General features: G+C 72.3%; 52 protein-coding genes and 7 tRNA genes (2 of these 59 cut by a window edge). 14 read left to right on the top strand and 45 right to left on the bottom strand.

Annotated features, from left to right (window positions below; genetic code table 11):
• The 4 genes from ABTY20_RS05920 to ABTY20_RS05905 all read right to left on the bottom strand — a co-directional run.
• A protein-coding gene (locus ABTY20_RS05920) for a replication-associated recombination protein A (protein ID WP_351995738.1) crosses the window boundary here: on the bottom strand, positions 1-457 show its start. 899 nt of this gene lie to the left of the window's left edge; only the first 457 of its 1,356 coding nucleotides appear in the window; it begins with the start codon at positions 455-457; its stop codon lies beyond the left edge, outside the window.
• Positions 458-500: 43 nt separating this feature from the next.
• Positions 501-1,169 (bottom strand): vitamin K epoxide reductase family protein, encoded by a 669-nt coding sequence (locus ABTY20_RS05915; protein ID WP_351995737.1) that lies wholly within the window; start codon positions 1,167-1,169, stop codon positions 501-503.
• A 264-nt stretch (positions 1,170-1,433) separates the two neighbouring features.
• Positions 1,434-2,696, bottom strand: coding sequence for a histidine--tRNA ligase (gene hisS, locus ABTY20_RS05910; protein WP_351995736.1), 1,263 nt, complete (start codon positions 2,694-2,696; stop codon positions 1,434-1,436).
• 13 nt (positions 2,697-2,709) lie between these two features.
• Entirely contained in the window at positions 2,710-3,417 is a 708-nt protein-coding gene (locus ABTY20_RS05905; protein ID WP_351995735.1) for an MBL fold metallo-hydrolase, read from the bottom strand.
• Between the two features lie 183 nt (positions 3,418-3,600).
• Here ABTY20_RS05905 and ABTY20_RS05900 point away from each other — a divergent pair, with 183 nt between their 5' ends.
• Together ABTY20_RS05900 and ABTY20_RS05895 are read left to right on the top strand one after the other, a co-directional pair.
• On the top strand, positions 3,601-4,422 hold the full coding sequence (locus ABTY20_RS05900; protein ID WP_351995734.1) for a peptidylprolyl isomerase: 822 nt from the start codon (positions 3,601-3,603) through the stop codon (positions 4,420-4,422).
• Between the two features lie 138 nt (positions 4,423-4,560).
• Positions 4,561-5,790, top strand: a complete 1,230-nt coding sequence (locus ABTY20_RS05895; protein ID WP_351995733.1) for a DUF349 domain-containing protein — start codon at positions 4,561-4,563, stop codon at positions 5,788-5,790.
• Between the two features lie 67 nt (positions 5,791-5,857).
• On the opposite strand, the gene relA is transcribed toward ABTY20_RS05895, so the two are convergent.
• The 15 genes from relA to pgsA form a co-directional block, all read right to left on the bottom strand.
• Complete coding sequence (relA, locus tag ABTY20_RS05890; RefSeq protein ID WP_351995732.1) at positions 5,858-8,410, bottom strand: GTP pyrophosphokinase; 2,553 nt, start codon at positions 8,408-8,410, stop codon at positions 5,858-5,860.
• 194 nt (positions 8,411-8,604) lie between these two features.
• Positions 8,605-9,153 (bottom strand): adenine phosphoribosyltransferase, encoded by a 549-nt coding sequence (locus tag ABTY20_RS05885; protein WP_351995731.1) that lies wholly within the window; start codon positions 9,151-9,153, stop codon positions 8,605-8,607.
• Positions 9,150-10,268 carry a protein translocase subunit SecF gene (gene secF, locus ABTY20_RS05880; RefSeq protein ID WP_351995730.1) on the bottom strand — a complete coding sequence of 373 codons (1,119 nt, stop codon included), beginning with the start codon at positions 10,266-10,268 and terminating at the stop codon, positions 9,150-9,152. The genes ABTY20_RS05885 and secF overlap by 4 nt, the downstream gene beginning before the upstream one ends.
• 3 nt (positions 10,269-10,271) lie before the next feature.
• Positions 10,272-12,056 (bottom strand): protein translocase subunit SecD, encoded by a 1,785-nt coding sequence (gene secD / locus ABTY20_RS05875; protein ID WP_351995729.1) that lies wholly within the window; start codon positions 12,054-12,056, stop codon positions 10,272-10,274.
• Positions 12,057-12,188: 132 nt separating this feature from the next.
• Positions 12,189-12,689, bottom strand: coding sequence for a preprotein translocase subunit YajC (yajC, locus tag ABTY20_RS05870; protein WP_351995728.1), 501 nt, complete (start codon positions 12,687-12,689; stop codon positions 12,189-12,191).
• Positions 12,690-12,854: 165 nt separating this feature from the next.
• Entirely contained in the window at positions 12,855-13,925 is a 1,071-nt protein-coding gene (ruvB, locus tag ABTY20_RS05865; protein WP_351995727.1) for a Holliday junction branch migration DNA helicase RuvB, read from the bottom strand.
• Positions 13,926-13,964: 39 nt separating this feature from the next.
• On the bottom strand, positions 13,965-14,570 hold the full coding sequence (ruvA, locus tag ABTY20_RS05860) for a Holliday junction branch migration protein RuvA (protein WP_351995726.1): 606 nt from the start codon (positions 14,568-14,570) through the stop codon (positions 13,965-13,967).
• Positions 14,567-15,133: a crossover junction endodeoxyribonuclease RuvC gene (gene ruvC / locus ABTY20_RS05855; RefSeq protein WP_351995725.1), complete on the bottom strand. Its 567-nt coding sequence runs from the start codon at positions 15,131-15,133 to the stop codon at positions 14,567-14,569. The genes ruvA and ruvC overlap by 4 nt, the downstream gene beginning before the upstream one ends.
• 105 nt (positions 15,134-15,238) lie before the next feature.
• Positions 15,239-15,991: a YebC/PmpR family DNA-binding transcriptional regulator gene (locus ABTY20_RS05850; protein WP_351995724.1), complete on the bottom strand. Its 753-nt coding sequence runs from the start codon at positions 15,989-15,991 to the stop codon at positions 15,239-15,241.
• A 48-nt stretch (positions 15,992-16,039) separates the two neighbouring features.
• Positions 16,040-16,648, bottom strand: coding sequence for a pyridoxal 5'-phosphate synthase glutaminase subunit PdxT (pdxT, locus tag ABTY20_RS05845; RefSeq protein ID WP_351995723.1), 609 nt, complete (start codon positions 16,646-16,648; stop codon positions 16,040-16,042).
• A 5-nt stretch (positions 16,649-16,653) separates the two neighbouring features.
• Positions 16,654-17,565 (bottom strand): pyridoxal 5'-phosphate synthase lyase subunit PdxS, encoded by a 912-nt coding sequence (gene pdxS, locus ABTY20_RS05840; RefSeq protein WP_351995722.1) that lies wholly within the window; start codon positions 17,563-17,565, stop codon positions 16,654-16,656.
• A gap of 137 nt (positions 17,566-17,702) precedes the next feature.
• Positions 17,703-18,245, bottom strand: coding sequence for a LemA family protein (locus tag ABTY20_RS05835; protein WP_351995721.1), 543 nt, complete (start codon positions 18,243-18,245; stop codon positions 17,703-17,705).
• A gap of 103 nt (positions 18,246-18,348) precedes the next feature.
• Positions 18,349-19,512: a glycosyltransferase family 4 protein gene (locus tag ABTY20_RS05830; RefSeq protein ID WP_351995720.1), complete on the bottom strand. Its 1,164-nt coding sequence runs from the start codon at positions 19,510-19,512 to the stop codon at positions 18,349-18,351.
• Positions 19,509-20,450, bottom strand: coding sequence for a phosphatidylinositol mannoside acyltransferase (locus ABTY20_RS05825; RefSeq protein WP_351995719.1), 942 nt, complete (start codon positions 20,448-20,450; stop codon positions 19,509-19,511). Before ABTY20_RS05825 ends, ABTY20_RS05830 begins: the two co-directional genes overlap by 4 nt.
• The gene (gene pgsA / locus ABTY20_RS05820; protein ID WP_351995772.1) at positions 20,447-21,118 is read right to left on the bottom strand and encodes a phosphatidylinositol phosphate synthase; all 672 of its coding nucleotides are present in this window, start codon (positions 21,116-21,118) and stop codon (positions 20,447-20,449) included. The genes ABTY20_RS05825 and pgsA overlap by 4 nt, the downstream gene beginning before the upstream one ends.
• A 310-nt stretch (positions 21,119-21,428) precedes the next feature.
• On the opposite strand from pgsA, the gene ABTY20_RS05815 reads away from it, so the two are divergent.
• Positions 21,429-23,627: an elongation factor G-like protein EF-G2 gene (locus ABTY20_RS05815; RefSeq protein WP_351995718.1), complete on the top strand. Its 2,199-nt coding sequence runs from the start codon at positions 21,429-21,431 to the stop codon at positions 23,625-23,627.
• Positions 23,628-23,846: 219 nt separating this feature from the next.
• Positions 23,847-25,502 carry an AbeC-like domain-containing protein gene (locus ABTY20_RS05810; protein WP_351995717.1) on the top strand — a complete coding sequence of 552 codons (1,656 nt, stop codon included), beginning with the start codon at positions 23,847-23,849 and terminating at the stop codon, positions 25,500-25,502.
• 85 nt (positions 25,503-25,587) lie between these two features.
• Here ABTY20_RS05810 and ABTY20_RS05805 read toward each other — a convergent pair whose 3' ends face one another.
• The 4 genes from ABTY20_RS05805 to ABTY20_RS05790 form a co-directional block, all read right to left on the bottom strand.
• Positions 25,588-26,136 (bottom strand): HIT family protein, encoded by a 549-nt coding sequence (locus ABTY20_RS05805; RefSeq protein ID WP_351995716.1) that lies wholly within the window; start codon positions 26,134-26,136, stop codon positions 25,588-25,590.
• 80 nt (positions 26,137-26,216) lie between these two features.
• On the bottom strand, positions 26,217-28,193 hold the full coding sequence (gene thrS / locus ABTY20_RS05800; RefSeq protein ID WP_351995715.1) for a threonine--tRNA ligase: 1,977 nt from the start codon (positions 28,191-28,193) through the stop codon (positions 26,217-26,219).
• 93 nt (positions 28,194-28,286) lie between these two features.
• On the bottom strand, positions 28,287-29,522 hold the full coding sequence (locus ABTY20_RS05795) for a hypothetical protein (RefSeq protein WP_351995714.1): 1,236 nt from the start codon (positions 29,520-29,522) through the stop codon (positions 28,287-28,289).
• On the bottom strand, positions 29,519-30,085 hold the full coding sequence (locus tag ABTY20_RS05790; protein WP_351995713.1) for a DUF4365 domain-containing protein: 567 nt from the start codon (positions 30,083-30,085) through the stop codon (positions 29,519-29,521). Before ABTY20_RS05790 ends, ABTY20_RS05795 begins: the two co-directional genes overlap by 4 nt.
• A 169-nt stretch (positions 30,086-30,254) precedes the next feature.
• Here ABTY20_RS05790 and ABTY20_RS05785 point away from each other — a divergent pair, with 169 nt between their 5' ends.
• On the top strand, positions 30,255-30,980 hold the full coding sequence (locus ABTY20_RS05785; protein ID WP_351995771.1) for a 3'-5' exonuclease: 726 nt from the start codon (positions 30,255-30,257) through the stop codon (positions 30,978-30,980).
• A 58-nt stretch (positions 30,981-31,038) separates the two neighbouring features.
• Here ABTY20_RS05785 and ABTY20_RS05780 read toward each other — a convergent pair.
• The 9 genes from ABTY20_RS05780 to ABTY20_RS05740 form a co-directional block, all read right to left on the bottom strand.
• Positions 31,039-31,110, bottom strand: a tRNA-Val gene (locus ABTY20_RS05780).
• Between the two features lie 39 nt (positions 31,111-31,149).
• On the bottom strand, positions 31,150-31,599 hold the full coding sequence (locus ABTY20_RS05775; protein ID WP_351995712.1) for an SRPBCC family protein: 450 nt from the start codon (positions 31,597-31,599) through the stop codon (positions 31,150-31,152).
• Between the two features lie 34 nt (positions 31,600-31,633).
• Positions 31,634-34,372, bottom strand: a complete 2,739-nt coding sequence (locus tag ABTY20_RS05770) for an exo-rhamnogalacturonan lyase family protein (RefSeq protein ID WP_351995711.1) — start codon at positions 34,370-34,372, stop codon at positions 31,634-31,636.
• 98 nt (positions 34,373-34,470) lie between these two features.
• Positions 34,471-35,070, bottom strand: a complete 600-nt coding sequence (locus tag ABTY20_RS05765; RefSeq protein WP_351995710.1) for a hypothetical protein — start codon at positions 35,068-35,070, stop codon at positions 34,471-34,473.
• 10 nt (positions 35,071-35,080) lie between these two features.
• The gene (locus ABTY20_RS05760; protein WP_351995709.1) at positions 35,081-35,956 is read right to left on the bottom strand and encodes a carbohydrate ABC transporter permease; all 876 of its coding nucleotides are present in this window, start codon (positions 35,954-35,956) and stop codon (positions 35,081-35,083) included.
• Positions 35,953-36,909, bottom strand: a complete 957-nt coding sequence (locus ABTY20_RS05755; RefSeq protein ID WP_351995708.1) for a carbohydrate ABC transporter permease — start codon at positions 36,907-36,909, stop codon at positions 35,953-35,955. Before ABTY20_RS05755 ends, ABTY20_RS05760 begins: the two co-directional genes overlap by 4 nt.
• A gap of 14 nt (positions 36,910-36,923) precedes the next feature.
• Positions 36,924-38,213: an ABC transporter substrate-binding protein gene (locus tag ABTY20_RS05750; RefSeq protein ID WP_351995707.1), complete on the bottom strand. Its 1,290-nt coding sequence runs from the start codon at positions 38,211-38,213 to the stop codon at positions 36,924-36,926.
• Positions 38,214-38,612: 399 nt separating this feature from the next.
• Positions 38,613-38,684: transfer RNA gene (locus ABTY20_RS05745), tRNA-Val, on the bottom strand.
• Positions 38,685-38,762: 78 nt separating this feature from the next.
• Positions 38,763-39,221, bottom strand: coding sequence for a TIGR02611 family protein (locus tag ABTY20_RS05740; RefSeq protein ID WP_351995706.1), 459 nt, complete (start codon positions 39,219-39,221; stop codon positions 38,763-38,765).
• Positions 39,222-39,412: 191 nt separating this feature from the next.
• Between ABTY20_RS05740 and ABTY20_RS05735 the strand changes: the two genes are divergently transcribed.
• Positions 39,413-39,826 (top strand): SsgA family sporulation/cell division regulator, encoded by a 414-nt coding sequence (locus tag ABTY20_RS05735; RefSeq protein WP_004002642.1) that lies wholly within the window; start codon positions 39,413-39,415, stop codon positions 39,824-39,826.
• A 303-nt stretch (positions 39,827-40,129) separates the two neighbouring features.
• Complete coding sequence (locus ABTY20_RS05730) at positions 40,130-40,690, top strand: CGNR zinc finger domain-containing protein (RefSeq protein ID WP_351995705.1); 561 nt, start codon at positions 40,130-40,132, stop codon at positions 40,688-40,690.
• Positions 40,691-40,783: 93 nt separating this feature from the next.
• Here the strand turns inward: ABTY20_RS05730 and ABTY20_RS05725 are convergent, their stop codons facing one another.
• Together ABTY20_RS05725 and ABTY20_RS05720 are read right to left on the bottom strand one after the other, a co-directional pair.
• Positions 40,784-40,936, bottom strand: a complete 153-nt coding sequence (locus ABTY20_RS05725) for a hypothetical protein (RefSeq protein WP_167343513.1) — start codon at positions 40,934-40,936, stop codon at positions 40,784-40,786.
• Positions 40,937-41,112: 176 nt separating this feature from the next.
• On the bottom strand, positions 41,113-41,550 hold the full coding sequence (locus tag ABTY20_RS05720; protein WP_351995770.1) for a hypothetical protein: 438 nt from the start codon (positions 41,548-41,550) through the stop codon (positions 41,113-41,115).
• Between the two features lie 274 nt (positions 41,551-41,824).
• On the opposite strand from ABTY20_RS05720, the gene ABTY20_RS05715 reads away from it, so the two are divergent.
• Positions 41,825-42,349 (top strand): DsbA family protein, encoded by a 525-nt coding sequence (locus tag ABTY20_RS05715; protein ID WP_351995704.1) that lies wholly within the window; start codon positions 41,825-41,827, stop codon positions 42,347-42,349.
• 21 nt (positions 42,350-42,370) lie between these two features.
• On the opposite strand, the gene ABTY20_RS05710 is transcribed toward ABTY20_RS05715, so the two are convergent.
• Genes ABTY20_RS05710 through ABTY20_RS05700 form a run of 3 tightly spaced genes read right to left on the bottom strand, consistent with a single transcriptional unit; the run spans position 42,371 to position 45,118 of the window.
• Positions 42,371-43,195, bottom strand: a complete 825-nt coding sequence (locus ABTY20_RS05710; protein WP_351995703.1) for a GNAT family N-acetyltransferase — start codon at positions 43,193-43,195, stop codon at positions 42,371-42,373.
• A gap of 52 nt (positions 43,196-43,247) precedes the next feature.
• A complete protein-coding gene (locus ABTY20_RS05705) occupies positions 43,248-44,069 on the bottom strand; it encodes an aminotransferase class IV (protein WP_351995702.1) in 822 nt (273 codons plus the stop codon).
• Positions 44,066-45,118 carry a chorismate-binding protein gene (locus ABTY20_RS05700; RefSeq protein ID WP_351995701.1) on the bottom strand — a complete coding sequence of 351 codons (1,053 nt, stop codon included), beginning with the start codon at positions 45,116-45,118 and terminating at the stop codon, positions 44,066-44,068. The genes ABTY20_RS05705 and ABTY20_RS05700 overlap by 4 nt, the downstream gene beginning before the upstream one ends.
• Positions 45,119-45,272: 154 nt before the next feature.
• Between ABTY20_RS05700 and ABTY20_RS05695 the strand changes: the two genes are divergently transcribed.
• The 5 genes from ABTY20_RS05695 to ABTY20_RS05675 all read left to right on the top strand — a co-directional run bounded on the left by ABTY20_RS05695 (position 45,273) and on the right by ABTY20_RS05675 (position 45,735).
• Positions 45,273-45,345, top strand: a tRNA-Gly gene (locus ABTY20_RS05695).
• 37 nt (positions 45,346-45,382) lie between these two features.
• Positions 45,383-45,456 (top strand) — tRNA-Cys (locus tag ABTY20_RS05690).
• A gap of 1 nt (position 45,457) precedes the next feature.
• Positions 45,458-45,529 (top strand) — tRNA-Val (locus ABTY20_RS05685).
• Positions 45,530-45,548: 19 nt separating this feature from the next.
• Positions 45,549-45,620, top strand: a tRNA-Val gene (locus ABTY20_RS05680).
• Positions 45,621-45,663: 43 nt separating this feature from the next.
• Positions 45,664-45,735: transfer RNA gene (locus tag ABTY20_RS05675), tRNA-Val, on the top strand.
• 46 nt (positions 45,736-45,781) lie between these two features.
• Here ABTY20_RS05675 and ABTY20_RS05670 read toward each other — a convergent pair.
• The 4 genes from ABTY20_RS05670 to ABTY20_RS05655 all read right to left on the bottom strand — a co-directional run bounded on the left by ABTY20_RS05670 (position 45,782) and on the right by ABTY20_RS05655 (position 47,900).
• The gene (locus ABTY20_RS05670) at positions 45,782-46,054 is read right to left on the bottom strand and encodes a TFIIB-type zinc ribbon-containing protein (protein WP_351995700.1); all 273 of its coding nucleotides are present in this window, start codon (positions 46,052-46,054) and stop codon (positions 45,782-45,784) included.
• Between the two features lie 81 nt (positions 46,055-46,135).
• Positions 46,136-47,074 (bottom strand): phosphotransferase family protein, encoded by a 939-nt coding sequence (locus ABTY20_RS05665; RefSeq protein WP_351995699.1) that lies wholly within the window; start codon positions 47,072-47,074, stop codon positions 46,136-46,138.
• 173 nt (positions 47,075-47,247) lie between these two features.
• Positions 47,248-47,427: a hypothetical protein gene (locus ABTY20_RS05660; RefSeq protein WP_351995698.1), complete on the bottom strand. Its 180-nt coding sequence runs from the start codon at positions 47,425-47,427 to the stop codon at positions 47,248-47,250.
• A gap of 197 nt (positions 47,428-47,624) precedes the next feature.
• On the bottom strand, positions 47,625-47,900 hold the full coding sequence (locus tag ABTY20_RS05655) for a DUF8836 family protein (protein WP_351995697.1): 276 nt from the start codon (positions 47,898-47,900) through the stop codon (positions 47,625-47,627).
• 195 nt (positions 47,901-48,095) lie between these two features.
• Between ABTY20_RS05655 and ABTY20_RS05650 the strand changes: the two genes are divergently transcribed.
• Positions 48,096-49,382 (top strand): serine/threonine-protein kinase, encoded by a 1,287-nt coding sequence (locus ABTY20_RS05650; RefSeq protein ID WP_351995696.1) that lies wholly within the window; start codon positions 48,096-48,098, stop codon positions 49,380-49,382.
• A 42-nt stretch (positions 49,383-49,424) separates the two neighbouring features.
• Here the strand turns inward: ABTY20_RS05650 and ABTY20_RS05645 are convergent, their stop codons facing one another.
• The 4 genes from ABTY20_RS05645 to cbiE all read right to left on the bottom strand — a co-directional run.
• Positions 49,425-50,243 (bottom strand): TrmH family RNA methyltransferase, encoded by an 819-nt coding sequence (locus tag ABTY20_RS05645; RefSeq protein ID WP_351995695.1) that lies wholly within the window; start codon positions 50,241-50,243, stop codon positions 49,425-49,427.
• 1 nt (position 50,244) lies between these two features.
• Positions 50,245-51,477 (bottom strand): uroporphyrinogen-III C-methyltransferase, encoded by a 1,233-nt coding sequence (gene cobA / locus ABTY20_RS05640; RefSeq protein ID WP_351995694.1) that lies wholly within the window; start codon positions 51,475-51,477, stop codon positions 50,245-50,247.
• A 228-nt stretch (positions 51,478-51,705) separates the two neighbouring features.
• Positions 51,706-55,197, bottom strand: a complete 3,492-nt coding sequence (gene cobT / locus ABTY20_RS05635) for a nicotinate-nucleotide--dimethylbenzimidazole phosphoribosyltransferase (protein WP_351995693.1) — start codon at positions 55,195-55,197, stop codon at positions 51,706-51,708.
• Between the two features lie 369 nt (positions 55,198-55,566).
• Positions 55,567-55,981 carry the final stretch of a precorrin-6y C5,15-methyltransferase (decarboxylating) subunit CbiE gene (gene cbiE, locus ABTY20_RS05630; RefSeq protein ID WP_351995692.1) on the bottom strand. It continues 797 nt past the right edge of the window, so 415 of the gene's 1,212 nt are visible here — the last part of the coding sequence; the start codon falls outside the window, past its right edge; the stop codon is at positions 55,567-55,569.

The raw sequence follows: 55,981 nt of genomic DNA, 5'->3' as shown, positions 1-55,981 counted from the left end.
CGGCGATCAGGGTGACCCAGCGGTTCTCCACGGCCGGGAGCAGGGAGTCCTGCTGGGCCTTGCTGAAGCGGTGGATCTCGTCGAGGAAGAGGACGGTCTCCTGGCCGTACCCGCCGGAGGCGCGGCGGGCGCCGTCGATGACCGCGCGGACCTCCTTGACGCCCGCGGTGATCGCCGACAGCTCGACGAAGCGCTTGTTGGTGGCCTTGGAGACGACGTAGGCCAGGGTCGTCTTGCCGGTGCCGGGCGGGCCCCAGAGGATCACCGAGGAGGGTCCCGCGGGACCCGAGGCGCCCTCGCCGACCAGTCTGCGCAGGGGGGAGCCCGGCTTCAGCAGGTGCTGCTGGCCCACCACCTCGTCGAGGGTGCGCGGGCGCATCCGGACCGCCAGGGGGCTGCCGGTCGGGTCCTTCTCCTGGCGTTCTTCTGCTGCGGCGGTGAACAGGTCGGGCTCCACGCTGAAACCCTAAAGCACCGCACCGACAGCCCGGGGCGGGCGGTCAGCCGGTCCAGAACTCCCACCAGCGGGTCAGGATCAGCATGCCGATGATGCCGATGTGCAGGACCGGCATGACCCAGGTGAACTCGCCGAAGAAGCCCTTCAGCCAGCCGGGGGCGGGCAGGAGGCCCCGGCGGACGTTGAACGACGTCACGTACCAGAACATGATGATCGTGGCGACCCAGGCCAGGCAGCACCACAGGCACAGGGCGTTGATCCGGTACAGGGACTGGAACATCAGCCAGGCGCAGAACACGACGCCGAAGAGGGTCCCCGCGTTGAAGGTGAGCCAGTACCAGCGCGGGAAGCGGGCCCGGGCGAGCAGGCTCACGCCGACGCAGACGACGATGCCGTAGGTGACCAGGCCGAGCATCGGGTTGGGGAAGCCGAAGACGGAGGCCTGGTCGCTCTCCATGACACTGCCGCAGGAGACGACGGGGTTGAGGCTGCACCCGGGGACGAACGTCTCGCCCTTGACCTTGGCCTCGAGCAGCTTGAACTTGTCGAGCGTGATCACCCACGCGGCGAGCACGCCGGCGGCGCCGGTGATCACCAGGAGCAGGGCCAGCGCCCGGCTCGCGCCCTCCGTGCGCGGCGCGGAGGCGGTGCGCTGTGGTGCGTCCGAGGGTTCGGGCTCCATGTCGACGTCCCTGACTGTCGTCTTGCTCATCACGCCGATTCCGTCACTAGAGAGTGTGGGCCTGCTTCGGGCAGGGGCCATTGTGCCGTACGGGGCCGGGGATCCGCCGTTGCGCGGACATAAGTGCGTACCGGCGTTCCCCGGCGGACGTGCGGTTTCGGCCGGTGCCCGAGGGGGCGGCCGCGCACGTGCCCCGCCCGGGATCATCCGGCCGGGTGAAACCGCCCGTACGCGTTGACGACGAAGGCGCCGGTGCCCGTGGGGGCGTCCGGCGCCTTCGTCGGTGCGAGGGGGTCAGCCGAGCCGTGACTCCAGCTCCGCCACGATCTCGTTGACGCCGACCGCCGTCTGCTCGCCGGACTCCATGTCCTTGAGCTGGACGACGCCCTCGGCCAGGTCGCGCTCGCCCAGCACCAGCGCGTAGCGGGCGCCCGAGCGGTTGGCGGCCTTCATCGCGGCCTTGAGGCCCTTGGAACCGTAGGAGAAGTCCGCGGCCACGCCGTTCTTGCGCAGCTCGGTGACCTTGGCGAACAGCACCCGGCGGGCCTCCTCGCCCAGCGGGACGGCGAACACGCTGGTGGTGGCGGGCAGCTCGAGCTCGACGCCCTCCGCCTCCAGGGCCAGCACGGTGCGGTCGACGCCGAGGGCCCAGCCGACGGACGGCAGCGCGGGGCCGCCGATCATCTCGGACAGGCCGTCGTAGCGGCCGCCGCCGCCCACCGCGGACTGCGACCCCAGGCCGTCGTGGACGAACTCGAAGGTGGTGCGCGTGTAGTAGTCCAGGCCGCGCACCAGCTTGGGGTCGTCCTCGAAGGAGACGCCCGCCGCCGTGATCAGCTCGCGGACCTCCTCGTGGTACGCCTTGCAGGCGTCGCACAGGTAGTCGCGCAGCAGCGGGGCCCCGGCGAGCTGCTTCTGCACCGACTCGCGCTTGTCGTCCAGGACGCGCAGCGGGTTGATCTCCGCGCGGCGCAGGGTGTCCTCGTCCAGGTCCAGGCCGCGCAGGAAGTCCTGCAGCGCGGCCCGGTACACCGGGCGGCACTCCTTGTCGCCGAGGCTGTTGAGCAGGATGCGGAAGTCGCTCAGCCCCAGCGAGCGGTACGCCTGGTCGGCAAGGATGATCAGCTCGGCGTCCAGGGCGGGGTCCTCCGCGCCGATCGCCTCGGCGCCGACCTGCGAGAAGTGGCGGTAGCGGCCCTTCTGGGGGCGCTCGTAGCGGTAGTACGAACCGGAGTACCAGAGCTTGACCGGGAGGTTGCCCGCCTTGTGCAGGTTGGCCTCCAGGGCGGCGCGCAGCACGGAGGCGGTGCCCTCCGGGCGCAGGGCGAGCCGGTCGCCGCCCTTGGTCTCGAAGGCGTACATCTCCTTGGTGACGATGTCGGTGGACTCGCCGACACCGCGCGCGAACAGCTCGACGTTCTCGAAGCCGGGCGTCTCGATGTAGCCGTAGCCGGAGCCCCGCAGCGGGGCGGCGATGGCCTCGCGGACGGCGAGGTACGTGGCGCTGTCCGGCGGGATCAGGTCGTACGTGCCCTTGGGGGCCTTGAAGGTGCTCACGGGAGTTCTCTCGTCACATTCCTCGTCGGGGAGCCGGGTCGGCTCCCTGGCCGGCCGCGACCTGCCGCAGATACGGGTTGGTGGCGCGCTCCTGGCCGATGGTCGTGTACTCGTTGTGACCGGGCAGCACCACGGTGGCGTCGTCGAGCGGCAGGACCACGCGGGCCAGGGACTCGAGCATGTCGTCCATGGAGCCACCGGGGAAGTCGGTGCGTCCGATGGAGCCGGCGAACAGCAGGTCGCCCGAGAAGAGGACCGGCGGGAGGTCCGCCGCCCCGGGCAGGCCGAAGGTCACCGACCCCTTGGTATGGCCCGGCGCGTGCGCGACCGTCAGTTCCAGGCCCGCCAGCTCCAGTTTCGTGCCGTCGGCCAGTTCACGGACGTCGTCCGGCTCCCCGACGGTCAGCTCGCCCATGAGCGGCATGCCGATGGTGCGGCCGATGCCCTTCTCGGGGTCGCTCATCATGAAGCGGTCCTCGGGGTGGATCCAGGCCGGCACGCCGTGCGCTCCGCACACCGGGACGACCGAGGCGACGTGGTCGACGTGACCGTGGGTGAGGACGACGGCGACGGGCTTGAGCCGGTGCTTGCGGACCGCCTCCGCGACGCCGTCGGCGGCCCGGTGGCCGGGGTCGATGATCACGCACTCCTCACCGGCGGCGGGGGCGACGAGATAACAGTTCGTCCCCCAGGCCCCGGCGGGGAACCCGGCAATGAGCACGATCGTCCTTCGTTGTGTCGATACGGGAGGCTTGCGACGGGGCTGCGCCCGTGGTGAGAGCCTACCGGCGCTGCCGATTCCTCAGCGAACCCATATACGGTACGGGGCACACGCAGGCGGTCGGCTCACCGCACGCACGCACGCGTACCGGCCGGCACACGAGACGCATGAGGAGAGAACCCGGTGGTCAGCCAGGAACAGCGGCGGCGTCAGCTCGCCCGGGAGAAGTTCTTGCGGCAGCAGCAGCGGCGCACCGAAGCGCGCCGGAAGTCGCGGATGCGCAACTCGGTGATCGCGTCCGTGCTCGGTGTGGTCCTCGTGGGCAGCCTCGCGCTGTACACGACCGGGACGCTGAAGCAGGACGACGACAAGACCAACGCGAACGCGGAGGTCACGCCGAGCGCCGCACCGACCAGCAAGGCTCCGGACCCGTGCGACAAGCCCGCCGAGGGCAAGGTCGCGTCGCAGACGTGGAAGAAGGAACCGGCGGTCGCCATCGACAAGTCGGCGAAGTACACCCTGACGCTGGACACGACCTGTGGCGAGATAGACGTGGCGCTGAAGGCGTCGGCGGCCCCGCACACGGTCAACTCGTTCGACTTCCTGGCGAAGAAGGGCTACTTCGACCACAGCAAGTGCCACCGGCTCACCACGAACGGCATCTACGTGCTGCAGTGCGGTGACCCGACCGGCACCGGCACCGGCGGTCCCGGCTACACGATCCCGGACGAGAACCTGAAGGACAAAAGCCTGAAGGACAACACCTACCCGGCGGGCACGGTCGCGATGGCCAACACCGGGCAGAAGGACAGTGGCGGCAGCCAGTTCTTCCTGGTCTACCAGGACAGCCAGCTTCCGCCCAGCTACACGCCGTTCGGCACCGTCTCGGACGCCGGCATGAAGGTGCTCAAGAAGATCGCCGACGCCGGGGAGAGCACCGGAGCGGGCGACGGGGCGCCCAACGCGACGGTCGTGATCGACAAGGCGACCGTCACCAAATCCTGACCCCCAACTGCGGAACTTCGGTCGCGCGGGATGCGGACAGGCATCCCGTCGGTCGCCTATGTTGGCCGTGACGAAACTGTGGACGATGCCCGGGGGAGCTTCGAGGCCCCCTCGGCGGCATCATGTGGAGGAGGCGCTGTGAGCAGCGACCCGTGGGGCCGCGTCGACGAGACGGGGACCGTGTACGTGCGTACGGCCGAAGGCGAGCAGGTCGTCGGTTCCTGGCAGGCCGGCTCCCCCGAGGAGGCGCTGGCCTACTTCGAGCGCAAGTACGAGGGCCTGGTTGTCGAGATCGGCCTCCTCGAGAAGCGGGTGAGGACCACCGACCTGTCGTCCAAGGACGCCCAGGCCGCGATCGGGCACCTGCGCGAGCAGGTGGACGCGCACCACGCGGTCGGCGACCTGGACGCCCTCAGGGCCCGGCTGGACAAGCTCGTGGAGCTGGTGGAGGCCCGTCGCGAGGAGCGCAAGGCACAGCGGGCCAAGCAGTCCGACGACGCGCGGCACGCCAAGGAGGCGCTGGTCGCCGAGGCGGAGCAGCTGGCGCAGTCCGACCAGTGGCGGGCCGCCGGTGAGCGGCTGCGGTCCCTGGTGGACACCTGGAAGGGCCTGCCGCGGCTGGACCGCAAGTCGGACGACGAACTGTGGCACCGGTTCTCGCACGCGCGCTCGGCGTTCTCCAAGCGGCGCAAGCAGCACTTCGCCCAGCTGGACGCGCAGCGCGAGGAAGCCCGCCAGACCAAGGAGCGGCTGGTCGCCGAGGCCGAGTCGCTGTCGAACTCGACGGACTGGGGGCCGACGGCCGCCCGCTACCGCGAGCTGATGTCGGAGTGGAAGGCCGCGGGCCGCGCCCAGCGCGAGCACGAGGACGATCTGTGGAACCGCTTCCGCGGCGCCCAGGACGTCTTCTTCGCCGCCCGCGGCTCGGTCTTCGCCGAGCGGGACGCGGAGCAGGCCGAGAACCTCAAGCTCAAGGAGGAACTGGCCGAGGAGGCCGAGAGGCTCCTGCCGATCACCGATCTGAAGGCCGCGCGAGCCGCGTTCCGGGCGATCAACGAGCGCTGGGAGGCCATCGGCCACGTGCCGCGGGACGCCCGCCCGAAGGTCGAGGGCCGGATGCACACCGTGGAGCGGGCCCTGCAGGAGGCCGAGGAGGCCGAGTGGCGCCGGACGAACCCGGAGGCACGCGCGCGTGCCGCGGGTCTGACCGGTCAGCTCCAGGCCGCCGTGGACAAGCTGAAGGGCCAGATCGAGCAGGCCAGGGCGCAGGGCAACACCGCCAAGGCGGAGAAGCTCGAGCGGGAGCTGGAAGGCCGTCAGGCCCTGCTGGACCAGGCGCTGAAGGGTCTGCAGGAGTTCGGCGGCTGAACCCGCGCGGAAGGGGGGCCGCCGTACCTCGGGTACGGCGGCCCCCCTTCCGCGTGTCCGCCGGGCGCTACGTGCGGTTGCGGGCCGAGGTGACCCGGTAGACGTCGTAGACGCCCTCCACGCCGCGTACGGCCTTCAGGACGTGGCCGAGGTGCTTGGGGTCGCCCATCTCGAAGGTGAAGCGGGAGGTGGCGACGCGGTCGCGGGAGGTCTGGACGGCCGCCGAGAGGATGTTGACGTGCTGGTCGGACAGCACGCGCGTGACGTCCGACAGCAGCCGGGACCGGTCGAGGGCCTCGACCTGGATGGCGACCAGGAAGACCGAGGACTGGGTGGGCGCCCACTCGACGTCGAGGATCCGCTCGGGCTCCCGGGACAGCGAGTCGACGTTGACGCAGTCGTTGCGGTGCACCGACACGCCGCTGCCCCGGGTCACGAACCCGATGATCGGGTCGCCGGGCACCGGGGTGCAGCAGCGGGCCAGCTTCACCCAGACGTCCTCGACGCCCTTGACGACGACACCGGGGTCGGCGCTGGAACGCCGCTTGCGGCCGCGGCCGCGGGCCGGCGGGACCGACTCGTCGATCTCCTCGGTGGCGGCCTCCTCGCCGCCGAGGGCCTGGACGAGCTTCTGCACGATGTTCTGCGCGGAGACATGGCCCTCGCCGATCGCCGCGTACAGCGCGGAGATGTCCGAGTAGCGCATCTCGTGCGCCAGCGTGACCAGCGAGTCGCCGGTGAGGATGCGCTGGATCGGCAGGTTCTGCTTGCGCATGGCGCGGACGATGGAGTCCTTGCCCTGCTCGATGGCCTCGTCGCGGCGCTCCTTGGAGAACCAGGCGCGGATCTTGTTGCGGGCGCGTGGCGACTTGACGAAGCCGAGCCAGTCGCGGGAGGGGCCCGCGCCGGCCGCCTTGGAGGTGAAGACCTCCACCAGGTCGCCGTTGTCGAGGGTCGACTCCAGCGGGACGAGCCGGCCGTTGACCCGCGCGCCGATGGTGCGGTGGCCGACCTCGGTGTGGACGGCGTACGCGAAGTCCACCGGCGTGGCACCGGCGGGGAGCGCTATGACGTCGCCCTTGGGGGTGAAGACGAAGACCTCGTTGCGGGACAGGTCGAAGCGCAGGGACTCCAGGAACTCCCCCGGGTCCTCGGTCTCCTTCTGCCAGTCCAGGAGCTGCCGCAGCCACGCCATGTCGTTGATGGCGTCCTTGTCCTTGCCGGACGCCTTGGGCACGTCGGTGCGGATCTTGGAGGCGCCTGCGACGGCCTCCTGCTTGTACTTCCAGTGCGCGGCGATGCCGTACTCGGCGCGGCGGTGCATGTCGAAGGTGCGGATCTGCAGCTCGACGGGTTTGCCGCCGGGGCCGATGACCGTCGTGTGCAGCGACTGGTACATGTTGAACTTGGGCATCGCGATGTAGTCCTTGAACCGGCCGGGGACCGGGTTCCATCGCGCGTGCACCGTGCCGAGGGCCGCGTAGCAGTCGCGGACGGTGTCCACGAGGACGCGGATGCCCACCAGGTCGTAGATCTCCGCGAAGTCACGGCCGCGGACGATCATCTTCTGGTAGACGCTGTAGTAGTGCTTGGGACGGCCGGTGACGGTGGCCTTGATGCGGGCGGCGCGCAGGTCCTGCTGGACCTCGTCGGTGACGACGGCGAGGTATTCGTCGCGCTTGGGGGCGCGCTCGGCGACCAGGCGGACGATCTCGTCGTACATCTTGGGGTAGAGGATCGCGAAGGCGAGGTCCTCCAGCTCCCACTTGATGGTGTTCATGCCCAGGCGGTGGGCGAGCGGCGCGTAGATCTCGAGGGTCTCGCGCGCCTTCTTCTCCTGCTTCTCACGCTTGAGGTAGCGCATGGTGCGCATGTTGTGCAGGCGGTCGGCGAGCTTGATGACCAGGACGCGGGGGTCCTTGGCCATGGCGACGACCATCTTGCGCACGGTCTCGGCCTGGGCGGCCTCGCCGAACTTGACCTTGTCCAGCTTGGTGACGCCGTCGACGAGCAGGGTGACCACGTCGCCGAAGTCGCGGCGCAGGTCCTCCAGGCCGTACTCGGTGTCCTCGACGGTGTCGTGCAGCAGGCCGGCCATCAGCGTGGCCGGGTCCATGCCGAGCTCGGCGAGGATGGTGGTGACGGCGAGCGGGTGCGTGATGTACGGGTCGCCGCTCTTGCGCTTCTGGCCGCGGTGCCAGCGCTCGGCGACCTGGTAGGCGCGCTCGATCTGGCGGAGCGTGGCGTTCTCGATCTTGGGGTCGTTGCCGCGGACGATCCGCAGCAGCGGTTCCAGGACCGGGTTGTACGGGTTCGCGCGCTGGACGCCGAGCCGGGCGAGGCGGGCACGGACCCGGTTGGAGGAGGCGGAACGCGGCTGGCCGGTGTTGGGGCGCGCCAGGGACGCGGAGCGCTCCGACCGGGTTCCCCCCGCCCGGGCGGGGTCGGGGGACGGTTTGGGGCGCGGCTGCTCGGGCTTGTCGACCGGCGTGGACTGGCCGTGCTGGACCGGCCCGCGCGTGTCGTTCTTCGCGTGGGGCGCGCTCGGCGCGGGCTTGGCCGCGGCCGCCGAGGCGGACTCGGGCTTGGCGGCGGTCAGGTGCTGGGCCTCGTCTGGCAAGAGGGCTCCTCGTGCGCGATCCGGCTCCCCCGGTCAGGCTCCGGATACCCCATGGTAGCGATCCCGTGGCCGCGGATCGCCTGCGGGCGGGTGTGCGGACGGTCCACTCCGGAAACACCCGAGGCGGGCGCCGGATTCCTCCGGGCCCGCCCGAGCGGTGCTCCCTGGGTGCGGCCGGCGTGCGCCGCCGCCGGTCAGACCGTGAGCAGCGCCTCCAACGGGGCGCCGGCCAGGGCCGGTTCCAGCCGGGCCCGGCCGCCGAGGAAGCCGAGCTCCATCAGTACGGCGAGGCCCGCGACCTCGGCGCCCGCCCTGCGGATGAGCTGGACCGAGGCCTCGGCGGTGCCGCCGGTGGCGAGGACGTCGTCGATCACCAGAACGCGGTCGGCGGCGCTCAGGTCCTCGGCGTGCACCTCGATCTCGGCGGACCCGTACTCCAGGTCGTAGGCCTGGCTGAGGGTGGCTCCGGGAAGCTTGCCCGCCTTGCGCACGGGGATGAAGCCGAGGCCCGCGCGGAGGGCGGCCGGGGCGCCGAGGATGAATCCGCGGGCCTCCAGGCCGACGACCTTGGTGGCGCCGGTGGCGCGTGCGATGTCGGCCAGGGCGTCGCTGAGCGCGGCGAACGCCGCGGGGTCCGCCAGGAGCGGGGTGATGTCCTTGAACATCACGCCCGGCTCCGGGTGGTCCGCCACGTCCCGGATGCGGCTGAGCAGCAGGGCCGAGATGTCTGCGCGTCCGTTCATCGGCGCTTCCCCGAGGGACGGCCCCGGCCGCGGGTCCGGGAGACCGACTGGTCGCGCGGGCCGACGACCGCGGGCGCGGCGTCCTCGGGCCCGTCGCCGTGGTCCTCGCCGGTGACCGGGGCCTCCTGCGTCCCGTCCGTGGCCGCGCCCTGGGCGCGCTTGGCCAGGACCCGCTTCTTCAGCGACTTCATCGCCGGGTCGCGCTCCTTGAGGTCGGCGACGAGCGGGGTGGCGATGAAGATCGAGGAGTACGCGCCGGCGGCGAGGCCGACGAACAGCGACAGCGAGATGTCGTTCAGCATGCCGGCGCCGAGGACACCGCCGCCGATGAACAGCAGGCCCCCCACCGGCAGCAGCGCGACCACCGTGGTGTTGATGGAACGGACCAGGGTGCTGTTGATGGAGCGGTTGGCGATCTCGCTGTAGGTCCAGCGGGTCTGCTTGGTGATGTCCTTGGTCTGTTCCTTGAGGCTGTCGAAGACGACGACCGTGTCGTACAGCGAGTAACCGAGGATGGTGAGCAGACCGATCACCGTGCCCGGCGTGACCTCGAAGCCGACCAGGGCGTAGATGCCGACGGTGATGGTGATGTCGTGGATCAGGGCGACGAACGCGGCGAGCGCCATGCGCCACTCGAAGGCGATCGCCAGGTAGATCACGACCAGGATGAGGAAGATGCCGAGGCCCTGCCAGGCCTTGTTGGCGATCTGCTCGCCCCAGCTGGGGCCGACCAGTTCGGCGTTGATCTGCTCGCCGTCGACCTCGAGGTCCTCGGCGAGCGTGTCCTTGATCCTGTCCGAGGTGCTGGTGTCGATGCCCGCGACCTGGATGCGCAGGCTGCCGTCGCCGAGCTTCTGGACGATCGCGTCGTGGCCGGAGGCCTCCTCCGCGTACTCCTCGGCCTGGGCGACCGAGACGCTCATGTCCTTCTGGGTGGTGAAGACCGCTCCGCCCTGGAACTCGATGCCCATGTGCAGGCCTCGCACCGCCAGGCCGACGATGGCCGTGATGGTGATCAGGATGGAGATGCCGTACCAGATCTTGCGGTTCTTGATGAAGTCGTAGCCGACCTCACCGTGGTGCAGCCGGGCCCCGAGGGTGCCGAGTTTCGACATCTCTCACGCCTCCTTCGTCTGGGCGGGGGCGGAGGGACGACGGGTGCGGCGCAGGGGCGGTTTCGCGCCCAGCGCCTTCGGGTCGAGACCGGACCACTTGTGGCCGCTCGCGAAGAACTTCCGGCGAGCCATCAGCGTGAGCAGCGGTTTCGTGAAGAAGAACACCACCACGACGTCGAGCACGGTGGTCAGGCCGAGCGTGAACGCGAAGCCCTGGACCTTGCCGACGGTGACGACGAAGAGCACCGCGGCGGCGAGGAACGACACGAAGTCGGAGACCAGGATGGTGCGCCGGGCGCGCGGCCAGGCCCGCTCCACGGAAGGACGCAGGGTGCGGCCCTCGCGGATCTCGTCCCGGACCCGTTCGAAGAACACGATGAACGAGTCCGCCGTGATGCCGATCGCGACGATGGCGCCGCACACGGCCGGCAGGTTCAGCGCGAAGCCGATGGCCGGGCCGAGCAGCGACATGATCACGTAGGTGAGGGCGGCGGACACCAGCAGCGACAGGATCGCGATGAAGGACAGGCCGCGGTAGTAGACCAGCAGGTAGAGGACGACCAGGGCGAGGCCGATGGCACCGGCGATCAGGCCGGCCTTGAGCTGCTCGTCGCCGAGCGCGGCGGTGACGGTGGTGACGCTGTCCTCGCGGAAGCTCAGCGGCAGGGCGCCGTAGGACAGCATGTTGGCCAGTTCCTGTGCCGACTGCTGGGTGAAGTTGCCGGAGATCTCGGCGTTGCCGCCGGTCAGGGCCTGGCTGACGTACGGGTCGGAGACGACCTCGTTGTCCAGGACGATGGCGAACTGGTTCTGCGGGGACTGGTTCTGGGCGAGCTTGCCGGTGATGTCGGCGAACTTCTTGGCGCCCTTGTCCGTGAAGTCCATGGTGACGACCCAGCCGGCGCCGGTCTGGGTGTTCAGGACGGCGCTGGCCTCGTCGACGTCCGTGCCGTCGACCGCGGCGGGGCCGAGGATGTACTTCTGCCACTGGCCCTGGGAGTTCTGGCCGCAGGCGACGGTCGACTCGCCGGCCTTGGAACCGTCACCGGCCTTGGCGCGGACGCTCTCCTTGGTGCAGTCGAGCGCGGCGTACTGCTCCTGGAGCTTGCCGTCCGCGTCGCCGGAGGTGCCGCCGGTCGCGGGCGCGGAGGGGCTCGCCCCGTCCTCGGCCGTGCCGCTCGGGGAGGCGGACGGCGTCTCGTCGGCCTTCAGGGCGTCGGTGACGGCACGGCCCTGGGTGGTGGCGCTCGCCGACGGGGAGACCCCGTCGGTCGCCTTCTCCGTGGCCTTGTCGGTCGCCTTGTCGGTCGCCTTGTCCTCGTCGGAGCCCTGCTCCGAGCCGTCGCCGGTCGCGCTGGGCGTGGGAGCGGCACCGCCACCGGCGAGCTCGGTGGCGACGACGGGGCGGAAGTAGAGCTTGGCGGTGGTGCCGACCTGGTCCCGGGCCTGCTTGGAGTTCGTGCCCTTGGGAATGTTGACGATGATGTTGCGGGTGCCCTGCGTCTGGACCTCGGCCTCGGAGACGCCGAGGCCGTTGACACGCCGCTCCATGATGGAGACCGCGGTGTCCATGTTGGTCTTGTTGATCGCGGACTCCTGGCCGGCCTCGGGGACCGCGGCCAGCGTGATGCTCGTACCGCCGGCCAGGTCGATGCCGAGACGCGGAGTGGTGTGCCCGGAGGCGAACATCCCGCCGGTGAGCGCCACGATGGCGATCAGGATCAGAGCCAGCGAGCGCCACGGCTTGCTCGTGGCGCTCGCGTTCTGTCCCTTTTTGAGTGCTGCCACCTTCTCGTACTCCCTCTCGGGCCGCCTCGCTCCGGATCGGGGAGCGGGCGGCCATGACATGGTGTCGGGACTCTGTGCGAGTCGGGCACGTCCCGGGGCGCGCGGGCAGCACCCGCGCGCCCCGGGACACGACTACTTCGCGTCGGAGTCGCCGTCGGACTTCTTCGTCTGCGCGTCCGCCTTCGTCTCGTCGGCGCCGTCGGCGGCGGCCGGCTCGTCGGCCGCGTCCTTCTTGCCGAGGTCGACGGGCGTGTCGTCGGAGACGGCGGCAGCGTCGGAGGAGTCGTCGGTCTCGGTGAGGGAGGAGGCGTCGTCGGGAACGACGTCGGCGTCGGACTTCAGGTCGTGCTCGATGCCGTGGACGATGCGGTTGTACTCGTCGTCGGTCAGGACGGCACCGATGGAGTTCTTGGCGAACAGCAGCTCCACACCCGGACCGGCGTCGAGGAGGACCGTGTCCTCGCTGACCTCCTTGACCGTGGCGTACATGCCCCCGATGGTGCGGACGCCGGAACCGGGCTGCATCTGGTTCCGCATGTCGATGGCCTGCTGCTGCTTCTTCTTGGCCGACCGGGTCATCAGGAACATGGCCCCGATGAGCACAATGAACGGGAGGAGGGTCACGAGACTCACGGGTCGGAACTTCCTTCACACGACCGCGATGGTGAACGGCCTGATGGTTGGGGGTATGTACTGCCGCCGACAAGGGCGGCATCGGCGGAGTCTAAGCGAGTCCGCGCGCAGGGAACAACGCTCAGCATGGCACCGGGGTTCCTGCCCCGGCCAACGCCCTCGCCGTCACGCCCCGAACAGGTCCCCTTGTCCGTTTCCGGGGGCCTGCGAGCGGGGCGGCGTGAGGCCGAGATGCGCCCATGCCGCCGGGGTGGCCACCCTCCCGCGCGGGGTGCGGGCGAGCAGCCCCTCCCGTACGAGGAAGGGTTCGGCCACCTCTTCCACGGTCTCACGTTCCTCCCCGACCGCGACGGAGAGCGTGGACAGGCCGACCGGTCCGCCGCCGAAGAGCTTCAGCAGGGCCTCGAGGACGGCCCGGTCCAGCCGGTCCAGGCCCCGGGCGTCGACCTCGTAGACGGCGAGGGCCGCCGCGGCGATCTCCCGGGTGATCAGCCCGTCGGCCTTGACCTGCGCGTAGTCCCGGACGCGGCGCAGGAGCCGGTTGGCGATGCGGGGCGTGCCGCGGGAGCGGCCGGCGATCTCCGCGGCGCCGTCGGCGTCGATCTCCACGTCGAGCAGGCTCGCCGAGCGGTGGACGACCCGCTCCAGCTCGGCGGGCTCGTAGAACTCCATGTGCGCGGTGAAGCCGAAGCGGTCGCGCAGCGGGGGCGGCAGCAGGCCTGCCCGGGTGGTGGCGCCGACCAGGGTGAAGGGGGGCAGTTCGAGGGGGATGGCGGTGGCGCCGGGGCCCTTGCCGACGATCACGTCGACGCGGAAGTCCTCCATCGCCATGTAGAGCATCTCCTCGGCGGGCCGGGACATGCGGTGGATCTCGTCGAGGAAGAGCACCTCGCCCTCCTGGAGGGAGGAGAGGATCGCCGCGAGGTCGCCGGCGTGCTGGATGGCGGGGCCCGAGGTGATGCGGATGGGGGCTTCCATCTCGGCCGCGATGATCATCGAGAGGGTGGTCTTGCCGAGACCGGGTGCGCCGGAGAGCAGCACGTGATCGGCGGTGGCCCCGCGCGCGCGGGCGGCGCGCAGCACGAGGTCGAGCTGTTCGCGGACCTTCTCCTGGCCGATGAACTCGCCCAGGTCCTTGGGGCGCAGGGCGGCCTCGACGGCCTGGTCCTCACGGTCGGCGGACGCACCGACGAGCCGCTCCTCGGCGGGGGTGTCGGTGGTGTCGTCCCAGTTCATTGCGTATGCCTCAGCTCTTCGTACGGACCGGGGGCGGGGCTATCGGGCGCGGTTCAGCGTCTGCAGGGCCGCCTTCAGCAACTGCCCCACCTGCGGGGTGCCCCCGGCGGCCTCCGCCCGGGGCGCCACGGCGGACACCGCCTCGTCGGCCTCGCGGGTCGCGTACCCGAGGCCGATCAGGGCGGCGTGCAGCTGGTCGCGCCAGCCGCTGGTGACCGGCGCGCCGACGGCGGGGGCGCCGGTCGGCTCGCCGAGACGGTCCTTCAGCTCCAGGAGCAGCTTCTGGGCGCCCTTCCTGCCGATGCCGGGGACGGCGGTCAGCGCCTTCTCGTCCCCGGTGGCCACGGCTCTGCGCAGGGCGTCGGGGGTGTGCACGGCGAGCATCGCCTGGGCCAGCCGGGGACCGACGCCGCTGGCGGTCTGGAGCAGCTGGAAGACCTGCCGCTCGTCGTCGTCGGCGAAGCCGTACAGGGTCAGGGAGTCCTCGCGGACGACGAGGGAGGTGGCGAGTCTCGCGGGCTGTCCCACGCGGAGCGCGGAGAGCGTGTTCGGCGTGCACTGGACGGCCATGCCGACCCCGCCGACCTCGACCACCGCGGCGTCGGGAGCGAGGGCGGCGACCGTGCCGCTGACGAAGGCGATCATGCCGTACGGCCTTTCGATGCGTGCGGGGCGTGTGGTGTGCGGGGGGCTTTCGAGGCGTGCCGGGCGACGGCCTGCTGGAGCCGGTTCTGCGCGGGGGCGCGCCAGATGTGGCAGATGGCGAGCGCGAGGGCGTCGGCGGCGTCGGCGGGCTTCGGCGGCGCGTCGAGCCGGAGGAGACGGGTGACCATGGCGCCGACCTGGGCCTTGTCGGCGCGGCCCGAACCGGTGACGGCGGCCTTGACCTCGCTGGGCGTGTGCAGGGCGACGGGGATGCCGCGGCGGGAGGCGCACAGGATGGCGACGGCACTGGCCTGGGCGGTGCCCATCACCGTGCGCACGTTGTGCTGGCTGAAGACGCGCTCCACGGCGACGCACTCGGGCCGGTGCTCGTCCAGCCACTGTTCCAGTCCCTGCTCGACGGCGACGAGGCGGTGGCCGAGGTCGGCGTCGGCCGGCGTGCGGACGACGCCCACACCGAGCATGGTGAGCGGCCGCCCGGCGACGCCCTCGACGACGCCGACACCGCACCGGGTCAGTCCCGGGTCCACCCCCAGTACACGCACGCCCGCCTCTTTCCTCGATCGCCTGTTCGTGCAGGCTATCGGGTGCCACCGACAAAGCGACGGGCCGACGGAAGTGTCCCGCCGGCCCGCTGGGCAGTGGACGCGCTACGCGTCGACCTTCTCCATGATCTCGTCGCTCACGTCGAAGTTGGCGAACACGTTCTGCACGTCGTCGCTGTCCTCGAGCGCGTCGATCAGCTTGAAGATCTTCTTGGCGCCCTCCTCGTCCAGCTCGACCTGCATGGTCGGGACGAAGTTGGCCTCGGCGGAGTCGTAGTCGATCCCGGCCTCCTGCAGCGCGGTGCGGACCGCGACCAGGTCGGTGGCCTCGCTGAGCACCTCGAAGTTCTCGCCGAGGTCGTTGACCTCCTCGGCGCCCGCGTCCAGGACGGCGGCGAGGACGTCGTCCTCGGTCAGCTCGCCCTTGGGGACGATCACCACGCCCTTGCGGTTGAACAGGTAGGACACCGAGCCCGGGTCGGCCATGGAACCGCCGTTGCGGGTCATCGCGACGCGCACGTCGGAGGCGGCACGGTTGCGGTTGTCGGTGAGGCACTCGATGAGCACCGCGACGCCGTTGGGACCGTAGCCCTCGTACATGATCGTCTCGTAGTCGGCGCCGCCGGCCTCGAGACCGCCGCCGCGCTTGATGGCGGAGTCGATGTTCTTGTTCGGCACCGACTGCTTCTTGGCCTTCTGGACGGCGTCGTAGAGCGTGGGGTTGCCGTCCAGGTCGACGCCGCCCATCCGCGCGGCGACCTCGATGTTCTTGATCAGCTTCGCGAAGAGCTTGCCGCGCTTGGCATCGATCACGGCCTTCTTGTGCTTCGTCGTAGCCCATTTAGAGTGGCCGGACATCTGCCTGTCTCCTTCGCGTAACCCATCTCTGCAACGAACGGGGGAATCCTACAAGGACTCGCCCGTCCGCTTCGCGCGTGCCATGTCGACGAACAGGGCGTGCACACGGTGGTCGCCGGTCAGTTCCGGATGGAACGACGTGGCCAGCGCGTTGCCCTGGCGGACCGCGACGACGTGTCCGTCGTGCTCGGCGAGCACCTCGGCCCCGGCGCCGACGGACTCCACCCAGGGGGCCCGGATGAAGACGCCCTCCACCGGCTCGCCGGTGACGCCCTTGACGTCGACCGCCGCCTCGAACGACTCGTTCTGCCGCCCGAAGGCGTTGCGGCGCACGATCATGTCGATGCCGCCGACGGTCTCCTGCCCGGAACGGGGATCGAGGATTTTCTCGGCCAGCATGATCATGCCCGCGCAGGTGCCGTAGACCGGCATGCCGTCGCGCACGCGTGCGCGCAGCGGCTCCATCAGGCCGAAGAGGACGGCCAGCTTGGAGATCGTGGTGGACTCCCCGCCGGGGATGACCAGGCCGTCGACGTCGGCGAGTTCCTCCGGGCGCCTGACCGGCCTGGCCACGGCGTCGGCCGCGGCCAGGGCGACGAGGTGCTCCCGCACGTCGCCCTGGAGGGCCAGGACGCCTATGACAAGTGCGTCGCTCACGGGGGTTACCAGCCGCGGTTGGCGTAGCGCTCGGTCTCGGGGAGGGTGTCGCAGTTGATGCCGACCATGGCCTCGCCGAGGTTGCGGGACGCGTCCGCGATGATCTTCGGGTCGTCGTAGAAGGTGGTCGCCTTCACGATGGCGGCGGCGCGCTTGGCCGGGTCGCCGGACTTGAAGATGCCGGAGCCGACGAAGACGCCCTCGGCTCCGAGCTGGCGCATCAGCGCGGCGTCCGCCGGGGTGGCCACGCCACCGGCGGAGAACAGCACGACGGGCAGCTTGCCCAGCTCGGCGACCTCCTTGACCAGCTCGTACGGGGCGCGCAGCTCCTTGGCGGCGGCGTAGAGCTCGTGGTTGTCGAAGCCGCGGAGCCTGGCGATCTCGTTCTTGATCTGGCGCAGGTGACGGACGGCCTCGACGACGTTGCCGGTGCCGGCCTCGCCCTTGGAGCGGATCATCGCGGCGCCCTCGGCGATCCGGCGCAGGGCCTCGCCCAGGTTGGTGGCACCGCAGACGAAGGGGGTGGTGAAGGCCCACTTGTCGGAGTGGTTGACCTCGTCGGCCGGGGTGAGGACCTCGGACTCGTCGATGTAGTCGACGCCGAGGGACTGCAGCACCTGGGCCTCGACGAAGTGACCGATGCGGGACTTGGCCATCACCGGGATGGACACCGCGTCGATGATGCCCTCGATCATGTCCGGGTCGGACATGCGGGCCACGCCGCCGTCCTTGCGGATGTCGGCCGGGACCCGCTCCAGGGCCATGACGGCGACGGCGCCCGCGTCCTCGGCGATCTTCGCCTGCTCCGGTGTGACGACGTCCATGATCACGCCGCCCTTGAGCTGCTCTGCCATGCCGCGCTTCACACGGGCGGTGCCGGTCTCGGGACCCTGGTTTTCGGAGAGCGTGCTGGACACGAATGACCTCGCTGAGGGGAAGGGGGTTTCTGCAGCACTGAGGAAACGTGAGCGGAGCAGTCCACGGCAAGGGCCAATGGGAAGCCGGTGGATCCTTTTCGGTCGGCGGCGGTCCGCCGCGCGGCCGGATTCCGCCGTCAGGCCGCCCGTTCCACCAGGGCGGCCGGGGGCTCGTCGTCCATCTCGAAGGCCATCGGGAAGGGCGCGTGTCCCGCCAGCCGGAACCAGCGCACCTTGCGGTGCCGCCGCAGCGCCCGCGCGGCCCGCACGGCGTCGTTGTGGAAGCGCCGGGCCATCGGCACCCTGCGCACCGCCTCGGCGAGCTCCAGGGCCGCGTCCTCCCCTCCCGGCGCCTCCCTGACCGCGTCCACCTGCTGGGCGTCGGCGAAGACCGCGCGCAGCGCCTGGCTGAGCTCGCTCTCGGCGACCTCGCGCTGTTCCTCGACCGCCTGCCGCGCGGCGTGCGCGGCCTCGTAGAGCACGATCGACGCGGCGGGGTCGAGCACGCCGGAGGTGGCCAGTTCCTGGGCCACCGAGGCCCGGCGCAGCAGTTGGGCGTCGAGCGCGGCCCGGGCCGCGTCGATGCGGGCGTGCAGCCGGTCCAGGCGTCCCGCCGTCCAGCTCAGGTAGAGGCCGACGACGACGAGGGCGACGAGGATCCAGATGAGGGTTGCGGTCACGGGCGGCAAGGCTACCGGGGGCGCCCCGGGGGGCCGTGCCCCCGGGTTCCCCTCCGGACCGGACGGCCCCGTCCCCGGACCGGACGGGCCGGTCGCCCCGCCCTCAGTCCCTTGCCAGGCCCAGCCGGGCCCGCAGGCCCGTCGCACGGTCGTCCGCCGCCACCGCCGCCGCGCCCGCCGTCACCGTCTCGTAGACCGACAGGATGTCCGCGCCGACCGTCGACCAGTCGAAGCGCCGGACGTGGGCGCTGCCGCGTTCGCGGAGCTCCGCGCGGCGCTCCGGGTCCCCCAGCAGCCGTACCGCCGCCCGCGCGAGCGCGTCCGCGTCCTCGTTGGCGAACAGTTCGCCCGCCGCGCCCCGGTCGAGGACCTGGGCGAAGGCGTCCAGGTCGGAGGCGAGCACCGGCGCGCCCGCCGACATCGCCTCGACCAGGACGATGCCGAAGCTCTCCCCACCGGTGTTGGGCGCCACGTACAGGTCGACGCTGCGCAGGAAGCGGGCCTTGTCCTCGTCGCTGACCATGCCGAGGAACTCCACGCGCGCACGCAGCTCCTCGGGCAGCGACTCGACCGCCTCCTTCTCGTCGCCGCGGCCCGCGACCAGCAGCCGCGTCCGCGGCCGGGCGGCGAGGATCTTCGGCAGGGCCCTCATCAGCACCGGCAGGCCCTTGCGGGGCTCGTCGATCCGGCCGATGAAGCCGATGGTGTCGCCCTGCCACTGCGGTCTGGGCTCGGCCTTGGCGAAGAAGTCGACGTCGACGCCGTTCGGGATGACCACCGCGTCGCCGCCCAGGTGCTCGACGAGGGTGCGGCGGGCGTACTCGCTCACCGCGATCCGTGCGCTGATCTTCTCCAGGGCCGCCTGGAGGATCGCGTACGCGGCGATCATCGCGCGGGAGCGCGGGTTGGAGGTGTGGAAGGTGGCGACGATCGGCCCCTCGGCCGCCCAGCAGGTGAGCAGGCCGAGCGAGGGCGAGGTCGGCTCGTGGATGTGGACGACGTCGAAGGCGCCCTCGTGCAGCCAGCGCCGTACCCGCGCGGCGGACAGGAAGCCGAAGTTGAGCCGGGCCACCGAGCCGTTGTACGGCACCGGCACCGCGCGGCCGGCCGAGACGACGTACGGCGGCAGCGGGGTGTCGTCGTCGGCCGGGGCGAGGACGGACACCTCGTGGCCGAGGCGGATGAAGTACTCGGCCAGGTCACGGATGTGGAACTGGACGCCTCCCGGCACGTCCCAGGAGTACGGGCAGACGATGCCGATCCTCACGGGGTCCCCTTCCGGTCCTTCTCGGGGACGGTCGCGGGATCCCGCGCGGGGTCGAGGTCCTTCAGCCACAACCGCTGCAGCATGTGCCAGTCCTCCGGATGGTCGGCGATCCCCGTGGCGAAGGCGTCGGCCAGCGCCTGTGTCATGACGGACGTCTTCTCCCGCCGCGTACCTGACTCGGGGACCTCGACCGGCGGGTGGACGCGGCCGCGCATCACCGGCGAGTCGTCGTACCAGAGGGTCACCGGCAGCAGCCGGGCCCCGGTGTGCTGGGCGAGCAGGGCGGGCCCGGCCGGCATCCGGGCGGTCTCGCCGAAGAAGCCGACCTCGACGCCGGAGGCGGACAGGTCGCGGTCGGCGACCAGGCAGACCAGTCCGCCGTCACGCAGCCGCCGGGCCAGGGTGCCGAAGGCGGCGCCGCCGCTGTGCGGGAGCACCTCCATGCCGAGACCCTCGCGGTAGGCGACGAACCGGTCGTACAGCGTCTCCGGTTTCAGCCGCTCGGCGACGGTGGTGAAGGGTATGCCGAGCTTCGTGGTGACCCAGGCGCCGGCGAGGTCCCAGTTGGCCAGGTGCGGCAGCGCCAGGACGACGCCCCTGCCGGCCGCCATGCCGTCGGTCAGGTGGTGGAGGTCCTGGGGGTCGAAGCCGGACGCGATCCGCCCGGGGCTCCAGGCGGGCAGCCGGAAGGACTCCATCCAGTAGCGCAGGTACGACCGCATGCCCGCGCGGGAGAGTTCGGCCAGCCGCTCCGGGCCCGCGTCCGGCACGACGCGCGCGTAGTTGCCCTCCAGCCGGAGCACGCCCGGGCCGCGCTGCCGCCAGGCGAGGTCGGCGACGGTCCTCCCGAGGCGCGCGGCGACGGGCTCGGGGAGCTTCTTGACGGTGCCCCAGCCGGCGCCGTACAGGGCGTCGGCCAGCCGCTCCTGGGCACTCACGTGGCGGCCTCGCTCCCGCGGGCCCCCTGCCGCTCCGCGGCCTCCGCCTCGGCGGACTCGCGGCGCACGGTGACCACCCGCTGGACCAGCGTGACCAGGCTGCCGACGGCGACGATCCACAGGGCGACCGGCAGCAGGTACCGGATGCCCGGCACACCGAACGCGTGCAGGCCCGCGAGACCGGCCGCGACCAGCGAGACCACCAGTCGTTCGGCCCGCTCGACCAGCCCGTTGACGGCGACCGGCAGACCGATCGACTCGCCGCGCGCCTTGGTGTACGACACCACCTGGCCGCTGGCCAGGCAGAAGATCGACACCGCGCACAGGACGTTGTCGTCGCCGCCGCCCGCGTACCACAGGGCGAAGCCGCCGAAGATCGCGCCGTCGGCGACCCGGTCCAGGGTGGAGTCCAGGAAGGCCCCCCAGCGGCTGGAGCGGCCCAGCTGACGGGCCATGTTGCCGTCGACCAGGTCGGAGAAGACGAACAGCGTGATCACGACCGTGCCCCAGAAGAACTCGCCCATGGGGTAGAAGACCAGCGCGCCCGCGACCACTCCGGCGGTGCCTATGAGCGTGACCGTGTCGGGACTGACCCCCCGCCGGATGAGAAACGCGGCGAACGGTGTGAGGACACGCGTGAAGAATGCACGCGCGTACTTGTTCAGCATGGCCTTCCCGAGGGTCGGTGTGGCCGCGTGGCCCCTGCTGGCCACCCGGCGGGCCCAATCGTAGCCACGCGCGCGCGGGGGCGGCGGCGGGGCGTCCGCGCACCCGCGCGGGACGGGTCCGCCGGCCGGTTCGCGGCGCGGTGCGCACCGCCGTGAGCAGGGGCGGAGGCCGGGATCGCGTCCTTCGTATGGACGCACCGTGACGGGAGTGGAAAGCTCGAAGGACCGCGGGCGCCGCCGGAGCCGCACCGCACGCGGATTCCGCGGGTCCGCGCCCACAACGACCTCACCGTGCACGGGAGGCAGGATCATGGGCGACAAGGCGCGCACACACCCCGGAGCCGCCGGCAGGGCGCAGGCGGCCGACCACCCCGCGTCCGTACGGAACGTGGTGCTGGTCGGCCCCTCCGGATCGGGCAAGACGACCCTGGTGGAGGCTCTCGCGCTGACCGCGGGAGCGGTGAACCGGGCGGGCCGCGTGGAGGACGGCGGCACCGTCTCCGACTACGACGACATCGAGCACCGGCAGCAGCGCTCCGTGCAGCTCTCCCTGGTGCCCCTCGCCTGGGACGGCGTCAAGGTCAACCTCCTGGACACCCCCGGGTACGCCGACTTCGTCGGGGATCTGCGGGCCGGTCTGCGGGCGGCGGACGCGGCCCTCTTCGTCGTCTCGGCCTCCGACGGCGTGGACGGCACGACCCGCATGGTGTGGGACGAGTGCGCGGCGGTCGGCATGCCGCGCGCCATCGTCGTCACGCACCTGGAGGCGGCCCGCGCGGACTTCGAGGAGATGACGCGGGTCTGCGCGGAGGCCTTCGGCGGCGACGACCCCGACGCCGTGCTGCCGCTGTACCTGCCGCTGCACGGTCCTCAGGGGCCCGACGGGCACGCGCCCGTGCACGGACTGATCGGACTGCTGACACAGAAGCTGTTCGACTACTCCGGCGGCGAGCGCGAGGAGTCCGAGCCCGACGGGGACCGGCTGCCGCTGATCGAGGAGGCCCGCGGCCGGCTCATCGAGGGGATCATCGCCGAGAGCGAGGACGAGACCCTCATGGACCGCTACCTCGGCGGTGAACAGGTCGACGTCGGGACGCTCATCGGGGACCTGGAGCGGGCCGTCGCGCGCGGGGCGTTCTTCCCCGTGCTGGCCGCCGCCCCCGCCGCCGAGGGAGCCCGCCGGGGACTCGGCACGGTGGAGCTGCTGGATCTGATCACCCGCGGCTTCCCGACCCCGCTGGAGCACGGCGCCCCGAAGGTGACCACGCCCGACGGCAGGCCGCGCGAGCTGAAGCCCTGCGATCCCGACGCCCCACTGGTCGCCGAGGTCGTGAAGACCTCCTCCGACCCGTACGTCGGCCGCATCTCCCTGGTCCGGGTCTTCTCCGGCACCCTGCGCGCCGACCAGACCGTGCACGTCTCCGGACACGGACTGGCCGACCGCGGCCACGAGGACCACGACGTCGACGAACGGGTCGGCGCCCTGTCCACGCCGTTCGGCAAACAGCAGCGGCCCGTCTCCCACGTCATCGCGGGCGACCTCGCGTGCGTGGCGAAGCTCGGCCGCGCGGAGACCGGGGACACCCTGTCCGCCAAGGACGACCCGCTGCTCGTGGAGCCGTGGGACATGCCCGACCCGCTGTTGCCGCTGGCCATCCGGGCGCACAGCAAACCCGACGAGGACAAGCTCTCGCAGGGCCTGTCCCGGCTGGTGGCCGAGGACCCGACGATGCGGCTGGAGCAGAACCAGGACACCCACCAGGTGGTGCTGTGGTGCCTGGGCGAGGCGCACGCGGACGTGGCCCTGGAACGACTGCGCAGCCGTTACGGCGTCCAGGTCGACGTCGTACCGCACCGGGTGGCGCTCAGGGAGACGTTCGGCGGCAGGGCCGCCGGGCGCGGCCGGCACGTCAAACAGTCCGGCGGGCACGGACAGTTCGCCATCTGCGAGATCGAGGTGGAGCCGCTGCCGAACGGCTCGGGCATCGAGTTCGTCGACAAGGTGGTCGGCGGAGCGGTGCCGCGCCAGTTCATCCCCTCCGTCGAGAAGGGCGTACGGGCCCAGGCCCTCAAGGGGGTCGCCGCGGGGCACCCGCTGATCGACGTGCGGGTGACCCTGCTGGACGGGAAGGCGCACTCGGTGGACTCCTCCGACGCCGCGTTCCAGACGGCCGGCGCGCTGGCGCTGCGGGAGGCGGCCGCGGACGCGAGGATCCATCTGCTGGAGCCGGTGGCCGAGGTGAGCGTCCTGGTCGGCGACGACTACGTCGGCGCCGTGATGAGCGACCTGTCCGGCCGGCGCGGCCGGGTGCTCGGCACCGAGCAGTCGCCGGGTGGACGCACCCTCGTCAGGGCCGAGGTCCCGGAGATCGAGATCGACCGGTACGCCGTCGACCTGCGCTCCCTCTCGCACGGCACCGCCCGCTTCGACCGCCGGTACGCGCGGCACGAGCCCATGCCGTCGCACGTGGCGGAGCGGGTCAAGGAGGAGGCGCGTGCCGCCTCGTAGCCGGCTCCGGGCGACCCCGGCGCACCCCGGTGGGCGCCCGCGTACGCGCCTCGCGCCGGGGCGGCTTCGGAATGCCTCACTCCGCGTCGGTGGACGGCTTCGGCCGTCCGCCGACGGACGGCCGCGGGTACGGATACGCTGAATACCTGATCAACAGGTGTGCGCAGCAAGGAAGTCGGGAAGGCCGCAAGACGACAGTCGCGGCGATCGGGGGCGGGAATGACCGTTGAGAGCGGTTACGCGGACTTCTTCGGTCCGCAGGTGCCGCGCACGGGCGACGAGGGGCAGACGCCGACGTTCGCGCTGGCCTCGGCGGCCTACCGGGACAACGAGGCCGAGGAGATACTCAAGGCCAACAGCGAGTGGCACAAGTCGGCCGTGAGCGCGCCCCGGCTGAAGCTGTTCCGGCCGAACCTGGGCGAGGCGTACTCCAGGGCGATCATCGACCGGATGCTGGGCTCCGGCCGCGCACCGCTCATCCAGTCCTTCGGCACCCAGCCCCAGGTGGTGGTCGAGCACGCGCTGGCGGCCCACCGCATCCGCCGCGAGCGGGACAACTGGCTGAGCGCCGTCATGGTCCTGTGCGGGCTGCTCTTCCTGCCCGGTCTGCTGGTGTGGCTGCTGGTCTTCCAGATCCGCACCACGATGGCCAGGCGGGAGGACAAGCGGGCCGGCGCGCTCGCCACCACGCTGCTGGTCGCGGTGGGCGCCCTCGCCGTGCTGTTCCTGGTCAAGATGCCGTTCGGCGGGTTCTGGGGCTGGTACGCGCGCGCGGCGGTCGTCGCCCCGGTGCTGGGCTGGTTCTGGGCCAAGCAGATCTGCGAGCGCACGGCGAGGGACCTGCGCGAGCGCTGGGCCGGCCTGCTCTCCGGCAGCAGCGTCGGCGCCAAGGTGCCCGAGGCGGTACCGAGCAGCCCCGGCGAGACGGCGGCCGAGCAGCTGCGCCAGTCCCTGGCCCGGCTCAGCGCCGAGCAGCAGTCCAACTCCGTCTTCTACGCCGGGCCCAAGGGCATCCTCGGCATGGGCACCCGCTGGGGCAGCTGGCAGCTGGCCGAGGAACTGGTGCCCGCCGACCCGGACCGGGAGATCAATCCGTTCCGCAGCTGGGACGTGGTCAAGGCCGTCCACGACCGGCTGCGGATGCTGGAGCGCGGGCCGCTGCACACCGGCGGCTTCACCAAGCCGTCGGTACGGCACTGGATCGTCACGCCGATCGGCGAGAACGCCGACGCCGTCTCCCGGCCCGAGGGCACGGACGTGGAGGCGTACCAGGTCAAGCCGCACGCCATACAGGAGATCTGCAACAAGCAGCAGTTCGGCGCGGGCGACCGGCACTACCTGGGCGTGCAGTGGACGCTGTGGGACGGCCAGCTGGTGATCACCATGCTGATCACCGTGACCGTGCTGCACGAGACGCTGCGCATCGAGGTCACCGGGCACGCGCTGGGACCGGTGCACTCCCTGTTCACCAGCAAGCCGGCGGCCAAGGAGAAGGAGGTCCAGAAGTCGGTCAGGTTCTGGGAGACCCGGAAGGTGAAGCTCCCGCTGGTCGACTCGGACGAGGTGGTCCGCCTGGCCGCCCGGGCGCCGCTGACCTGGTACCCGCCGCTGCTGTACTGGCTGGGCGGCAAGCTGAGCCTGCCGGAGCCGTTCGGTCTGCGGCACGCGTGGGCGGACAAGCCGTGGCGGCACCGGTTCATGGCGGACGACGCGCTGCGCGCGGCGACGCCGGTGCTGCGGGCGGTGCACTCGGCGGCGATCAAGGTGCTGGCGGAGAACGGGGTGGACACGGAGAAGTTCGGGGCTCGGTCGTCGTTCCTCAGCACGGCGGTGCAGGACGCCTCGCCGCGGAAGGCCGACGTGTACGACGCGTAGGCCTCCGGCGGGTGGGGACGAGGTCCCGAACGGGCCCCGTCCCCACCCGCCGGACGGGCTGATCGACGCGGCCCCGCCTGCGCGGTCAGGCCGTCGGCCACGCCTCCGCGAGCATCTTCCTCGTGTCCGCCAGGAGCTGCGGCAGGACCTTCGTGTGGCCGACCACCGGCATGAAGTTCGTGTCGCCGCCCCAGCGCGGGACGATGTGCTGGTGCAGGTGGGCGGCGATGCCCGCGCCCGCGACCGTGCCCTGGTTCATGCCGATGTTGAAGCCGTGCGCGCCCGACGCGGTCCGCAGCGCCGTCATCGCCTGCTTGGTGAGCTCGGCGAGTTCCGCCGTCTCCTGAACGGTGAGGTCCGTGTAGTCGGCCACGTGCCGGTACGGCACGGTCATCAGGTGGCCGCCCGTGTACGGGTAGAGGTTGAGCACCGCGTAGACCAGCTCGCCGCGCCGCAGGATCAGCCCGTTCTCGTCGGACGTGGCCGGGAGGGAGCAGAAGGGACAGCCGTCGTCGGCGCCCGGGCCGCTCGGCTTGTTCTCGCCCTGGATGTAGGCCATCCGGTGGGGCGTCCACAGACGCTGGAACGCGTCCTGCGTGCCCACCCCCCACTGCTGTTCCGGCTCACTCGTCATGCGTGCAGCATATGGCGTCCCCGCGGGGGTGCGGAAAAGGCCCCCGGGATCGCTCCCGGGGGCCTCGGGTCGTCCCGCCGTCAGACCTGCGCCCGCTCCTCGACGACCTTCGCGATCTTCGCGATGGCCTCGTCGACGGGGATGCCGTTCTCCTGCGAGCCGTCGCGGTAGCGGAAGGAGACGGCGCCGTTGGCCATGTCCTCGTCGCCCGCGATGACCATGAAGGGCACCTTCTGCTTCTGGGCGTTGCGGATCTTCTTCTGCATGCGGTCGGAGGAGGAGTCGACCTCGACGCGCAGTCCCTGCTTGCGGGCCGCGTCCGCGAACTTCTCCAGGTACTCGACGTGCGCGTCGCCGATCGGGATGCCGATCGCCTGCACCGGCGCCAGCCACGCCGGGAACGCGCCCGCGTAGTGCTCGAGGAGCACCGCGAAGAACCGCTCGATCGAGCCGAACAGCGCGCGGTGGATCATGACCGGACGGGTCTTGGAGCCGTCCGCGGCGGTGTACTCCAGGTCGAAGCGCTCCGGCAGGTTGAAGTCGAGCTGGATGGTCGACATCTGCCAGGTGCGGCCGATCGCGTCCTTGGCCTGGACGGAGATCTTCGGGCCGTAGAAGGCGGCGCCGCCCGGGTCCGGGACCAGGGGCAGCCCCTGCTTCTCGGCGACCTGGCGCAGCGTCTCGGTGGCCTCCTCCCAGACCTCGTCCGAGCCGACGAACTTCTCCGGGTCCTTGGTGGACAGCTCCAGGTAGAAGTCGGTCAGACCGTAGTCGCGCAGCAGGTTCAGGACGAAGGTGAGCGTCTTGTCGAGCTCCTCCGACATCTGCTCGCGGGTGCAGTAGATGTGCGCGTCGTCCTGGGTGAAGCCGCGGGCGCGGGTGAGGCCGTGCACGACGCCCGACTTCTCGTACCGGTACACGGTCCCGAACTCGAACAGGCGCAGCGGCAGTTCACGGTACGACCGGCCGCGCGCGTCGAAGATCAGGTTGTGCATCGGGCAGTTCATGGGCTTGAGGTAGTAGTCCACGCCCTCGTCGAGCTGCATGGGCGGGTACATGCCGTCGGCGTACCAGTCCAGGTGGCCCGAGGTCTCGAAGAGCTTCCCCTTCGTCGCGTGCGGGGTGTAGACGAACTCGTAGCCCTCCTCCTCGTGCCGGCGGCGCGAGTAGTCCTCCATGACCCGGCGGACGATGCCGCCCTTGGGGTGGAAGACCGCGAGGCCGGAGCCGATCTGCTCCGGGATGGAGAACAGGTCCAGCTCGCTGCCCAGCTTGCGGTGGTCGCGCTTCTCGGCCTCGGCGAGGAACTCCAGGTGCGCCTTCAGCTCGTCCTTGGACGGCCAGGCGGTGCCGTAGATGCGCTGGAGCATGGGGTTCTTCTCGCTGCCGCGCCAGTAGGCGGCCGCGTTGCGCATCAGCTTGAACGCCGGGATGTTCCGGGTGGTGGGCAGGTGGGGTCCCCGGCAGAGGTCCTTCCAGCACAGGTCACCGGTCCTGGCGTCCAGGTTGTCGTAGATCGTCAGCTCGCCGGCGCCGACCTCGACGTCCGCGCCGTCGTCGTGCGAGGCGGAGCCCTTGAGGCCGATCAGCTCCAGCTTGTACGGCTCGTCGGCGAGCTCCTCGCGCGCCGCCTCGTCGGTGACGACGCGGCGGGAGAAGCGCTGGCCGCGCTTCTGGATCTCCTGCATCTTCTTCTCGATGGCCTTGAGATCCTCGGGCGTGAACGGCTTCTCCACGTCGAAGTCGTAGTAGAAGCCGTCCTTGACCGGCGGGCCGATGCCCAGCTTGGCCTCGGGGAACAGTTCCTGCACGGCCTGGGCCATGACGTGCGCGGTGGAGTGGCGCAGGATGTTGAGGCCGTCCTCGGAGGAGATCTCCACTCCCTCGACGGTCTCACCGTCCCCGACCTCGTAGGAGAGGTCCCTGAGCTCGCCGGCCACGCGCGCGGCGATGACCGAGCGCTCGCCGGCGAAGAGCTCGGCGGCCGTGGTGCCCGTCGTCACCACGCGTTCTTCCCGCTCGGAATCGCGTTGGATGATCACACGGACGTCTGACACCGGTCTCTCCTGACTGAAGGCTGTGGGCGCGGCGCCATACCGGAGCGCACGCATGGGTGCGATCGTACCGACCCGGGCGCGTCGACCGCGAAATCAGTTCCCGTGGTCCGGCTCGTAGGCCTCCCCGAAGAAGGCCGCGGTCTCGGCGTTCGCCTGGAGCGCCTTCATCAGCCGGTCCCGCTCCGCCTCGTCGATCTGCACCGGCGCCACCTCCTGGACGCCGGTGAGCCGGCGGAAGCCGCCCCTGCTCTCCAGCCGCCCGCGCACCCGTACGGGCAGGCCGGCCAGGTGCGCGTGTCCGGCGATGCGGTAGTTCTCCTCATCGAGCGTGGTCCGGACGTGGCCGACCTCCGCCCCGGCGAGCACCCGCAGCCGGACCATGCCCTCGCCCCGGGGCCCGGACCGGTGCATCCGCACGACCGTGCCGGTGATCCGCACCGTGACGGACGGTTCCGCGCGCTGGTAGCGCAGACCGGCCTCGAGCAGGACGGGCAGGTCGCCGGGTGAGAACCCGACGGGTCCGGTGCGGGCCGCGCAGCCCCCGGGCGCACCGGCCGCCGGGGCCCAGGCCACCGCGATCCGGGCGCCCTCCGTGCCCCGGACCAGAGCGGCGAGGGCCTCGGTGAGCTCATGGCTGACGCCCGCCGTGACGGCCGTGTCGAAGGCGTCCATGCCGCCGGTGGCGCGGCGGTGGTCGATGGCCTCGCGGGTGGCGTGCAGGGCGTGGTGGAGGCGCACGGCGAGGGCGCGGCCGGTGGTGACGGGGGCGAAGACGGTCAGCCGGCGCCCGCCGGGTGCGGGTCCGACGAGGAGGGCGTCCAGTGCGGCGGCGGCCGTGCGGCGGTGCCGGGCGCCGTGGAAGCCGCTTCGGGCGCGGGTGGCGAGCGCGGCGGCGAGGAGGGTCCGGCGGGCGGCGGAGCGCAGCTGTTCCTCCGCGGTCCAGGCGGTGGCGCCGCCGGGTCCGGCCGGTGTGTCGCGCCACCAGTGGATCTCGTCGCTGGGCACGGCGAGGGCGAGCAGGATCTCGCGGGCGGAGGGCGCGGCGCTGCGGGACAGCGCGTGCAGGGCCTCGGCGAGCAGGTCCTCGCTGTCGGGGAAGACGCGGGAGGCCGGTACCAGCAGGCTGGTGCCGGTGCCCGGTCCGGGCGGGGTCCAGCGGTCGTAGCGTCCGGCGACGCCGCCGCGGCGCCGCCAGCCGTGCCGGTGCAGCAGGGCGGTGAGCACGGCGGGGTCGAGGTCGGCGGGCGCGGGCGGCCGGCCGACGTGGTCGGTGTCGGCGGGGTGGGGGCGCACGGGCCTCGGGGGCTCCCCGGTCGGGCGGTGCGTCACGGTTTTCCTCCCGTCCCGACCCGCGTCATGATCTCGCACAGCGCCCGGTCGTCGAAGATGCGTGAGGTGGGGATCCGTACGGTGGTGCGGCGCCGGCCGGTGACGGGGTGTCCGGCGAGATTGGTCCAGTAGCAGCAGTGCCGCAGGTCGAGCCGGTCGTGTCCGGCGCGCAGCCAGTCGTCCTGGGAACGCGGCACGATCATCACGACGAGGATCTTGTGCACCGAGACCGGGGTGCGGGCGAGCTTCTCCAGGTGCGCGTTGTCGAGGGTGAAGGAGAAGGAGCGGCCCGGCGGGTGCGGGGCGAGCTGGTAGGTCGCCTTGAGCTGCACCTTGATGGTGACCTCGTCGTCGACGGTGTGCCCGGCGGCGCTGTGGCTGACGTGCCAGTCGATGCCGTTGTCCGGGAACGGCTGGGAGAGCGAGCATCCCGCGGCGGCGGCGACGGCGTGCAGATAGCCCACCTGCAGGGTCTCCATGCAGGCGGTGGTGGCGAGGGTGCCGCGGGTGGGCGGCGTGCGCTCGGGCAGCAGCCCGCCCCGTTCGGGCTGCGCGACGGCCATGGCCAAACAGCCTTCCAGAACAAGTGTTTCCCCGTTGCGGATCGCTGAACTGCGAAGACCCGTACTCCTGTTGTCTCCTTCCGGCGTACGGCGCAAACAGGCCGGGTATCACCGGTTCGGGCAGCGGACGGTGCGCCGACTGCCGACGGTGGACGAGGGGTTGTTGGGTATGGCGTGCTGGTACGAAGGGCCGTTGGCCGCTTTCGACACGGAGACGACGGGTGTGGACGTCGAGACCGACCGGATCGTGTCGGCCGCTCTCGTCGTCCAGGACGCGCCGGGCGTCCGGCCGCGGGTGACCCGCTGGCTGGTGAACCCGGGGGTGCCGGTGCCGGCCGGGGCGACGGAGGTGCACGGACTGACGGACGATCACCTGCAGCGCAACGGCCGCTGGCCGGCGCCGGTGATGTACGAGATCGCGCAGGCGCTGGCGGAACAGGCCAGGGTGGGCCGCCCGCTGGTGGTGATGAACGCGCCGTTCGACCTCACCCTGCTGGACCGGGAGCTGCGCCGGCACCGGGCGTCGTCGCTGGCCCGCTGGTTCGAGCGGGCGCCGCTGCTGGTGCTGGACCCCAGGGTGCTGGACAAGCACCTGGACCGCTACCGCAAGGGCCGGCGCACGCTGGCCGACCTGTGCGCGCACTACGGCGTCGAGCTGGAGGCGGCGCACGACGCGGCGGCGGACGCGACGGCCGCGCTGGAGGTCACCCGGGCGGTCGGGCGGCGTTTCGCGTCACGGCTGGAGCGGCTGTCCCCCGGCGAGCTGCACACCCTGCAGGCGGTGTGGCACGCGGCGCAGGCGCAGGGACTGCAGGCGTGGTTCGCGCGCACGGGCACGGACGAGGTGGTGGACCCGGCCTGGCCGCTGCGTCCGGACCTGCCGGCGGCGGCGTGAGCGACGCCCGGCGGGAATGCGAAAAGCCGGTCCGTCGACGACGGACCGGCCTCCCCGGTGGGCGATACTGGGTTCGAACCAGTGACCTCTTCGGTGTGAACGAAGCGCTCTCCCACTGAGCTAATCGCCCGGGAACGCAGTGAACAATACAGGTCTGGGGACGGTTCCTTCAAACCGCTTCCAGGTGGGCGGCCAGGCCGCGCCGGCCGGCCCGCATCATCAGGGCGTGGTTGGCCCGCAGGACGGGCCGTCCCGGGACGGCGAGCAGGCGCAGCAGCGGCTTGCGGACGTCGACCTCCTGCTCGTAGTGGGCGAGGCAGCCGCGGGGTCCCAGCCGGGTGACGGTCCAGCGGGCCCAGCCGTCGATGTCGCCGGACAGGCCGGCCTCCAGGATCCCGGTCTCCGGGTCGCGCCGCCCCTCCCGCACGGTCGAGGTCAGGTCGTACGGCAGGAGGGAGCGGATCGTGACGATCCCACTGGTGTCGTCGAGGCGGGTGACGTCCCGTACCTGGGGCCACCACAGGGGGTAGTCCTCGATCCGCTCCAGAACGCGGTAGACCACCGGGGCGGGCGCGGACAGGGTCCACAGACTGCGGAAGCGGTGATGGTTCCAGTCCATGGACGTCGTGTTCCCGTCCGCGCCCGTGATGTGCCTACGGCATCCGGTCTCCCAGCAGCGACAGCAGCTCGATGGCGGCGAGGCCGTAGAGCGCGGTGTCGTTGGTGGACACCCAGGCGGCCTCGCCCCCGGCGACCAGGGCCGTCGGGCCGCCGACCTTCTCGGTCCTCCAGGGTGCCGACTCCTTGTAGCCGTCGGAGTCGTAGAACTTCTGCCAGGCCCGCTCGGCCAGCTTCTGGTCGCCGGTCCGCACGGCGGCGTAGGCGTCGAGGCGGGAGTGGCCCTGGAAGAGGATCAGGCTGCCGAAGTTCGAGCCGTAGCGCGCGGCCTGTTCGGCTTTGCCGGCGTTGAAGTAGCGGCAGTAGTCGTAGTAGGCCTCCTCGAACTCCGGCATGTCGACGAGGTCGATGAGTTCGGCGCACAGCTCGTTCAGGCCGAAGACCGCCGACAGGTGGGAGACCTCGACCTTCGGGGTGTCGGCGACGGCGAACCTGCCGGTGTCGAGGTCGTACAGGCCGCTGCCCTGGACGAAGCCGTTGGGCTGGGCGGCGATGGTCTCCATGGTGGAGAGCACGCGGGCTCTCGCCTTCTCCCACTTGGGGCCCTTGCGTTCCCACTCGGTGAGCCAGGCGGAGACCAGTCCGCTCCAGTCGGTGCCGAAGCCGATGGACAGGGCGTTGCGGTCGGGCGTGTAGGGCTCGGCGCGGATCTTGCGCAGGGGGTCGAGGGCGAGGAAGGTCTCGTCGGAGTCGACGTTGGCGTGCATGAGGTCGCCGACGCGTTCGTCGGCGGTGAGGAAGTAGTAGTAGCGGCGGTAGGTGGTGTTGGCGATGCGCTGCTGCTTGGCGCTGTCGGCGAAGTGCTGGACGCCGTGCCGGGTGCCGAGGCCGGCCCACTTGCCGATGTGGTAGACGTCGACCTCGCCGGTGTGGCGGGTCATCGCCTCGGCGAAGCGGAAGATGTCGGCGCGGCCGGAGCGCAGGTACGCGTACCAGAGCCACAGGTCGGGTGAGAGCTCGGAGTTGTCCCAGGCGTAGCCGCCGACGTCGTAGCGCCACTGGTGCCGCACGGTGTCGTAGGTGTGCATGATGTCGCCGTAGTCCCAGAAGCCGTACCAGCGGCGCTGCTCCACCTGGTCCTTGTAGTAGGTGAAGAGGAAGTCGAGGTGGTCCTCGATCCTCGCCTTGGCCGGGGTGGAGCGGTCCGGTTCGGCGAACAGGCCCCTGCCGAAGACCCCGGCGCCGATCAGCTGCTCGGGCGGGGCGGCGAGCTGCGGGAGGACGCGGACGGCCTCGACCTGTCCGGCGAGCTCCTCGGCGCTCGGGGTGGCCGCGTTGGCCCAGAAGAGGAGTTCGGAGGTGCGGGCGATGCCGTACGGGGTGCCGAACCCGGGCTCGTGGTCCTCGTAGGTGATGTTGAGGCCCTCGAGCTGTTCGGGGAAGGTGTCCTGGCCCATGCCGTCGTGGTAGAAGCGCAGGTCCATGGGCTGGGCCTCGGGTGACCAGAGCCAGAGGGTGACCTCGGCCTGGTCGGTGTGGGCGTCGCGGACGTCGAGCTGGGCGGGGTGCTTCTCCCAGAAGTCGCGCAGGCCGAAGGAGAGGCCGCCGGTGACGCCGCCGACGTAGCCGAAGCCGGAGGCGCGCCGGCCGCCGCCGGCGCCGATCCAGCCGTAGCCCTTCTTGGTGCGCTTGCGCAGGGTGAAGCCGTCGGCGGAGAGCTGGGAGAGGGTGTAGTCGCCCCATTCGGGGATGTACTGCAGGCGGGTGGTGACCCGCTGGTCCCAGGTGGCGGGGTCGGGGAGCTTCTCGCCGGCGAACTGGGCGGCCTGGACGGCGGCCCCCGGGTCGCGGCGCAGTCCGGTGATGCCCTTGACGGCCTCCCGGAGCAGGCCGGTGCCCTCGCCGCCGAGGCGGATGTGGCGGTCGTAGGACTCGTCGCGCATCGGGACGGTGAAGCGGACGCCGAGGCCGCGGATGAAGTCGCCGCTCGCCCTGCCGGGCTCCTGCTTCCCGTCGTAGGTGATGGTGTGCACCATGCGGAAGGAGTCGGCGCCGGCGTAGAAGTAGAGGCGGAGGGAGAAGGGCAGCAGGTCGCGGTGGCCCTTGCGGTGCGTGCCGTCGACGCGGACGACCGCGCGGACGGGACCCTCCTGTTCGACGGTGACGCCGGAGACGGTGCCGTCGAAGCGTTCGGTCCTGACGGTGGTCTGGTCGCCGTCCTCGTACTCGGGCTGGCGCAGGACGACGAGGCGGCCGTTCCTGGCGATCTCGGTGGAGCCGCGGGTGACCGACTTGACGATCGTGTGGCCGGATTTCGCGACCCGGGCGGTGATGACGCCGGTCGAGATGTCGACGGTGCCGCCGCGCTTGTCGACGGTGACCTTCTTCCCGGGGGACGCGGCGGGCGCCCCGGGGGTCAGGGTGAGCTTGCCGGAGCCGGAACTCACGGCGTGCGCGGTCCACTTGAGGGAGCCGTCGGGCCAGTGGGCGATCGGCCAGGACTGGACGGGGACGGACGCGCCGTCGGCGTCGGTCAGCGCGAAGGTCTGGTCCTCCCGGTGGGCGCCCTTGGGCCAGGGCACGCCGACGGTGGAGCCGGGGGCGGCGCCGAGGCCGCCGTCCTCCAGCCAGTCGAGGGTGACCGGGCCGGCGTCGGCGGCTTCCGCGCGGGGCGCGGCGGCGGCGTTCGGCGTTCCCAGGGCCCAGCCGACCTGGGCGGCGGCTCCGGCGACGGCGGCCGCCTTGAGCAGGGATCTGCGGGGGATGGGGGACATGGCCTTTCCTTTCCGTTGCGGGGTGCAAGGTGATGTCAAGGGCATGACAGACAGGGGTGCGGCGCCGGAGCGCCGCCCCCGAAGAGGGGCACCGTCCGTCAGCGGTGCCGGTACCGCTCCTCCACGGCGACGGCCGCCGCCGCGACGGCCCCCAGGACGGGGACCGCCAGCGGCGGGACGGACCACGCGGACAGGGCCACGACGGCGATCCCGCAGACGAGCAGGAAGGATCCGGCGGGGTCGAGCACGGTGCGCCGGCCGGCGTCCGCGAGCAGCTCCCGCCAGGTGGTGCCGGGCGCCCAGACCGCGGTCGCCCGCAGCAGGGTCACGGCGGCCCCGATCAGCGCGAGGACCCCGACGGCCCCGACGAGCGGCCCGCCGGGGAGTCCGGCCCGCGCGGCCAGGACGTCCACCCACACCGCGGCGGCCACCGCCCACCCGGCGAGCCCGACGGCCCACCCGCCGCGCACGGCGGTGCGGAAGTCCTGGGCGAATTCCCGCAGGCCGCCGCCCTGGTGGGTGGTCCGACGCCGCAGGTGCCGGGCGCCGGCGGCGAAGGCGGCGGGGTAGGTGACGACCCCGAGGCAGGCCACGGCGATCCACACGCCGGTGAGCAGGCACTCGGCGAAGACCGCGAAGCGCTCGCCGAACACGGACTCCCTGCGTGCGGTGCGGGCCTTCACGCGTGCTTGCGCCATGGTGACCGCCTCAGCCCTTCAGTCCGGAGGTCGCCATGCCGTCGATGAGGTAGCGCTGGAAGGCCATGAAGAAGGCGATGACCGGCACCAGCGCCACCAGCGACATCGCGATCATGCTGCCGTAGTTGGAGACGCCCTCCTGGTCGCGGAACATCATCAGGCCGAGCGAGACGGTGTACTTCTCGGGGGTGTTGAGGTAGATCAGCGGCCCCATGAAGTCGTTCCAGGCGTTGATGAAGGTGAAGATCGCGCTGGTGATGATGGCGGGCCGGCTCAGCGGCAGCACGATCGACCAGTAGGTGCGCAGGTGCCCGCAGCCGTCGAGTTTGGCCGCCTCGTCCAGCTCCCTGGGCAGTCCGCGCATGAACTGCACCATCAGGAAGACGAAGAAGGCCTCCGTGGCCAGGAACTTGCCCGCGACCAGCGGCACCAGGGTGTCGGTGAGCTCGAGGTTGCGGAAGAGCACGTACTGCGGGATGAGCAGCACGTGGTACGGCAGCAGCAGGGTGCCGATCATCAGCGTGAAGAGCAGGTTCCGTCCGGCGAACCGGATCTTGGCGAAGGCGTACGCGGTCAGCGAGCTGGACAGCACGACACCGGCCACGGCGAGGACCGCGTACACCAGCGAGTTCCAGAAGAAGCTGCCGATGGAGATGCCGGAGATGCCGTCGGCGAGCCCGGAGAAGTTCGCCCAGACCGGCTTCGTGGGCAGCAGGTCGAGGCTGGCGATGATGTCCTTGCTCGGCTTGAACGAGGCGCCGACCACCCAGATCACGGGATAGAGGACGACCGCGAGGACGACGAGCGCGCCCACGTGCCAGGCGATCGATCCGACGCGCCGCCGTTCGCCGGCGGTGGGCGGGGCGGGGCTGGTGGCACTGGTCACTTGGCGGCCTCCTCGTAGTGCACCCACTTCTTCTGCGACCAGAACAGGACCGCCGTCACGAGCGCCACCGCGATCACCAGGGTCCAGGCCATCGCGGAGGCGAAGCCCATCTGGGCCTCCTTGAAGCCCTTCTGGTAGAGGTAACAGGTGTAGACGAGCGTGGCGTCGGCGGGCCCGCACCGGGTGTCGGAGACGACGTAGGCGGAGCCGAACACCTGGAACGCGTGGATGGACTCCAGCAGCACGTTGAAGAACAGCACCGGGGAGATCATCGGCAACGTGACGTTCCAGAACCTGCGCAGCGGTCCGGCGCCGTCCATCTCGGCGGCCTCGTACAGCTCCTGCGGGACCTGCTTGAGGCCGGCCAGGAAGATGACCATGGGGGCGCCGAACTGCCAGATGCTCAGGGCCACCAGGGCGTAGATGACGTAGTCCGGGTTGCCGATCCAGCCGCCCACGTCGAGACCGAAGACCTTCTGCGTGCGGTCCACGATCGCGTCGTCCGAGAACAGCGCCCGCCACACGAAGCCGACGGAGACGCTGGCGCCGACGAGCGAGGGCATGTAGAAGGCGGCCCGGTACAGGCCCTGTCCGCGCCGCTTCTGCGCGAGCAGCAGCGCGACGCCGAGCGCGAGCAGCAGCTTCAGGGGGGTCGCCACGACGACGTACTTGAGGGTGACCTCGACCGACTTCTGCCAGCGCGGGTCCTGGAACATCGTCGTGAAGTTGTCCAGCCCCACCCACCGGGGCGGCGTGAACAGGTTGTAGCTGGTGAACGCGTAGTACAGCGACGCGATCATCGGCCCCGCCGTGAGCAGGAGGAACCCCGCGATCCACGGTGACATGAAGAGGTAGCCGGCGAGAGTCTCGCGGCGCCGCCCGCGCCGCCCGGCGGCGGGAGCGGCGGGCCGCTTCCCGGCCGGGCGCGCGGGCGCTTCCTTGACGAGCGTCATGGTGGTACGTCCCCTCAGCCGGCGAACGCGGCCTTGGCCTCGCTGAACAGTGCCTTGGCGGCGTCGGCCGGCTTGGTCTTGCCCTGGGCGACCTCGCCGCCGATGCGCAGGAACGCCGCCTCGATGACGTCGGCGCCGGACGGGTGCGGGGTGATCCTCCCGAGGACCCCGGCCTCGGCGACCTCTTCCTCGTAGGCCGCGACGCCCTTGTTGTTCTCGTCGGTGGGCGTGAACGCCTCGTACTGCTCGGTGGTGGCGAGGATGCCGCGGTCGTAGCCCATGATCTTGCCGACCTCGGGGTCGTGGACCATGAAGTCGATGAACCGGGCGACCTCCTCGGGGTGCTTGGTCCCCGAGAAGCCGCTCAGCATCAGCGAACCGAGGTACTGGCCGGTGGCCTTGCCGTCCGTGGTGGGGATCGGCGCGAGCCCGTAGTCGGACTCGCCCTCGCCCTCGTAGCGGATGGAGAAGTTGTCCCAGGTGAACTCGGACGCCGCGAGGCCCGCCGAGAGCGCCGACTTGGGCTTGACCTGCTCGACCTTCTTCGGGTCGGCGACGAGCCCGGACTTCACGCGCTTGTAGCCGTCCTCCCACCACTGCGTCAGGTCGTCCTGGGTGAAGCCGAGGTCGGAGTCGGTGAAGAACGCCTTGCCGTTCTGGCGCAGGTAGAGGTCGTAGAGGTACATGATGCTGAAGTAGCCGGTGTCACCGGCGATCTTCAGCTTGTCCTGGATCGTCTGCAGGGCGTCGAAGTACTCGTCCCAGGTCCAGCCGAACTCCGCCTCCACGCCGGCCTTCTCGAAGGCCTTGAGGTCGATGACGAGCGACATGGTGTTGGCGCCGACGGGGACGGCGATCTGCTTGCCGTCGACCTGACCGTTCGCCAGGACGCCGTTGCGGAAGTTGTCCAGGCTCAGGTTCCCGGCGTCCGCCTGCGGCGTGAGATCCAACAGAACACCGCGCTTGTCGTACTTACGCAGGAAGCCGACCGCATTCTGGAAGACGTCCGGCGGATTTCCGCCGGAGGCCTGGGTCTGGAACTTCTCCCAGAACGCCTCGTAGTCGGTGAATTCAGGCTTGATCTTGATCTTCGGGAACTTCTTCTCGAAGAGCGCGATCGTCTTCTTGATGGCGATGGTGCGCGGCTCGCCGCCCCACCACGCGTAACGAAGGGTGACCGTGCCGTCCCCCGAGCCGCTGCCGCCCCCGCAGGCGGTGGCCGTCGCACCCAGCCCCGCGACGGCCAGCGAGGCCCCCGCCGCTTTGAGGATCGTCCGCCTCTCCACATTCCCACCCTGCTGCATATGAGCCTCCCCGCGACGTTCGCGTCCGCCTCATGAATCGTTTCAAGTAAGCGCTTGCTGGCACAAGCTACGGAGGGCCTACGGACACGTCAATGATTCGGACAGGAATTCATCGGCGCCCCGGCCGAACGCCGGCGGCGACCACCTCCGCCCGCACGGTCCCGTCCGACCGCAAACACGCAGGCAGGAACCGCGTGGCCGACCGGCCGAACACGACGGGGCGGGCCGCGGCGAGAACGGCGGAAGGTCACGGTTGGATGAAGGCGACCGGAAGCGGAACGCCCCGGGACACCGTACGGGCCCCGCCCGACGGCACGCCGACGCGAACGCGCGGTGCCGCGCGCATACGACAAGGCGGCCCGGCTCACCGTCGGTGAGCCGGGCCGCCTTGTGATCCGGTGGGCGATACTGGGTTCGAACCAGTGACCTCTTCGGTGTGAACGAAGCGCTCTCCCACTGAGCTAATCGCCCGGACGCAGGAAGAACATTACCCCATGTCAGGGGATGCCCGTGACCAGCGGGCCGGGGCCGGGCGGCCCCGGCCCCCGGTCACTGGTCCTTGATCTTCCAGGGCATCTCGAAACCGAACTTCCACAGGTAGAACCCGGCCAGCGCGGCGATGATCACCAGGCCGGCCGAGGTCAGGATGATGTTCCGGCGCCGCACTTTGGGGTCCAGGGCGCGCTGGGCCGCCTCGGTGACCTTGCGCTTGGTCCAGCGCAGCACCAGCTGGGCCCAGACGAACTCGGTCGCCCAGATCGCCATGCCGCCGAAGATCACGACCCAGCCGGGTCCGGGCAGCGGCAGCATGATGATGCCGGCCACCACGACCGCGAGGCCGACGATGAAGACGCCGACCTGCCAGCTCAGGTGCAGTGCGCGGCGCGCCTTGACGAATTCCGGGGCCCGTGAGCCGAGCCCCCGCTCGACCGGACCCTCGCCGCCGTCCGTCGTCACCCCGTGGGCCGCCACGACGGCCTCGCCGGGCTTGTTACTCCCCGTGTTCATATAGCCAAACACTACCCGAGCGGAACACACCACCGGAATGGGTGCGGGACGCGAACGATCTCTCGGCCGGAAGAGTTACCTAAACACACGCAAAACCCTCAGAGGGGTTTACAACGGCACCGTAGGTGGCATGTCGATTTGGCCGACGTGCGAATCCCCGAGCGCACACTGAGCGAAAGGCCCTGGCGCTTATGAACACCACGGTCAGCTGCGAGCTGCACCTGCGCCTCGTTGTGTCGAGCGAGTCCTCCCTGCCTGTCCCCGCAGGCCTGCGGTACGACACGGCCGACCCCTACGCCGTGCACGCCACCTTCCACACCGGAGCCGAGGAGACCGTCGAGTGGGTGTTCGCCCGCGACCTCCTCGCCGAGGGACTTCACCGCCCCACGGGCACCGGCGACGTCCGTGTCTGGCCGTCGCGCAGCCACGGTCAGGGCGTCGTCTGCATCGCCCTGAGCTCGCCGGAAGGGGAGGCCCTGCTCGAGGCCCCGGCGAGGGCTCTGGAGTCCTTCCTGAAGCGCACCGACGCCGCCGTGCCGCCCGGCACGGAACACCGGCATTTCGATCTCGATCAGGAGCTCTCGCACATCCTGGCGGAAAGCTAGGCGGGCGAGGCTCGCGAAACCGCCCGGCGCCGTCGACTCGGGGAGACGGCTCGGGCCAGGACAGCCGTGTACGGGCACAGCCGCGCACGGCTCACGCACCACGGCGCCGACACCGCGGGTTCCGCGGGCGGCGCCGTCGTGCTGTGCGCGGGCCGGCCGGACGGGTGATCGGGGACGGAGTGGGTGGTCCGGCGTCGCGTTCGAAGACATGTGCGGAGCGGGGAGGTGCGGGGCGCACCGGAGCCACTACCATCGGCCAGCATCGGCGGGCGCCCGCCCGACCCCCAGGCCAGGGAGCGAACTGTGCTGATCACCCACGACACCCGGTGCGCACTCGACACCGTGGTGGATCTGGTGAACTCCGCGCCGCAGGACGACACGACACCGGAGGGGCTGCCGGACGTCGCGGCCCTCGAGGAGTTCGTGCGGCAGCACAAGGTCAGCGAGGTGGGGATCCTCACGGAGTTCGACCTGGCCGCGGTGCGCAAGATCCGCGGCCGGTTCGCGGCGGTCTTCGCCGCGCCGGACGCCCGCGCCGCCGCCGCACTGATCAACGAGCTGATCGCGGCCGCGGGCACCACGCCCCGGCTCACCGATCACGACGGCTACGACTGGCATGTGCACTACTTCGCGCCCGGCGCCTCCGTGGCCGACCACCTGGCGGCCGACTGCGGGATGGCGCTGGCGTTCTTCGTGGTCGCCGGGGAGCAGGAGCGGCTGCGACGCTGTGAGGCCCCGGACTGCCGGCGCGCCTTCGTCGACCTCTCCCGCAACCGCTCGCGCCGGTACTGCGACAGCCGGACCTGCGGCAACCGTCTGCATGTGGCCGCCTACCGGGCGCGCCGCAAGGAGGCGGCGGGCTGACCGCCCGGGGCGGCTCCCCGGCCGGCGGCAGAGCCGTCCGATGCCGTGCCGACGCGGTCCCGACGGGTGACGCCGGGTAACCGCGGGTACGGCTCACAGCCACAGCAGGTCGTGCAGGGCAGCCGTGAGCAGCAGACACCCGATCACCGCAAGGAAGATCATCAGCGGTGGCTGGGAAAGGGCGAAGAGGCATCCGCGCGGCTCGTCCTGCTGCTGCGCGGCATCGCTCTGTGTCGTGTCCAGCATCTCGCGGCGATGATGACGCATCGGGAGCGCCCGACGCGATCAACACTCACGGAAAGCGCGGGTGTGCGCCCATTTCCGCGATCTACGGGTCGACTTGTGATCACTTCCGGGCACATCCGGGGCACCCCGTGATGTTTCCTCCGGTCACGCGCTCCTTCGCCCGAGCAGCAGCGGCGTCATATGCCGTGCTTCTTGAGGATGGCCTCGATGTCGCTGAAGTCGTCCTCGCCCCGGGAGGCGGGGGCGGGGCGGGCCTGCGGACGCCCTCCCCGGCCCAGGGAGGGCACGGAGGCTCCGGGAGCCGCCGCCTCGGGAGCCGCCGCCGCCCGGGCCGCCTTGCGCTCCTTGCGGGTGCCGCCGCGCCGTCGCTCCACGGTACGGGTGGTCGCGAACAGGACCCAGGACAGGCCCAGCACCCCGAAGCCGGCCCATGCCGTCGGGCTGAAGGCCGTGTCGGCCAGCCAGTCGACGACGCCGGTCATCACCAGGCCGAGGGGCACGAGCGCGTAGGCGGCGATGCGGGCGGCGGCGAGGAGGCGCTTGCGGTAGGCCGTGACCACCGCGATGCCCAGGCCTGCCGCGGAGACGGCGGAGCAGACGGTCTCGGCAATCATCCGGTCCTCCAGGCGGGTGCGGTCGCGGTGGCGCTTCGTCTCCTCCATCCTGCACCCGTGCGCCGCCGCCGGGCCATGTCCCGGCCGGACATCAGGGACATCTCCGGGTCGGAGGTCATCCGCGGGGGCGACCGCCGGCGCGGCCGCAGGACGTCGCGGGACGGGCCGGGAGGGCCGGGCGGCGGACGGGGAGCCGGACGTGCTCCCCGGCGCGGGCCCGGTCCGTCCGGGGTCCGGTGCGGTGGTGGCGGAGCCCGGCTGGGAGACTGTGGCCATGAGCGACTCCTCCCCCGCCCGGCCCGCCGCCCCCGTCCTCGACGTCTGGTGCGAGCTGCAGTGTCCGGACTGCCGAAGCGCCCTCGACGACCTCCGCGCCCTGCGGGCCCGCTACGGCGACCGCCTGGAGCTGCGGCTGCGGCACTTCCCGCTGGAGAAGCACAAGCACTCCTTCGCCGCCGCCCAGGCCGCCGAGGAGGCGCTGGAGCAGGGGCGGGGATGGCCGTACGTCGAGGCCGTGCTGGACAGGGTCGAGGAGCTGGACCGCCGGGGAGAGGCCTTCCTGGTCGAGGTCGCCCGGGAACTCGGCCTGGACGCCGAGGAGTTCGACACCGCGCTGATCGACGGCCGGCACATCCTGATCGTGGACGCGGACCAGGCCGAGGGCAAGGCGATCGGGGTGACCGGCACCCCGACGTATGTCATCGGCGGTGAGCGCCTCGACGGCGGCAGGAGTCAGGAAGGACTGCGCGAGCGCGTCGAGGAGATCGCGGACCGGCTGCTGGCCGGGCAGGAGGGCTGAGCCGGCGGTCCCCGGCCGCCGTCACAGGAGCGGCTTGTACAGCGAGTACCGCGTCGGGCCGTAACCGAGTGAGTCGTAGAGCCGCTCGGCCGGGGTGTTCCCGGCGAACACGTTGAGGCCGACGGCCCGGTTGCCCGCGGCGGCCGCCTGGGCCTCGGCGAGCAGCATGAGCGTGCGTCCGTGTCCCCGCCCGCGGTGGGCGGCGTGGGTCTCGACGTCGAAGACGTAGGCCCGCTCCCCGCGCACCGAGAGCCACAGGGTGCCCACGGGGGTGCCCCCGTGTTCGAGGACGCTGAAGACCATGCCCTCGGTGGTGCGGCCGTCGGGGAGCAGCGCGGCGTGGTCGTCCGCCGCCTTGGCGCGCGCCTCGGCCTCCGGTACCCCGCGCCGGATCCAGTCCTGCGCGTAGTCCTCCCGGCCCCTGACCAGCCAGGGTCCGAACTCGTCCTCGGTCATGGGCCGGGCCGCGCTGCCCGCGGGAAGCGCGGGCGGGGTGGGTCCCAGGGCCTTCTCCATGTTCCGGTTGCGCACGACGTAGCCGAGCGCCGTGGCGAGCCCGAGGGCGGCCGGGGGGTCGGCGGGGACCGTCACCTCCATGCGGCGGCAGCCCCAGCCGCGCGCCACCTCCTCCGCCGCCAGCACGGCCACCGTGCCCCGGCCGCGCCGGCGGTCCGGCTCATCGATGCGCAGGTTCATGAGGCGGGCCACGCCCGCGCCGAAGACGGGATGGGTGCCGAGGTGCACCGCCCCGACGGGACGGCCGTTCACGCACACCTGGTAGCGGCGCGACCGCGTGCCGTCGGGGTTCTGCTGAAGCGGCTCGACCGGCCGCAGGGTGGTGGTCATCGAGGGTGTTCTACCCGCTGTCGCGCCCCGGGGCAGCCGAATTCCGGGTCCGTCACGGGTCGAGGTCGGTCCCGGAGCGCTCCTCGAAGATCCGCATGGCCTTGGCGGTCACCGGGCCGGGAGCGCCGGGCAGTTCGCGGTCGTCGACCCGGTGCACGGCCTGGACGTCGCGCAGGGTGGAGGTGAGGAAGACCTCCTCGGCCCGCTCCAGGACGTCCAGCGGCAGGTCGGTCTCCTTGGCGCCGGTCCACTCGACGGCGAGGGCGCGGGTGATCCCGGCGAGGCAGCCGGAGGCGAGCGGCGGGGTGTGCAGCTCGCCGTCGAGGACGACGAAGACGTTCGACCCGGTACCCTCGCAGAGCCGTCCGGCGGTGTTGCCGAACAGCGCCTCGGAGGCGCCCCGCTCGCGGGCGCGGGCGAGGGCGACGACGTTCTCGGCGTACGAGGTGGTCTTCAGGCCGGTGAGCGCGCCGCGTTCGTTGCGGGTCCAGGGCACGGTGACGACGGCGGTGGAGTCGGGGCGGCGGGTGGTCTCGCCGAGGGCGACCACGAGGGTCGTGCCGTGGTCGCCGCGGTCGGAGCCGAGCGGACCGTGGCCGCCGGTGTAGGTGAGGCGCAGCCGGCCGAGCGGCATGGGGTTGGCCTCGAGGACGGCGGCGCAGGCGCGGCGGACCTCGTCGAGGTCGGGGTCGGGCAGCCCGAGCCCGCGGGCCGACCGGGTCAGCCGGTCGAGGTGCCGGGTGAGTGCGAACGGGCGTCCGTCCACGGCCTTCACCGTCTCGAAGATGCCGTCGCCCACGGTCAGTCCGTGGTCGAAGACGGAGACGCGGGCGGACTCGATGTCCTGCAGCCCGCCGTCGAGCCAGATCTTCACCTCTGGGTCCCTTCGCTCGTCTCGTACGTTCCCGACGCTACCGCGAGCAGCCGGGAGGCCTTCAGTTCGGTCTCCCGCCACTCCCCCTCGGGGTCGGAGCCCCAGGTGATCCCGGCGCCGGTGCCGAAGCGCAGGACGGCGTCACCGCCCGCGGTCCGGTCGATCCAGAAGGTGCGGATGCCCACCGCGAGCACACCGGTGCGGCGGTCGGCGTCGACCCAGCCGAGGCCGCCGCAGTACGGGCCGCGGGGCGAAGCCTCCAGCGCGTCGATGATCCGCAGCGCGCTGGACTTGGGCGCTCCGGTGACGGAGCCGGGCGGGAAGGCGGCGTCGAGCAGCCCGGGCCAGCCCGCGCCGTCCCGCAGCTCGCCCCGCACGGTCGACACGAGGTGGACCAGCCCCGGGTGCTTCTCGACGGCGCACAGGTCGGGCACGGTCACCGTGCCGGTGTCGCAGACCCGCCCGATGTCGTTGCGGACCAGGTCGACGATCATCACGTTCTCGGCGTAGTCCTTCTCCAGCAGGTCCGCCTCGGTGCGCCCGGTGCCCTTGATCGGCCCGGACTCGACGACCCGGCCCTCCCGCCGCAGGAACAGCTCGGGCGAGGCGGTGGCGATCTCCACCCCGTGACCGGGCAGGCGAATCGTTCCGGCGTACGGCGCCGGATTGCCCCGGGCGAGCAGCGCGGTGAGGGCGTCCACGTCGGCGCCGGGGGGTACGGGCGCGGACAGGACGCGGCAGAGGTTCGCCTGGTAGACCTCGCCGGCGGCTATGCGGTCGCGGATGCGGCGCACGGCCGCCGTGTACGCGTCGTGGTCGAGCGAGGACGTCCAGTCGCCGGCCGCCGGCCCCCGCCAGGCCCCCGGCACGGGGGCGGGGACCGGCTGCTCCCGGACCTCCCGGAAGCGGGCGCAGGTCAGCCGGCCCTCGAAGTCGGCGGCGACGGCCCAGAAACCCGTGGAATCCAGGGCGGCGGGATCGTCGGTGACGTCGAGGAGTCCGGTGGCGACGCGGTCGCCGAAGCGGGCGAGAGGGGGCAGGTCCAGCACGTGACGAGTCTATGGCGGGCGCGGTTCCGGTGGCCCGGGCACGTCCGTGGACGGGCGCAGCGCAGCACGCTGCACAAACGGGTTTTTGTACTGGCCCCGGAATCCGCTAGAGTTCAGTTCGTCGCCGGGAAGCGCAAGCCGACCGAAACGACAGGCGGACGTAGCTCAGTTGGTAGAGCGCAACCTTGCCAAGGTTGAGGTCGCGAGTTCGAGCCTCGTCGTCCGCTCGAAGGAAGAGGGGGCTTCCCGGCCCCCTGCACTCCTGGTGGAGTGGCCGAGAGGCGAGGCAACGGCCTGCAAAGCCGTCTACACGGGTTCAAATCCCGTCTCCACCTCCAAGGACGATTAGCTCAGCGGGAGAGCGCTTCCCTGACACGGAAGAGGTCACTGGTTCAATCCCAGTATCGTCCACTGGATCTTCGGATCCCCCGCGCGATTAGCTCAGCGGGAGAGCGCTTCCCTGACACGGAAGAGGTCACTGGTTCAATCCCAGTATCGCGCACGCACTGCCCATGATTCACTCCGCGGAGTGATCGTGGTCCCGAGGACGATTAGCTCAGCGGGAGAGCGCTTCCCTGACACGGAAGAGGTCACTGGTTCAATCCCAGTATCGTCCACAGCCCGAAGCCCCGGTCGCTCGACCGGGGCTTCGCCGTTCCTCCGTCAGCTGGAGAAGAGCATGTGCCCGAAGCTCTTGTGGCGGTGGTGACCGTGGTGGCCGTGCGGGGCTCCCCAGGCCGGGGCCGGCGCGGCCGGGTACGCCTGCGGGGCGGGCGGGGCCGGCGGAGCGGGCTGCGCCCACTGCGCCTCCAGCCGGGTCAGCGCCTCCAGTTCGCCGTAGTCGAGGAAGATGCCCCGGCACCCGCTGCACTGCTCGATCTGGACACCGTTGCGGTTGTAGGTGTGCATCGGGGCACGGCACTTCGGACACTGCATGATCGGTTCAGCTCCCAGCCGGTCGTTCCTGCTTCACTTGTCGCCAGGACAGACTCCGTCCCGCCGCAGGTCGGTTGCACCCTACTGCGCGGAACTTCGTCCCGCCCGCGGCCGGGCGGAGGGGCTCATGCGCGCGCAGGCGTCGACCAGTGACCGCTCCACCTCGTCCAGGCTCCGGTCCGCCGCGACGGCCTTGGTCACGGCGCGGGCGGCGGTCTGGGCCGTGAGGGCGCGGGCCGGGACGTCCAGCGCGGCCCAGACGTCCCCGTCCGGCGGTACGGCCGGACCGCCGGCCGCGCGGTAGGCCGCCAGGAAGCGGTGCCACGCGTCGGGGGCGAGCAGTCCGCAGGCGTACCAGGCCGCCGGGCGGGCCAGGTCCCACGCGGGTGCGCCCGTGCCGAGGTCGTCGACGTCGATGAGCAGCCAGGGCCCGTCGGACGCGGGGTGACGCAGGAGCTGACCGAGGTGGAAGTCGCCGTGGCAGAGGGTGACCGTGTCCGGCACGGGAGCCTCGCCGCGGGCCCAGGGCGGGAGGGCGGCCCAGGCCCTCAGTACGGGCGTGGCGGCGGGGTGACGGGGCGCGGCGGCCCGGAGGCGGGCGAGGGCGAGGGCGGCCTTCGCCGGGCCGCGCATGGGGGGCACGGCGACGGGGGCGGGGGTGCGGTGGAGGCGGGCGAGGAGGGTGGCCGCGGCCTCCCAGGGGGCGGCGTCCGGATCGTCCGGGTCCACGGGGATGCCGTACGGCCAGTGGGTGACGAGCCGTCCGTGCAGTTCGGCGGGGGCCGGGGCGAGCGGGGGGAGGAGGATGCCGGTGAGGCGGGTGGCGACGGTGAGGCGGAGGGCCAGCTCGGCGGGGTCGGCGTCGGGGGCGTGGGCCTTGGCGACCGTGCCGGCGTGCCGTACGACGGTGGCGTCCTCACGGACGGCGAGGGTGGCGGTGGTGCAGCGGCAGGCGCGGGGGCCCGCGTGGGCCGTCGCCGTGACGTGGGCCGTCAGGGCGGGGAGGAGGTCCGTGGTCACGGGGTGAGGGTACGGGGCCGGGATGGGGTGGGCGCGCGCCGCCGGGGCGGAGCAATGCCGGCGCAGCTCTCCAGCTGCGCCGGCATTGTGCCGTCCGCCGCACCCCCGTCCCCACGGGGTTTCCTGGGTGGATGTCCCCGCCCGGACCGCTCTTCCGGGCCTGGGGTCGCTGTTCAGCGCCCCAGCATCTCGCCCACGGACGACGCCTGTGTGGCCACCGTCTCCCACCCGTCGAAGACGAGCAGGAGCAGGACCGCCAGGGGGAGGGCCATCAGCGTCGCCACCAGCGGATGGCGACGCCCCTCGCCGCGTTCCCGCGTGCGGACCAGTGTCCGCGGTGCCGTGTACGCCATGGTCCCTCTCCCGGCCTTTTCCGTTGTCGTCGGCAGCGGCGGGCGTCCGACCTCGGGGGACGAGTGCTGCACCCGCCGCTTGACCTCAAATCTAGGGGCCGGGCGCTTCCCGCACGTCATGCCCTCGTACCGATTGCCGGGCCTCCCCGAGGATGAGCCCCTCCCCGCGGTGTACTCCCCTGGGTGGAGACCGGGTCCTACGTCTCAGGGGCATCCCCGAAGGGCCGCCCGCTCTGCCCCGCTTTCTCCGAGCCGTCCTCCCGCGGCACCGGCTGCTCCACCAGCGCGAGCACCCGGTTCGCCATGAACCGGGCCGTCCGCACCACGGCCCCGGTTCGGGTGACTTCGCTCACTTCCACCACTCCCCGGCGCACCGCCGTCTCCACCCGGCGCCCCGCCCTGCTCGCCACCACCTCGTAGGTGCGCGTCGTGTCCCCGGCGTCCACGACGATCTCCACACGGTCACCCTTCACGCGATCAATCCCCCTTCGCGGCCGGGTGGTTGGGGTCACCAGCCGCACGAACCCGGCCCGTCCGCGCGCTCCCTGACCACCTTTCAAGTCTCCCACCCGCCACTGACAATCCACCGTCCCGAGAGGGCGCGGCCTCTGCGCACGGACGGCTGTGGAAACGTAAGCTGTGGCACGTCACAGGACCGGGCAGCGGGGATGAACATGGCGATGATGCGCCTGAGGCGCGAGGACCCGCGCGTCGTCGGCTCTTTCAGGCTCCACCGACGACTCGGCGCGGGCGGGATGGGCGTGGTCTACCTGGGCTCCGACAAGAAGGGGCAGCGGGTCGCGCTGAAGGTGATCCGGCCCGACCTGGCCGAGGACCAGGAGTTCCGCTCGCGGTTCGCGCGCGAGGTCTCGGCGGCCCGCCGCATCCGCGGCGGCTGCACGGCCCGGCTGGTGGCCGCGGACCTCGACGCGGACCGCCCCTGGTTCGCCACGCAGTACGTGCCGGGGCCCTCGCTGCACGACAAGGTCGCCGACGAGGGACCGCTCGGCGCGGCCGAGGTCGCCGCCGTCGGCGCGGCGCTCTCCGAGGGGCTGGTCGCCGTGCACGAGGCCGGCGTGGTGCACCGGGACCTCAAGCCGTCCAACATCCTGCTGTCCCCGAAGGGGCCGCGGATCATCGACTTCGGCATCGCGTGGGCCACCGGCGCCTCGACGCTCACGCACGTCGGCACGGCGGTCGGCTCGCCCGGCTTCCTCGCCCCGGAGCAGGTGCGCGGCGCGGCCGTCACGCCGGCCACGGACGTGTTCTCGCTGGGCGCCACGCTCGCGTACGCGTCGATGGGCGACTCCCCCTTCGGGCACGGCAGTTCGGAGGTGATGCTGTACCGCGTGGTGCACGAGGAGGCCCAGCTGCACGGCGTCCCGGACGCCCTGGCCCCTCTCGTCCGCGCGTGCCTGGCGAAGGACCCCGGGGAGCGGCCCAGCACGCTCCAACTGTCGCTGCGGCTCAAGGAGATCGCCGCGCGGGAGACCCAGGGTCTCGCCGACGTGCGTCCGCCGGCCCCGCGCGCCGCCGAGGCGGAGCGGCCCACCGGGCGTCTCGCGGACACCTACCCGCAGCGGGCGCAGCGCCGGCAGGGCGGCCAGGGAACCCCGCCGCCGCGCGGACGCGGCCCCGCTCCCAGGAACAGCGGTGCGTCCTCCTCTCCCGGGCGGGGCAACCGCAGCGTGCCCCCTGCCCGGGGCGGCGCCCCGCGCGACAGCTCCTCGCGCGGGGGCACGCCGTCCCGGTCCGGATCGCGCCCCACGCCGGCGTCCCGGAACACCACGCGGTCCGGTGCCGGCGCCCGTCGCCCGGGGGCCCGGACGACGGGGACCGGCCTGCGGCCGGCCAATCCGCGGCTGCTCAGGCAGCGTCTGTTCGTGTTCGTCGTGGTGACGCTGGTGGTGGCGCTGGGCATCGCGCTGGTGCAGGGCTGCCAGGGCCCCGGCTAGGACGACCCGTCGCGGACACCGGCGAGGGCGCCGTCCGGACCGCTACCCCTGCGGCCGTCCCGTGGCCACCGCGTAGAAGGCGACGGCCGCGGCGGCTCCCACGTTGAGGGAGTCGACGCCGTGCGCCATCGGGATGCGGACCCGTTCGTCGGCGGCGTCCAGGGCGCGCCCGGACAGGCCGGAGCCTTCCGCGCCCAGCATCAGGGCCACCCGGTCCATGCGGTGCGGCGCCACCTCGTCCAGGGTCCTGGCCTCCTCCCCGGGGGTGAGGGCGAGCAGCTCGAACCCTGCCTCGCGCACCGCCCCCAGTCCCCCGGGCCAGGTGTCCAGCCGGGCGTACGGCACGGAGAAGACCGCGCCCATGGAGACCTTGACGCTGCGGCGGTAGAGGGGGTCGGCGCAGTCCGGGGAGAGCAGGACGGCGTCCATGCCGAGGGCCGCCGCGGAGCGGAAGATCGCGCCGATGTTGGTGTGGTCGTTGACCGACTCCATGACGACGACGCGGCGGGCGGTCCGGAGCACGTCGGCCGCCGGGGGCAGCGGTGTGCGCTGCATGGAGGCGAGCGCACCGCGGTGCACGTGGTAGCCGGTGACCCGCTCGGCGAGCGCGGGGTCGACGACGTACACCGGGGCGGTGGTCCGGTCGATGACGTCGCGCATGACGTCGACCCACTTCGCGGACAGCAGCATCGACCGCATCGCGTAGCCGGCTTCCCCGGCGCGTCTGATGACCTTCTCGCCCTCGGCGATGAACAGGCCCTCGGCGGGCTCGCGGCGGCGGCGCAGTTCGACGTCGGTCAGGCCGGTGTAGTCGTGCAGCCTCGGGTCGGCGGGGTCGTCGACGGTGATGGGTTCGGCCATGTCACACCGCCCCGTGCGGGCCCACGCCGACGACCGCGCCGATGACGATGACGGCCGGCGGCCTGACCTCCCGGGCGACGACGGTCCCGGCGACCGTGGCGAGGGTGGCGTCGACCCGGCGCTGGGCGGCCGTGGTGCCCTCCTGGACGAGGGCGACCGGGGTGTCGGGGGACTTGCCGTGCGCCACCAGGGTCTCGGCGATCCGGCCGATCTTGTCGACGCCCATGAGGACGACGAGGGTGCCGGTCAGCTTCGCCAGCGCCGGCCAGTCGACGAGGGAGCGCTCGTCGTCGGGGGCGACATGACCGCTGACCACGGTGAACTCGTGCGCCACACCGCGGTGGGTGACGGGGATGCCGGCCGCGCCCGGGACCGAGATGGAGCTGGAGATGCCGGGGACGACGGTGCAGGGGATGCCGGCCTCGGCGAGCGCCTGGAGCTCCTCCATGCCGCGGCCGAAGACGTACGGGTCGCCGCCCTTGAGCCGGACCACCGACTTGCCCTGCCTGGCGTGCTCGATCAGCGCGTTGTTGATGGCCTCCTGGGCCATGAAACGGCCGTAGGGGATCTTCGCCGCGTCGATCACCTCGACGTGCGGCGGGAGTTCGGCCAGCAGGTCGCGCGGGCCGAGCCGGTCGGCGATGACGACGTCGGCCTCGGCGAGCAGGCGGCGGCCCCGCACGGTGATCAGGTCCGGGTCGCCGGGGCCGCCGCCGACGAGGGCGACGCCCGGGGTGCGGGTGCGGTGGTGCGGGGCGACGAGGGTGCCGTCGCGCAGGCCCTCGACGACGGCGTCGCGGATGGCGGCGGTGTGGCGGGGGTCGCGGCCGCGGGCTCGCGTCGTGAGGACGGCCACCGTGACGCCCTCGCTGGAGCCGGTGGCCGGGGTCCACGCCGTCGCCGCGTCGGCGTCGTCCGAGCGGACGCACCACACGCGGTGTGCTTCCGCCTCGGCGGAGGCGCGGGTGTTCGCCTCGGTGTCGCTGGTGGCGATGAGGGCGTACCAGGCGGTCGCGAGGTCGCCCTCGGCGTAGGGGCGCCGGTGCCAGGTGATCTCGCCGGCGTCCGCCATGGCCTCCACGGAGGGGGTGGCCCCGGGGGAGACGAGGTGGATGTCGGCGCCCGCCGCGATGAGGGCGGGGAGGCGGCGCTGGGCTACCTGGCCACCGCCGAGGACGACCACGCGGCGGCCGGAGAGGCGGAGGCCTACGGGGTAGGCGGGGTGTTCGGCCATCAGGTGAGGCTCCTCGGACAAGCGGTGGGTCAGCGGGCACGCTGCGGCTTTGGAGCGGGCCTGACGTGGGGATCTTAAGCGCGCGCCCGACGGGGGCCGGGGCGGGTGCGGTGTTTCCCCGTCCGCCCCTTCCCGGAACCGGGGGCGTCGCCCCGGTCCCGCGCGTGCGGGTGGCCGGCCGTGGGGGATCGTCCCGCGGGGCGGGCCGGTCACCCACGGCCGTCCGGGCTACTTTTCGGTCACCCCGGCCGAATCGAAGGTCGCCACCTCGTGCATGGCCCGGGCCGTGCTCTGGACCAGGGGGAGCGCCAGCAGCGCGCCCGTGCCCTCGCCGAGGCGGAGGTCGAGGTCGACCAGGGGTCGCAGGCCCAGTGTGTTGAGGGCGGCGACGTGGCCGGGCTCGGCGCTGCGGTGACCCGCGATGCAGGCCGCCAGGACCTCGGGGGCGACGGCCCGGGCCACCAGGGCGGCCGCGCCGGCGCTGACGCCGTCCAGGATCACCGGCGTGCGCAGGGACGCGCCGCCGAGGAGCAGGCCGACCATGGCGGCGTGCTCGAAGCCGCCGACGGCGGCCAGGACACCGAGCGGGTCGGCCGGATCCGGCTGGTGGAGTTCGAGGGCGCGGCGCACGACCTCGGTCTTGCGGGCGAGGGTCTCGTCGTTGATACCGGTGCCGCGGCCGGTGACCTCGGCGGGGTCGGCGCCGGTGAAGACGGAGATCAGAGCGGCGGACGCGGTGGTGTTCGCGATGCCCATCTCGCCGGTGAGGAGGGCCTTGTTGCCGGCCGCGACCAGGTCACGGGCGGTCTCGATGCCGACCTCGATGGCCTTCTTGGCCTCCTCGCGGGTCATCGCGGGCCCGGTGGTCATGTCGGACGTGCCGGCGCGGATCTTGCGCGGCAGCAGACCGGGGGTGGCCGGGAGGTCGGCGGTGACGCCCACGTCGACGACGCAGACCTCGGCGCCGACCTGGGCGGCGAAGGCGTTGCAGACCGCTCCCCCGCCGAGGAAGTTGGCCACCATCTGCGCGGTGACCTCCTGCGGCCAGGGGGTGACGCCCTGGGCGTGCACCCCGTGGTCCCCGGCGAAGATCGCGACGGCCGCGGGCTCCGGGACGGGCGGCGGGCACTGGCGGGACAGGCCGGAGAGCTGGGCGGAGATGATCTCCAGCATGCCGAGTGCGCCGGCCGGCTTGGTCATGCGCTTCTGGCGCTCCCAGGCCTCGCCGAGCGCCTTGGCGTCGAGCGGGCGGATCTGTGCGACGGTCTCGGCGAGCAGGTCGTGGGGGTCCTCTCCGGGCAGGGCGCGGCGGCCGTACGTCTCCTCGTGCACGACCCACGACAGCGGGCGGCGCTTGGACCAGCCGGCCTGCATCAGCTCGGGCTCGTCCGGGAACTCGTCGACGTAGCCCACGCACAGGTAGGCGACGACCTCCAGGTGCTCGGGGAGCCCCAGCGCGCGGACCATCTCGCGCTCGTCGAAGAAGCTGACCCAGCCGACGCCGAGGCCCTCGGCGCGGGCGGCGAGCCAGAGGTTCTCCACCGCGAGCGCGGAGGAGTACGGCGCCATCTGGGGCTGGGTGTGACGGCCCAGGGTGTGCCGGCCGCCGCGGGTCGGGTCGGCGGTGACGACGATGTTCACGGGCGTGTCGAGGATGGCCTCGATCTTCAGTTCCTTGAACTGCTTCGCCCGGCCCTTGGGGAGGGACTTGGCGTAGGCGTCGCGCTGGCGCATGGCCAGTTCGTGCATGCTGCGCCGGGTCTCGGCGGAGCGGATGACGACGAAGTCCCAGGGCTGCGAGTGACCCACGGAGGGTGCGGTGTGGGCGGCCTCCAGGACGCGGAGCAGCACCTCGTGCGGGATGGGGTCGCCGCGGAAGCCGTTGCGGATGTCCCGGCGTTCGCGCATGACCTTCAGCACGGCCTCGCGCTCGGCGTCGTCGTAGGCGGGGGCCGCCGGACCGGCGGACCGCGCGGGCTCCGCCTCCACACCGGCGCCCCGGGTGTCCAGGTCGTCGGGGTCCTGCGCGGGTTCGGGACCCTCCTCGTGGGGTTCCGCGGCGGGGACGGTGACGCCCTGCGGCGGGGTCGGCGCGAGGTGCGGGGTGGTGGGCACGGTGCCCTCCACGGGGACGAACTCCCCCAGCGGCCGGTCCGGTCCGGGCTGCGGGTGGACGGTGCCGGGGAGGGGGACGGCGGGGCTCTGCTGCGGCCCCTGGGCCGGGGCGGCGCCGGGCTCGGCGGGGGCGGGCGCGCCCGTGCCGACGACGGGGACGGCGTCGGCCGGCTCACCGGCGGTGTGGGGCGTCTCCGTGAGGGCGGCGTCGTCCGCCGGTCCGGGGGCGGACGCGGCGGCCTCGGCCACGGGGGCCTCCGGTGCCGCGGCGGGGGTACCGGGGAGTGTGTCGGCGCCCGGCACGGGGACCTCGGGGTTCCCGGCGTGCTCCGGTGCGGCGTCCGCCGCGCCCGGCACGACGACCGCCGCGTCGGCCGCTTCGGCGACCTGCGGCGCCGCGACCCCGGCGTCCGGTGCCTCGGCGGCCGGGGACTCCCCGGCCTCCTGCGGGTGCTGCGGTACGGCGGCCGGCGGGGTCCCGGTCTCCCGGGGGGCGGGGTCCGCGGCGGCCGCCCCGTCCGGCGCCTGGACCTCCTGCGGCGTCCCACCGGGCTGTGGTGCGGTGGCCACGGCACCCGGCACCTGCGCACCGTGGGAGGCGTCCGCCCCCGGGGCGTCCCCGGGAGCGGCGGTCTGCGGAGCCTCGGCGGCCCGGGCCTGGTCCGGCACGGCGGCCGTCCCGGCCGGATCGGCGACCGGGAGGTGACCGTCCTGCGGCGCCACCGGTTCGGTGACCGGCGCCTCGGCGACCGGCATCTCGGCGACCGGCATCTCGGCGACCGGGGCCGTCTCCGGCTCCCGCAGGTGCTCCGGAGGCGTGGCTTCCGCGGGCGGACCGGTGACCCCCGGCGCCCCGGCTTCCCACGCCGGCTCGGCGGCGGGCGCGCCGGGCAGGCCGTGGTCGGCGGCCGGGAGCGGGGCGGTCCCCTGGTCCCCGGCCCCGGTGACCACCGCGCCGGCGCCCCCGGTGTCCTGCGCGGCGGGCGCGACGGAGGCGCCCTCCGCCTCCTGTACCGCCCCCGCCTCCGCGGCGACCCGGGTCACGACCGCCTGGGCCGCGTCCGTCGGCTCGGGCTCCGGAGCAGCCGCTTCTGCGCCCACCGTCCCCGCCGTGGCCTGCGCGCCCCAGGGCGCCGCGGCCTGCGGCGCCGCCGCCTCGCGCGCGCGGGGAACGTCCAGGTACTCGGGGCCGAGGGTCGGCGGACCGGACTGGCGGGCGGGGAGGTCGGCGGGGCCGCGGTCGGCGAGGGAACGGACCGGGCTGGCGGACACGTCGGGAATGGGCGGGCCCAGGTGCAGCGGGCGGCGCGGCGCCGGCTGCGGCGGCTCGGGGAGCCGGACGCCGCCGAGGTCGACCGAGCCGCTGTCACGGCCGGCCGTCTCGTGCGGACCCGGCGCGTGCACGGTCTCGACGACCGGCTCGGGCGCGGGCGGGGCGATCTCGTTGCCCCAGGCGCCCTGGGCGCCGGGCAGCAACAGGTCTTCGTCCTGGGCGGGACTGTCGGAGAGGTAGGTGTACGCGTCGGGCGCGAGGACGCCCGGCTGCTCCACCATGCCTGCGTTCTCCGGCAGTCCCTCGCCCGGGACCTGGCCGGTGTCGGTCATGCGTACCCCTCGCCCATCGGTTAGTGCTCCTACGACCAGCTCACCCGGAACGGCGCACCGACCGCCCCACACTGAAGAACGAGCGTGCGTCCCCAGCGGCACGAACGGCCCGTCCGAAAAAGGCGACAAAGCCCTTCACCGTCATTCTCGCGGCCGCACGGCCGTCACGTCAGCTTGATCGGCCACGGTTCCGCTGTGGACTGCGCCACGTTGCGCGCCCTCCGGTTCCCGCCGTACCACGATCCGCACCAAAACGGGCGCGGTTTCCGGACATTGGCCGACGAAGCGCCGGGTGACCGGGTGCGGTACAACGATCGGCCAGCCTACCGCGCACGGTCGGACAATCCGATCACGGGGACGGCCATCGGGTCAGCCGTCCCGTGCGGGCAGCACCCCGCTGAGCAGGAACGCCACGCTCCGCTCCTTCTCCGTCCAGGCCCTGGTGTCGAGCTCGACGGACTGCAGCAGGGCGCACTCGACCTGATAGCCGTGCTCCGCCAGGTTCCGGCCGACGAGTTCGGCCCCGTCGCGGGTGGCGGCGTGCGTGACGATGCGCTGCGGACGGCGGTCGGCGACCGCGGAGACGACGGCCGCTCCCCCGCCGCCGACCCGGACGACGTCCGGCTCGGGGAGGTTCTCCAGGACGTGCGGGGCGGTGCCGTGCACGATCTGGAGCTGGATCCCGTGCCTGCGGGCGGTGGACTCGGTGCGGGCGCAGGCGCCCGGGTCGCGGTCGACGGCGATGACGGCGGCGCCCGCGCGGGCCGCCTCGGTGGCGAAGGCC

It is taken from the genome of Streptomyces sp. NPDC126497 (assembly GCF_040302425.1).
In the GTDB taxonomy this organism is placed as follows: Bacteria; Actinomycetota; Actinomycetes; order Streptomycetales; family Streptomycetaceae; genus Streptomyces.
Note: the sequence above shows the minus strand (reverse complement) of the source record. Positions and strands in the feature narration are given on the sequence as shown.

What these genes read in the sequence shown, in the direction of transcription:
- ABTY20_RS05915 (WP_351995737.1), bottom strand. Translation starts at nt 1,169, where the DNA reads ATGAGCAAGACGACAGTCAGGGACGTCGACATGGAGCCCGAACCCTCG.
- ABTY20_RS05885 (WP_351995731.1), bottom strand. Translation starts at nt 9,153, where the DNA reads ATGAACGGACGCGCAGACATCTCGGCCCTGCTGCTCAGCCGCATCCGG.
- secF (WP_351995730.1), bottom strand. Translation starts at nt 10,268, where the DNA reads ATGTCGAAACTCGGCACCCTCGGGGCCCGGCTGCACCACGGTGAGGTC.
- ruvB (WP_351995727.1), bottom strand. Translation starts at nt 13,925, where the DNA reads ATGAACTGGGACGACACCACCGACACCCCCGCCGAGGAGCGGCTCGTC.
- ruvA (WP_351995726.1), bottom strand. Translation starts at nt 14,570, where the DNA reads ATGATCGCCTTCGTCAGCGGCACGGTCGCCGCCCTCGCTCCCGACGCC.
- ABTY20_RS05850 (WP_351995724.1), bottom strand. Translation starts at nt 15,991, where the DNA reads ATGTCCGGCCACTCTAAATGGGCTACGACGAAGCACAAGAAGGCCGTG.
- pgsA (WP_351995772.1), bottom strand. Translation starts at nt 21,118, where the DNA reads ATGCTGAACAAGTACGCGCGTGCATTCTTCACGCGTGTCCTCACACCG.
- ABTY20_RS05815 (WP_351995718.1), top strand. Translation starts at nt 21,429, where the DNA reads ATGGGCGACAAGGCGCGCACACACCCCGGAGCCGCCGGCAGGGCGCAG.
- ABTY20_RS05810 (WP_351995717.1), top strand. Translation starts at nt 23,847, where the DNA reads ATGACCGTTGAGAGCGGTTACGCGGACTTCTTCGGTCCGCAGGTGCCG.
- ABTY20_RS05805 (WP_351995716.1), bottom strand. Translation starts at nt 26,136, where the DNA reads ATGACGAGTGAGCCGGAACAGCAGTGGGGGGTGGGCACGCAGGACGCG.
- ABTY20_RS05790 (WP_351995713.1), bottom strand. Translation starts at nt 30,085, where the DNA reads ATGGCCGTCGCGCAGCCCGAACGGGGCGGGCTGCTGCCCGAGCGCACG.
- ABTY20_RS05785 (WP_351995771.1), top strand. Translation starts at nt 30,255, where the DNA reads ATGGCGTGCTGGTACGAAGGGCCGTTGGCCGCTTTCGACACGGAGACG.
- ABTY20_RS05775 (WP_351995712.1), bottom strand. Translation starts at nt 31,599, where the DNA reads ATGGACTGGAACCATCACCGCTTCCGCAGTCTGTGGACCCTGTCCGCG.
- ABTY20_RS05770 (WP_351995711.1), bottom strand. Translation starts at nt 34,372, where the DNA reads ATGTCCCCCATCCCCCGCAGATCCCTGCTCAAGGCGGCCGCCGTCGCC.
- ABTY20_RS05765 (WP_351995710.1), bottom strand. Translation starts at nt 35,070, where the DNA reads ATGGCGCAAGCACGCGTGAAGGCCCGCACCGCACGCAGGGAGTCCGTG.
- ABTY20_RS05755 (WP_351995708.1), bottom strand. Translation starts at nt 36,909, where the DNA reads ATGACGCTCGTCAAGGAAGCGCCCGCGCGCCCGGCCGGGAAGCGGCCC.
- ABTY20_RS05750 (WP_351995707.1), bottom strand. Translation starts at nt 38,213, where the DNA reads ATGCAGCAGGGTGGGAATGTGGAGAGGCGGACGATCCTCAAAGCGGCG.
- ABTY20_RS05740 (WP_351995706.1), bottom strand. Translation starts at nt 39,221, where the DNA reads ATGAACACGGGGAGTAACAAGCCCGGCGAGGCCGTCGTGGCGGCCCAC.
- ABTY20_RS05735 (WP_004002642.1), top strand. Translation starts at nt 39,413, where the DNA reads ATGAACACCACGGTCAGCTGCGAGCTGCACCTGCGCCTCGTTGTGTCG.
- ABTY20_RS05725 (WP_167343513.1), bottom strand. Translation starts at nt 40,936, where the DNA reads ATGCTGGACACGACACAGAGCGATGCCGCGCAGCAGCAGGACGAGCCG.
- ABTY20_RS05720 (WP_351995770.1), bottom strand. Translation starts at nt 41,550, where the DNA reads ATGATTGCCGAGACCGTCTGCTCCGCCGTCTCCGCGGCAGGCCTGGGC.
- ABTY20_RS05715 (WP_351995704.1), top strand. Translation starts at nt 41,825, where the DNA reads ATGAGCGACTCCTCCCCCGCCCGGCCCGCCGCCCCCGTCCTCGACGTC.
- ABTY20_RS05710 (WP_351995703.1), bottom strand. Translation starts at nt 43,195, where the DNA reads ATGACCACCACCCTGCGGCCGGTCGAGCCGCTTCAGCAGAACCCCGAC.
- ABTY20_RS05670 (WP_351995700.1), bottom strand. Translation starts at nt 46,054, where the DNA reads ATGCAGTGTCCGAAGTGCCGTGCCCCGATGCACACCTACAACCGCAAC.
- ABTY20_RS05660 (WP_351995698.1), bottom strand. Translation starts at nt 47,427, where the DNA reads ATGGCGTACACGGCACCGCGGACACTGGTCCGCACGCGGGAACGCGGC.
- ABTY20_RS05650 (WP_351995696.1), top strand. Translation starts at nt 48,096, where the DNA reads ATGAACATGGCGATGATGCGCCTGAGGCGCGAGGACCCGCGCGTCGTC.
- ABTY20_RS05645 (WP_351995695.1), bottom strand. Translation starts at nt 50,243, where the DNA reads ATGGCCGAACCCATCACCGTCGACGACCCCGCCGACCCGAGGCTGCAC.
- cobA (WP_351995694.1), bottom strand. Translation starts at nt 51,477, where the DNA reads ATGGCCGAACACCCCGCCTACCCCGTAGGCCTCCGCCTCTCCGGCCGC.
- cobT (WP_351995693.1), bottom strand. Translation starts at nt 55,197, where the DNA reads ATGACCGACACCGGCCAGGTCCCGGGCGAGGGACTGCCGGAGAACGCA.